We start from the raw sequence: 57,671 nt of genomic DNA, 5'->3' as shown, positions 1-57,671 counted from the left end.
GTTCAATAATTGGGAAATATTTTTTAGCACGTTTAAACATTAACAATCCATTAGATTGCCAATAGGTATTCACCAACAATTCTTTATCCATACGCTCATAAATATCGGGATCTTTAAGAGGCATAGGCTCATCCGCAAAATTTAAATCTTCTGGTATTTGAAGGGCATAAACGTTATAATCATTAATGAGCTTTTTCTCGAAATTCTCATCTGTTGGTGCATCTTGCAGGGCGTATATAAACAAAGCTGACAAACTTAATAATCCCACTAAAGCCAACGTTCTTTCTATAATTTTCATAGCTAATAAGTTTTGTTTAAAGATAAAAAAAATAATTATAAGTAGTGATTCTCGTTTCCTAAAATTATGGAAGGCAAATGCTCATTGAACCATTTGTATTTATTAATAATCATAATATGGGAACCGTTTTTTATAGTGATACAATTTTTTATATTTTTTATAGGAAATACCGCATCATTATCTCCGTGTATGTGAATCAATTCTGGGTTTGGAATGTCTTGATTCCAACAAATCATCTGTTTTATAGCCCAACTTAAATAATGGCTATCATTCACAGATAAATACTTTTTATATAAATCCAATCGCTTTGCAACATTACTTCCAAAAGCATATTTTGCTAACAAATCTATATTACTGACTAATTGCGTTGGTAATAACTTATAAGCTTTAGTAACTTTTGCAAGTTGCATACGCTTCGGTAATTCATGTAATGACTTAACGCTAGAAATAATAATTAATTTTCGAACCCTTATATGTTTACTCATTTCTTGAACGATAACACCCCCAAAAGAGACACCAATTAAAACAATATTGTCATGGTTTATTTTGTTTGTTAAACGTAAAGAATAATCTTCAACACTCTCATTTTCAATTGGTATCAACCATTCTAAATAATGAATTTCAAATTGATTTTCCGGTAATTTTATGTGTTCAAAAATTTTAGAACTGGCAGCCATACCTGGCATTAAATAAACATGTATTATATGTTGATTCATAAGGTTTTAACAGACATCAGCCTTTTTATTAAGGATTTTTTTTCGTATATTTGTCTAACAAAGCTACAAAATAGTCTTCCATTATTTAGATTCCAATTAATTAAAAACATATACCATGATTGATGTTGCTGAACTAATAGACAATGATTTCTTACGCCAGTTTGAAATTAAAATTGATGACCATCTAGCTAAAATTGAGTATTCTCTACAAGACCGAAAGATTTTTTTAACAAAACTTATTATTCCTGACGCTATTAAAGACGATGACTTTAAAAAAGATTTTTTATGTGCTGTTTTTGAGCTAATTGAAGAACGTAACTTGAGTGTTGTACCAACCAGTCCTGAAATTGCTAAGTTTGTTAGAAGCAACAGAAAGTATAAACGGATGCTTCCTGTTGGGGTTATTATTTAGAATATCTCGAAAAACAACAAAACAAAAAATCCAAAGTTATGTAGCTTTGGATTTTTTGTTTTTATAATACCAGTTCTTTTACAAAATCGAACCTTACTAACCCATCATCATCAATTTTAGTGAGCTCTACTTGATGCAATGTATTTACTAATTCTGGATTCCAAGGCGCTTTTACCTTTACATAGTTCTCCGTAAAACCATAGATATACCCTTCTTTATTTTCGCCTTCAAACAACACGGTTCTTTTACTACCTAACTGACTTTCATAATAAGCACGACGCTTTTTAACAGAAAGTCCCCGTAGCATTTTACTTCGCTTATTTCTCACATTCATCGGCACCACACCATCCATATGGGCCGCTTCCGTGTTATCGCGCTCAGAATATGTAAATACGTGTAAATAAGAGATGTCCAAATCGGCTAAAAAATTATACGATTCTAAAAAATGGGCATCAGTTTCTCCAGGAAAACCAACAATAACATCTACCCCAATACAAGCATGAGGCATCACCTCTTTTATTTTAGACACTCTATCTACATACAATTCACGCATGTAACGACGCTTCATTTTCTTAAGAATCTCGTTACTGCCAGATTGCAAAGGAATATGAAAATGCGGAACAAACGCTCTAGATTTTGATACCAAATCAATCGTTTCATTTTTTAGTAAATTTGGCTCTATGGATGAAATTCGCAAACGTTCAATACCTTCTACTTTATCTAATTCCGTAACTAAATCTAAAAACGTATGTTCGTGTTTTTTGTTCCCGAATTCTCCCTTTCCATAATCACCAATATTAACACCTGTTAAAACGATTTCTTTAATGTTTTGGGATGAAATTTCTTTAGCATTCTTAAGCACATTGTTCATCGTATCACTTCTAGAAATTCCACGAGCCAACGGAATGGTACAATACGTACATTTATAGTCACAACCATCTTGAACCTTTAAAAAAGCACGCGTTCGATCCCCTATGGAATAACTCCCAACATAAAAATCGGCATCTTCAATTTCGCATGAATGCACTTTACCAAAGTCGTTTTTGGACAAATCGTTGATATAATCGGTGATTTTAAATTTTTCCGTCGCTCCCAATACCAAATCTACACCATTCACATCGGCAAGTTCTTGCGGTTTTAATTGGGCATAACAACCAACTGCTGCTACAAACGCATTCGGATTTGTTTTTTGCGCTTGTTTTACAATGGTTTTAAAACGTTTGTCGGCATTTTCAGTGACAGAACAGGTATTGATTACATAAATATCGGCATGCTCAGAAAAGTCCACACGGTCAAAACCCTCATCTGTAAAACTTCTAGCAATCGTAGAAGTCTCAGAAAAGTTAAGTTTACAACCTAATGTATAAAATGCGACTTTTTTTCTCATTAATTCTATTGTCATTTCCACTTGGGTGGAAATCTCATTATATTTACGTTCTTTCTTTAAAAGATTGCAAATTTACAACTTATTAGTGATATGATAAAACAGATGTCGTTGCATAAAAAACAATTATTTACCTATCTCTTTATAATTTGTATTCTTCTATTAATATTTTCCTGCGGAAGCAAAACAAATTCCAATACAGATCACTTGGTTTTTCGCTATAACGAACATAAAAATATTGGTTCTTTAGATCCCGCTTTTTCAAAAGACATATCCGATATCTGGGCCACCAATCAATTATTTAACGGATTGGTACAAATGGATAATGATTTAAATATCCAGCCTTGTATCGCTAAAAGTTGGACTGTTTCTGAAGATGCCCTAACCTATACCTTTTTATTACGCAACGACGTATTTTTCCATAAGCATCCACTTTTCGGAAAAGATTCCACAAGAACCGTAAACGCTAACGACTTTGAGTATAGTTTAAACAGATTAATCGATAAAAAAGTAGCCTCTCCAGGAAGTTGGGTTTTAAATACCGTTGAAAATTTTAAAGCCATTAATGATAGCATTTTTCAAATAAAATTAAAATCTCCTTTTCCCGCTTTTTTAGGCTTATTAACCATGAAATATTGTTCGGTGGTCCCTAAAGACATCGTGGATTATTACGGTAGCGATTTTAGGTCGCATCCCATCGGCACGGGTCCTTTTAAATTTAAAAGGTGGGAAGAAAACCTGAAGTTGGTCTTTAGAAAAAATGAAAATTATTTTGAAAAAGATAGTTTAGACCATGCCTTACCTTATTTAGAAGCTATTGCCATTACTTTTTTACCCGATAAACAAAGTGAGTTTTTACAATTTACACAAGGAAATATAGATTTTATAATTGGATTGGATGCTTCTTATAAAGATGAAATTTTAACTGCTAATGGCGCGCTTAGAAGTGACTATGCTGGTGAGGTTGATATGGTTCGCGGTCCTTATCTAAACACCGAATATTTAGCATTCTATATGGATTCTGAAGTTACTGAAATAAAATCGGAACTCCTTAGAAAAGCCATTAATTATGGTTTTGACCGAAAAAAAATGATGATGTATTTACGCAATGGCATTGGCATTCCTGCTGAAGGTGGCTTCATCCCCAAAGGATTGCCGAGTTACAATAACTCGATAGGTTTTTCTTATAAACCAGATTTAGCAAGGCAATTAGTAGAACAATTTAAAATTGAAACAGGCATTAAAAACCCAGCAATTTCAATTACGACAACTGGCAATTACTTAAGTTTTTCCGAATATATACAACGAGAACTTCAAAAAATAGGATTGACGGTTAATATTGATGTGATCCCTGGTGCAGCTTTAAAAGATGCCAAAGCGAATGGAAAACTAGATATGTTTAGAGCCAGTTGGGTTGCCGATTACCCAGATGCTGAGAATTATTTGTCATTGTATTACAGTAAAAATTTTGCACCAAACGGACCAAATTACACACATTTTAAAAGCGAATTATTTGACTCCTGGTATGAGGATGCATTTATGGAAACCAATGTTAAAAAAAGGACTTTACTTTACACTAAAATGGATTCTTTAATGATACAGCAAGCTCCTATAGTGCCTCTTTTTTATGATGAAATAGTGCGGTTTACAAGAAAAAATGTAAAAGGCTTAGAGGTTAGCCCCGTGTATGTTTTGGAATTGAAACATGTAAAAAAAGACTAATCTTTATCTTCTATATGTTTTCCTATATCTTGAATTTCATCTTTAACATACATCACTGATTTTTTCCATTTCCTTTCTAATAAATAATGAAATAATACACAAGTAACAATTCCAAAAGGCATCATGAATAATCCTAAAATTGTATTGGAGTAACTTTCAAAATCAGAATCCATGAAAAACTCAATGATTAATCCAATGATAATACCTCCCAAAATAATTGCACCTAAATAATACGTCAACACACCTAAAATAGCATAAACCCATTTTTTCTGATTAAATTTTTCTGCCAATTTATAAAATTGTTTTCCTATGTAGTATACTACTAAAATACTCAACATAATTACATGTCTATAACTTAATTTAAAACAATAAACATTATCCTTTATTTACCAGCTTAGGCTTCTGTTTATTTAAATCACTACTAGTTAATAAAGGATTAAAAAATAGGGATTCGAACCAAATCCATGAAAAGTTATTTATTCACGTCTATATTTCTTGGTTTCTTCGAAGATATACTCTAAAATCGCTTTATCCTGTTCTGTAAATGCAATCTGGCGTCTGTCCATAACTTTTTCAGCAACTTCAAATGCTTTTTTGGTTACGTAGGTTGTATAACCACTGCTACCACCCCAACTAAAACTTGGTACAAAATTTCTTGGAAATCCACTTCCAAAAATATTGGCACTTACACCAACAACCGTTCCGGTATTGAACATCGTATTAATGCCACATTTGCTATGATCACCCATCATAAGTCCACAAAACTGCAATCCCGTTTTCGAGAAACTTTCGCTTTCATAATCCCAGAGTCGAACTTCCTCATAATTATTTTTTAAATTGGAGGTATTGGTATCTGCTCCCAAATTACACCATTCACCAAGTACCGAATTTCCTAAAAAACCATCATGCCCTTTATTAGAATACGCAAATAATACGGAATTATTCACCTCTCCCCCTATTTTACTGTAGGGTCCAATAGTAGTTGGCCCATAAATTTTAGCACCAAGTTTCACTAGGGATCCTTCACACAAAGCAAAAGGCCCACGAATCAAGGAGCCTTCCATAATTTCGGTATCTTTCCCAATATAAATAGGCCCTTTGCTAGCATTAAGTGATACAAATTCTAATTTAGCACCTTCTTCTATAAAAATATTTTCCGGAGCTATAACATTATTACTTGAAGGTATGTGTTGTGACTTTCTACCTTCTGTCAATAAATTGAAATCTTCTTGAATGGCATCCCCATTTTTAGAAAAGACATCCCATGTATGTTCTATTTTTAGAATATCATCATGATATTCTAAAGCTTCATAGGTTTCAAAATCCACATCATCCTGAGTATCTCTTGTAAAAAAAGCAATCACATCTTCACCTTTAAAAATAGCCTGATTTTCTTTTAAATTTTTGACCATTTCAACCAATTCTAGATTAGGAAGATAGGACGCATTAATCATAATATTTTCGTCCATCTCAACCATGGGATATTTATCGGATAAATAATCTTCAGTAATTGTGGTGGTGGTAGAATCTAAAAAAGTTTCCCATTTTTCTCTTATAGTTAAGATACCTATTCTTATATCGGCAACAGGTCTAGTAAATGTAAATGGCAATAAATTATTACGTGAAGGGCCGTCAAAGAGAATATAGTTCATGAGTAAGTTAAGAGTTGAAAGTTAAAAGTTAAAAGTGATTCACTCAAAACTTAAACTTAATGGTTAACTATTCAAAAGTAGGTTAATTGCTTAAAATAAAAAAGCCTTTCATTTCTGAAAGGCTTAATATTTTTATAAAAAGAAACTAAATTATTTATTAAATTTAGAATATTTGTTTTTAAATTTATCAATACGACCAGCAGTATCTACTAACTTAGATTTACCAGTGTAGAAAGGATGAGATGTTCTAGAAATCTCCATTTTAATAACTGGATATTCAACACCATCAACTTCAATTGTTTCATTTGTTGCAGCAGTAGATTTTGTTAAAAACACATCATCATTAGACATGTCCTTGAATGCTACTATTCTATAATTCTCTGGGTGTATACCTTTTCTCATCGCTAAATGCTTTTATTCTTTTCAATTTTGGAAGTGCAAATTTAGGTAATTTTTAGTAATTCGCAATACTTTTTAAAAAAATTTATTACCTAACCTTATGTAACGTTTTATTATATTTGAATACTAACTCAGTATCTAACTTAAATCATTAAATAAATTATGGAATCTGAAATTAAATCTCCTGGCAAATTTGCTGTAAATTACGGAATTATTTTAGGACTTATTCTGGTTGTGATTTACGCTGTAATGTATGCAACAAACATGCTTATAGAAGGCAAACAATGGCCAATGGTTCTCTTTTACGTCATATTTCCAACGTTCTTGATTTATACCATAAGTCAATTCAAGAAAACCAACAACAACCTGTTAACATTATCAGACGCTTTAAAAGTTGGCGTTGCTGCTGCAGTGATAAGTGCCTTGGTTTATGCTGTTTTTTCACTTGTTTTATTTTACGTCATTGACACGGAATTAATGAGTAAAATGATGGAGGCTGCAAGAGAAAAACTTTATGAAAATCCGAAAATGACCAGTGAAATGGTTGAAAAAAACATGGAAATGGCCGAAAAATTTTCTAGTCCTTTACTAGGAGCCGCTGTATGGATTGCCCTTAGTGCGTTGTTTGGATTGATATACTCTCTCATTGCAGGATTAGTCATGAAAAAAGAATCACAAGAATAGCATAGATAATTTCCGTATTTTTGAAACATTAAATTATTGAAGATTTCAAAATGGATATATCTGTAGTTATTCCACTACTTAATGAACAAGATTCTTTAAACGAATTACATGATTGGATTGCAAAAGTGATGCAATCCAATCATTTTTCATACGAAATTATATTTATAGACGACGGTAGCACAGATGATTCTTGGCAAGCAATCAGCCAATTATCAAATGATAACCCTCAAGTAAAAGGCATTCGTTTTTTAAAAAATTTTGGTAAATCCCAAGCACTCCATGCTGGTTTCGAAATAGCCCAAGGCAATGTTATCATTACTATGGATGCTGATTTACAAGACAACCCAGACGAAATCCCTGAACTTTATAGCATGATTATGTCCGATGGTTTCGACTTGGTTTCTGGTTGGAAAAAGAAACGTTACGATTCTATCATTTCAAAAAACTTACCTTCTAAATTATTTAATTGGGCAGCAAGACGAACTTCTGGCGTTAAACTAAACGATTTTAATTGTGGTTTAAAAGCCTATAAAAACGATGTTGTAAAAAATATTGATGTGAATGGTGAAATGCATCGTTACATCCCTGTGCTTGCAAAAAATGCTGGATTCATTAAGATTACTGAAAAAGTAGTTCAACACCAAGCTAGAAAATATGGCGAAACTAAATTTGGCATGGATCGCTTTGTTCATGGTTTTTTAGATTTAATCACCATTTGGTTTTTATCTAGATTTGGCAGACGTCCCATGCATTTATTTGGAGCTCTAGGAGCCATTATGCTTATTATTGGCTTTGGCTTTTCACTATATCTTGGTATTGATAAAATATTTTTAAATCCAGCTGGAAGGTTAATAACCCAAAGACCCCAATTTTATATTGCACTCTCAACCATGATTATTGGCACCCAATTTTTTGTTGCTGGTTTTTTAGGGGAAATCATTCTTCGTACCAAACCAGACAAAAAACGTTATTCTGTTAAAGAGTACCTCAATTTGAATTAAAAAAGCTGCATTATTTATTGTATTTACAACTTAAAAGTCAATCATAGATCCTAAATATGCTTTATAAAAATCTAAAACTAACCTCATAATTCTATATTTTTGCAATGTTAAAAATTGCTATAATCATTAATAATATTAAAACAGCACAATATGATTTACATAGAACCCAAAATACTAGATAGGATAAACACATGGTTAACCCCCTCTTTTGATAAGGAGACTCAGGATTTTATTAAGAATAGTATTGCCAATAATCCAAAAGATATCCAAGAAAGTTTTTATAAGGATTTAGAATTTGGAACTGGTGGTATGCGTGGTGTTATGGGCATTGGAACCAACCGAATTAATAAATATACCCTTGGAAAAAGCACACAAGGTTTAAGTGATTATTTGCACAAATGCTTTCCTAATGAAACACCTAAAGCCGTTATTGCTTTTGATTGCAGACATAATAGTAAAACATTGGCAAAAGTTGTTGCTGACGTGTTTTCAGCAAACGGCATTGAAGTCTATTTGTTTGAAGATTTACGTCCAACTCCAGAATTATCGTTCGCTGTTAAGCACTTAAATTGCCATTGTGGCATTGTACTTACAGCCTCTCATAATCCCCCAGAATATAATGGCTATAAAGTATATTGGCAAGATGGTGGCCAATTGGTACCCCCACACGATAAAGCATTAATAAATATTATAAACGATGTAGATTATGCTAATATAAAATTTGAACCAAACACGAGTTTAATCCATTACATAGGCAAAGATGTCGATAATATATTTATTGATGCTTCCGTAAAAAATGGCTGTGTAGGTGCCTCTCAAGAAGCTAAGGACAATTTAAAAATTGTTTTTACTTCACTTCATGGAACATCCATAACCGCGGTACCAGAAACTTTAAAACGAGCAGGTTATAAAAATGTGCATATTGTAAAAGAACAAGAAGTCCCTGATGGAGATTTTCCAACAGTAGCTTCTCCAAACCCTGAAGAACCTGCAGCGTTAAAAATGGCGTTGGAATTAGCAGATAAAGTAGGTGCAGATATTGTGATTGGCACCGACCCTGATTGTGATAGATTAGGTGTTGCTGTTAGAAATTCGGAAAACAAATTACAATTGCTTAACGGAAATCAAACCATGTTAATGATGACCGATTTTTTATTAAAGCAATGGAAAGAAGATGGCAAAATTAAAGGTAAAGAATTTATTGCATCCACTATTGTTTCTACACCCATGCTAAACAATCTGGCTGACGCTTATGGCGTAGAAAGTAAAATTGTACTGACTGGTTTTAAATGGATTGCTAAATTAATCCATGATTTCCCTCAACTTGATTTTATTGGTGGTGGCGAAGAAAGTTTTGGTTATATGGTAGGCGATTTTGTTCGCGATAAAGATGCGGTAACCTCTACACTTTTGGCTTGCGAAATAGCAGCGATATCAAAAGCAAATGGTAGCTCGTTTTACAACGAACTAATTAAACTTTACGTAGAGCATGGATGCTTTAAAGAAAAGTTAGTATCGTTAACTAAAAAAGGAATTGAAGGCGCTCAAGAAATTACACAGATGATGATTGACGCTCGTGAAAATCCTTTCACTACCATTAATGGTTCTAAAGTGGTTAAAATTGATGATTATGAATCAGCAGCATCAAAAAACATGGTAACAGGTATAGAGTCCGTTCTTGACATACCAAAATCAAACGTTTTAATTTATCATACCGAAGATGGCAGTCAAATAGCTTTAAGACCAAGTGGTACCGAGCCAAAAATCAAATTTTATATAAGCGTTAATACTACATTGGAATCAACATCTAAATTCAAAGAAACTGAAGCACTACTTGACGCAAAAGTTGATGCTATTTTAAAAGACATGAATCTTAGTTAATGAAGCAATTTTATAATATCTTAAAGTATGCTAAACCATACAAACAATTTGCTTTAGGACATATCATATCTAATATTCTATATGCTTTATTTGGTGCGCTTTCTTTTGTTGCATTAATACCAATGCTGGATATTTTATTTGAACAAAAAGAAAAAACTAGAGAAATTGTAAAACCTATTTACAAAGGTTTATCAAGTTTAAAAGACTTTTATAAAGATTATCTCGCTTACCAAGTAAATTTATATGCAAAAGATGATTCGCAAAAGGCATTACTATTAGTAATAAGCTTAATAATAGTTCTTTTTCTTTTAAAAAATATTTTTGGCTATTTGGCTAATTACTTTATGGTTTTCTTAAGAAATGGAGTTGTCAGGGACTTAAGAAATGCTGTTTATAAAAAGACGGTGGAATTACCTCTTTCCTATTTTTCTGAACAAAAAAAAGGAGATATCATGTCGCGGGTAACAAATGACGTAGCAACCCTTCAATATTCCATGTTACCTGTTTTAGAGCTTATTGCAAGGGAACCATTAACCATTATTTTCACTATAATAATGATGCTGATAATTAGCCCTCAGCTTACATTGTTTGTATTTATATTTATTCCATTATCAGGATTCGTAATTTCCAGAATAGGCAAAAGTTTAAAACGAAAATCAGATCGTGTTCAGATAGAACAAGGCACTATTTTATCTATATTAGAAGAAACTTTAACAGGACTACGCATTATTAAAGGCTTTAATGCCGAAGAAAAATTTGATACAAAATTTCAAGAATCTTCAGCACGATCTTATCACTTTTCAAATAAATTGTTCAACCGTCAAAACTTAGCGACTCCTGCGAGTGAGTTTCTAGGAATTTTAGTAATATCTATTTTATTATGGTATGGAGGACGATTAGTATTTAACGACATGCTTGATGGCAGTTCTTTTATCGCTTACATGGGTTTGGCCTATAACATTATGGTTCCTGCAAAAGCCATTTCTAGAGGGCTTTATAACATCAAACAAGGTGATGCAGCTGCCGAACGTATTCAAGAAATCATTGATACACCTAACCCTTTAAAAGACAAAATAAATGCGATTGAAAAAACAGGATTCGATTCAGAAATCACATTTGAAAATATTTCTTTTAAATACCAAGACGAATACGTTTTAAAGAATTTTTCATTAACCATTCCTAAAGGAAAAACGGTGGCATTGGTTGGACAATCTGGCAGTGGAAAATCGACCATAGCCAATCTTATTACCCGTTTTTATGATGTTAATGAAGGGCGAATTTTAATTGATGGTATTGATATTAGAGATTTAACTACCGTTTCTTTAAGAAAACAATTAGGCATTGTAACTCAAGACGCGATTCTTTTCAATGAAAGTATCAAAAACAATTTGAAAATCGGGAATGATCTTGCAACAGATGAAGATGTTATCGAAGCTTTAAAAATAGCAAACGCATGGGAATTTGTAAAAGACTTGCCTCATGGTATAGAAACTAATATTGGTGATTCTGGAAATAAATTATCAGGAGGTCAAAAACAACGTCTTAGCATTGCCAGAGCTGTACTTAAAAGCCCGCCTATCATGGTTTTAGATGAAGCCACCTCTGCACTAGATACCGAAAGCGAACGTTTGGTACAAGTTGCTTTAGAAAATATGATGAAAAACAGAACATCTATCGTCATTGCACATAGATTATCAACCATACAAAATGCCGATGAAATTATTGTATTAAATAAAGGTGAAATTGTAGAGAAAGGGAAACACAGCCAACTAATAACAAAAAATGGTGTTTATAAAAAACTTGTTGATATGCAAAGTTTTGAATAAAAACCCTCGTCTTTAAAAAATAAAAAAGGATAGAGATTTGGGGGTCTATCCTTTTTTTTCGTTCATTGTTAGACTTGGGGAAGACTAACAACATAAGTAGGTTGCTGAAGCAAATTTAAAACAAAAACAAATATTGTACAAGAAAAAATACATTTAATCGTATTAATAATGCACTTCGTCGATTATTTTAATACAAATAATTGATTATCAATCAATTAATTTTTTAATAAAAAATTACAATCTTTAAGTTTAAACTTTTAGTATATTTATCCGTTTAACTTGAAACATATTTTTGTGATCGACGAAGCACAGCTACTTGAAGATTTAAAATCTGAAAAACATAAAGAACAGGCTTTTAGAACATTAATAACACTTTACAAAGAGCGTTTATATTGGCATATTCGTAATATTGTGAAGTCCCATGATGATGCCGACGATGTGCTTCAAAATACATTCATAAAAATTTATAGTAATATTCATAATTTTAAAGGAGATAGTAAATTGTTCTCTTGGATATACCGTATCGCAACCAACGAATCTATAACCTTATTAAATAAAAATGCTAAACAACTTTTAATTTCCAATGAAGAATTACAAGATTCAACAATCACCAACCTGCCAACAGATGTATATTTTGAAGGTAGTGACATACAATTAAAATTACAAGAGGCCATTTCAAAGCTGCCACATAAACAACAATTAGTATTTAACATGAAATACTTTGAAGATTTAAAATACAAGGACATAGCAGATATTTTAGAAACTAGTGAGGGTGCTTTAAAAGCATCATATCATTTAGCCGTAAAAAAAATTGAAGCTTATTTAACTAAAAATTAAACCTTTATATAAAATATAAGTCTAAGAGTTATGAGTGACAAACTAAAAAATATTAAAAACGCTGGGTTTAAAATACCTGACAACTATTTTGAAGGTATAGAAGACACTATTTTAAGTCAAATAAAGCTTAAAAGTATAGAAGGTTCTGGATTTAAAGTTCCTGACAACTATTTTGAATCTTTAGAAGATCGTATCATAAATAAAATTTCTAAAAACGAGAAGAATAAAGTCATCAACTTATTTACTAGACGAAACTTAGTATATGCTTCTAGCATTGCTGCAACTATATTATTATTGTTTAATCTGTCTGTTTTTCATAAAAAAACTGCCTCTTTTGAAACTTTAGAAACAGCAAGTCTTGAAAGCTATATCATGAATGAATATATAGATTCTTACGAAATGTCATCTGTTCTAACTAATGAAGACTTAGTTGAAGAAAATTTCATTGAGCATAATTTCTCTGAAGAAAACATGGAAAATTACATTTTAAACAATGTTGATCTTGAAGGTTTCTTTTCCGAATAAAAAACAATAAAATGAAAACAATTATCATCACATTAGCTTTGTGCTTTTCATTAAGCGCATTTGCTCAACCAAATAAAATTAAAAGTCTAAAAATTGCTTTTATTACAGAAAGACTTAATTTAAACGAAAAAGAAGCGCAACAATTTTGGCCTATATATAATGCTTATGATGATACTGTAAGCAACCTAAAATTTAATGAACTTGGTAAATTAATTCATCAAGTTAGACAAAACTATGATAATCTTTCAGAGGAAAAATCGAATGATATTTTAAACAAATCTATAGAGATTGAGAATAAAATACATTCTGAAGACATCAAATTAATTAAAAAGCTACGCACCATTATTTCTGCAAAAAAGATTTTAGCTTTAAAAAATGCTGAAGAAGATTTCAATAGAAAAATGCTCGAGGAATGGAATAAAAGACGGGAGCAAAATCGAGAGCAAAATAATAAATAAAAAAAGGGAAGTTAAAACTTCCCTTTTTTTATTTTCTAAAAGTTAGTTTAGAAATTCTTTTGGAGCCTGCTGCAAAGGCCGTGCTATCATTTAAAAAACGAATTGTATAAAAAGGTTCGTCACTTAAATGCCTCCATGAATCTCCAGAATCATTACTAAAATCAATACCTTTAAATCCAACGGCAACTAGCTCTTTACCTTCAGAATTGGGTATAAATTGCACACAACTTCTATATCCTGGATTTTGATTTTCGGCAACTAATTGCCATGTTTTCCCTCCATCTATCGTTTTTATTTTATTAGCTGAATTATTGTCTGGATGGGTATAATCGCCTCCAATCGCAAATCCAATTAAATCATTATAAAAATCGATAGAATAAATACCTTCTGTGTCTTTATCTTTTACTATAGGCGTATTAATGATATTCCATGTATTCCCTTTATCTGCAGAATAATATATATGTCCACTTGTGGTGGCAATCCAAGTTTTATTCTCTATTATTTTAATATTAGTGTTACTAGCCGCAAAAGCACCTTCAGCATTATCAGCTTTAGGTAAATTAGCGCATGACATTTTCTTCCAAGTAGTTCCACCATCTCTAGTGATTAGAATGGATAAACATCCGTTCATACTATCCCCTACAGCAATGCCCTCCTTATCGTCCCAAAATAACATGGCATCATAAAATACATCTTTTCCTTCTTCCTTATAAACCAATTCCATCTTACCATTATTTCCTGTTTTGTATAACAATGCAGGAGTATCAATACTCAACATAAAAAAATCGGTTGCTGTATGTGCAACGGCTCTAAAATGTAAATTTAAAGTATCATAGGTTTGAACAGAGGTTTGCCATAATTCCTTCTTATGGTCATACAACCCAAAAGTACCTTCATTTGCCGCAAAAACTAGACTTCCATCATTTAAAATATCTATGGCTCTAATACTTAATAAGGAATCAGAATATATAGTTTCAACGTCTACTGTTTTAAAGTCTCGAGGAATGAACTTTTCTTTTTTTTCACATGATAATAAAAAAACAAAAACTCCTAAAAAATATAAAAAGTGCTTCATCTATTTTTAATTTCCATAAAAATATAAAAGCAAAACCAATAAACTCATAAACGATTCAACAAATAAACATTTTAAACGTAACTTTGCAGACTTATTTACAAACGATGCGATTACACAGAAATTTATGCTTTTCGGTTATTGATGGATTGACCTTGATTTTTAATGAAGGGAATTATGCAGATAAAGTAATTCAACAACTTTTAAAACGAGATAAACGTTGGGGCGCACGCGACCGTGCCTTTGTTGCCGAGACTACTTATGATATTGTTCGTTGGAAACGTCTTTATGCTGAAATTGCAGAAGTTAAAGAACCGTTTGACAGAGATAATTTGTGGCGTATGTTTGCCGTTTGGGCCACGCTAAAAGGTATAAAATTACCGGATTGGAAATATTTTGAAGAAACTCCAACACGAAAAATAAAAGGACGTTTTGATGAGCTTTCTAAAATAAGAAAATTCAAGGAATCCATTCCAGATTGGATAGATGAATTAGGCGAAAAAGAACTTGGTGATACGATTTGGACCAAAGAAATTGCTGCCTTAAATGAGCAAGCTGATGTTATTTTAAGGATTAATACCTTAAAAACTACTAAAGAAAAATTACAAGAAGAATTGTTTGATTTAGGGTTTGAAACGGATCTGCTTCCTGACTATCCCAATGCCTTAAAATTAAAAGAACGTGCCAATATTTTTACGACAGAGGCTTTTAGCAATGGGTTGTTTGAGGTTCAAGATGCATCGTCTCAATTAGTTGCCGATTTTTTAAATGTACAACCAGGTATGCGCGTGGTTGATGCCTGTGCAGGTGCGGGCGGAAAAACACTTCATATTGCCTCTTTGATGGAAAATAAAGGACAAATCATAGCTTTAGATATTTATGAAAACAAACTTCATGAATTGAAACGTCGTGCCAAACGAAATGGGGCTCACAATATTGAAACCAGAGCCATTGATTCCACCAAGGTTATTAAAAAATTATATGATAAAGCAGATCGCGTTTTAATTGATGCGCCATGTTCTGGATTGGGGGTTTTACGTAGAAATCCAGATGCTAAATGGAAATTACAACCTGATTTTATTGATAAAATAAAAATCACACAGCAAGATATTTTACAACACTATTCCAGAATGGTAAAAGTTGACGGGCAATTGGTGTATGCAACCTGTTCTATTTTACCTTCTGAAAATCAAGAACAAGTTAAAATCTTTTTAAAATCGGAAGCCGGAAAAAAATTCAAACTTCTGAAGGACAAAAAAGTATTGTCCCACCAATCAGGATATGATGGGTTTTATATGGCTTTGTTGGAGCGGAAGGATTAGTATAGAATTACTTAAAAAAGCACTTATTTAAGTTTTATACACGTTACAAAATCATGATATAGAATGAATGAGGGAATTATAAATTGGAATCTCGACCCCGTAATTTATTGGATAACTGATAGTTTTCCTTTAAAATATTATGGCTTATTATTTATAACTGGTCTTCTTTTAGCAAATTATGTTGAGAAACGCATTTATATAAAAGAAAATATTCCGATTGAAAACTTAGAAAAGCTATTTATTTACATCGTTATTGGAACAATTTTAGGAGCAAGACTCGGACATTGTTTGTTTTATGACCCCGCCTATTATTTTCAAAATCCAATGGAAATTTTACTACCGATTAAAAAAATTGGAGATTCATACAAATTTATAGGATTTATGGGATTGGCAAGTCACGGTGGAACTATTGGTGTTTTAATTGCAATTGGAATTTATTGCAAAAAAAATAAAACAAATTTTTTGTGGGTTTTAGATAGAATTGCAATTGTTGCACCAATAGCAGCAGCCTTTATTCGATTAGGGAATTTTATGAACTCTGAAATTTATGGAAAACCAACTGATGGAAATTGGGGTGTCATTTTTCAAAAAGATGACCTAATACCAAGACATCCTTCTCAACTATACGAAGCCTTTTCTTATATTCTAATATTCGGAATATTAATCTTAATTTACAAGAAAGGAATAAAAGAAAAACCAAACGGATTAATTTTAGGTGTATTTTTGGTTTTGCTATTTTCAGCAAGATTTATAATTGAATTTTTTAAAGAAAATCAAGTCGGATTTGAAAACGGAATGGCAATAAATATGGGACAAATTTTGAGTATTCCTTTCATTATAGTTGGGCTAATTTTAATATTTACAAAAAAGGACCAGTTTATAAAACCATCTAAAATAATTACTGGATTCTAGCCTACTAGTAAATCTTGCAAATTTTCAAAGGTTAATAACAACGTGAATAACTCTAAATTTTCAACTGCATATTTACACCAAAATAAACTTAAAAAAAGTAAATTTGCACTTTGTTAAACGCAACACAAACCAACATATAATGATTCATTTCTTTGGAAACGTAACCAGCAAACTATTTGCTGTTCAAACAACAAAAGAATTATCAACCGAAACCATAACGAAATTAGTGTGGTTATTTGGCAACCAGCCTAAAATAGAACAAGCATCTCTCGATGCTTTTTTTGTTGGTCCAAGAGCCGCCATGATAACACCTTGGAGTACCAATGCTGTTGAAATCACTCAGAATATGGGGATTTCAGACATCATTCGCATTGAAGAATTTCAAGCAGTTTCTCAAGATTTCAAAGATTTTGACCCGATGATTTCAGAGAAATTCAAAGGGTTAAACCAAGATTCTTTTACTATAGATATTAAACCTGAGCCAATCCTTAATATTGAAGATATTTCAGCCTATAACCAAAAAGAAGGCTTGTCATTAAGTGACGAAGAAGTGAGTTATTTGGAAGGTGTTTCAAAAAAAATTGGGCGTCCGCTAACAGATTCTGAAGTCTTCGGATTTTCACAAGTTAACAGTGAACACTGTCGCCATAAAATTTTCAACGGAACTTTTGTCATTGATGGGGTTGAAAAATCAACATCACTTTTCAAATTAATCCGAAAGACATCTGAAACACATCCAAACACCATTGTTTCAGCATATAAAGATAATGTGGCGTTTATTGAAGGTCCGAAAGTGGAACAATTTGCGCCAAAAACTGCCGATAAACCTGATTATTACCAAACTAAAGATTTTGAATCTGTTATCTCATTGAAAGCAGAAACACACAATTTCCCCACGACAGTAGAACCTTTCAATGGTGCTGCAACTGGTGCAGGCGGTGAAATTCGTGATAGATTAGCTGGTGGAAAAGGTTCGTTACCTCTTGCGGGAACGGCTGTTTACATGACATCATATTCGAGATTAGAAGAAAACAGACCTTGGGAAAAAGCTTTTACTGAACGCAAATGGCTGTATCAAACCCCAATGGATATTTTAATAAAAGCTAGTAATGGAGCATCGGACTTTGGAAACAAATTCGGACAACCATTAATCTGCGGATCTGTTTTAACTTTCGAACATGAAGAGGACGCTAGAAAACTTGGTTTCGATAAGGTCATCATGCAAGCTGGCGGTATTGGTTATGGAAAAAAAGATCAAGCATTAAAAGATAAACCCCAAACGGGTGACAAAATAGTGATTCTTGGTGGTGAAAACTACCGAATTGGTATGGGTGGTGCTGCCGTTTCTAGTGCAGATACTGGTGCCTTTGCTTCAGGAATCGAATTAAATGCGGTACAACGTTCCAATCCAGAAATGCAAAAACGTGCGGCCAATGCTGTTCGTGGTATGGTGGAAAGTGATGATAATTATATTGTTTCCATCCACGACCATGGTGCTGGTGGACACTTAAATTGTCTTTCTGAATTGGTTGAAGATACTGGTGGAAATATTGATTTAGATGCACTTCCTGTGGGAGACCCAACACTTTCCGATAAAGAAATCATAGGTAACGAATCGCAAGAACGTATGGGCTTGGTGATTGACAAAGATCATATTGATATCTTGCAACGCATTGCAGATAGAGAACGTTCGCCTATGTATACTGTTGGTGATGTGACTGGTGATGATCGTTTTACATTTGAATCTAAAACCAATGGTCATAAACCGATGGATTTAGCGATGGAAGATATGTTTGGTAGTTCCCCAAAAACTGTCATGACTGATAAAACCGTTGAAAGAAATTATAGTGACATCGCATATAATTTAGATACATTCCATGAGTATTTAGAACAAGTTTTACAGCTAGAAGCTGTGGCTTGTAAAGATTGGTTAACCAATAAAGTAGACCGTTGTGTTGGTGGAAAAGTAGCCAAACAACAATGTGTTGGTCCTTTACAATTACCTTTAAATAATGTAGGTGTTATGGCTCTGGATTATAAAGGAAAAGAAGGAATTGCCTCATCGATTGGGCACTCGCCTATTTCTGGATTAATCAATCCTGTGGCTGGAAGCAGAAATGCCATCACAGAAGCGTTGACCAATATCATTTGGGCTCCTTTGAAAGATGGATTGAAATCGGTTTCCTTATCCGCAAACTGGATGTGGCCATGTAAGAATGAAGGTGAAGATGCACGTTTATATGAAGCAGTTGAAGCGGTTTCAGAGTTTGCTATTGGTTTAGGTATCAATGTACCAACAGGAAAGGATTCATTATCAATGAAGCAAAAATATCCTGATGGTGAGGTTCTTGCACCTGGAACGGTTATTATTTCTGCTGCAGGAAACTGTAATGATATTACCAAAGTCATTGAACCTGTATTAAAGAGAAACGCTGGTAATATTTATTATATCAATTTATCACAAGACAATTTTAAACTTGGCGGTAGTTCATTTGCTCAAGTTTTAAATAAAATTGGTAATGATGCCCCAACTGTAAAAAGTGCTGAGTATGTTAAAACTGTTTTCAACACCATCCAAAAACTAATAAAAGACAATCAAATTGTTGCGGGACATGATGTCGCTTCCGGGGGATTGATTACGACCTTGCTAGAACTATGTTTTGCTGATAATAACCTGGGAGCTGAATTAGATTTATCGACGCTATCTGAAAAAGATTCACTTAAATTATTATTCTCTGAAAATGCCGGCATCGTCATTCAGTCTAAAAACACCTCTATTGAATCTGTTTTATCTGAGGCTAACATAGCCTTTTTCAACATAGGAAAAACGACTGAAAGTAACATTTTAAATATTGTCAATCATGATGATACGTTCCATTTAAATATTTCAAATTTACGCGATACTTGGTATAAAACCTCTTTCCTTTTAGACCAAAAACAAACGGCTAATGACTTAGCACAAGTTAGATTTGATAATTATAAAAATCAGGCTCTTCAATATGTATTTCCAAAACATTTCACAGGCCTCACCCCAAACCCCTCTCCAAAGGAAAGGGGAGCGCGACCAAAAGCAGCTATTCTTAGAGAAAAAGGAAGTAACAGCGAACGCGAAATGGCAAACGCCATGTACTTAGCTGGTTTTGATGTGAAAGATGTGCACATGACCGATTTAATTTCAGGTCGTGAAACCTTAGAGGATATTCAGTTTTTAGGAGCTGTTGGAGGTTTTTCAAATTCTGATGTTTTAGGCTCGGCTAAAGGTTGGGCAGGTGCCATTAAATACAATGCAAAAGCAAAAGAAGTTATTGAGAACTTCTTTAAAAGAGAAGATACATTGTCTGTTGGCATTTGCAATGGCTGTCAGTTATGGATGGAATTAGACCTCATCAATCCAGAACACGAGATTCACGGAAAAATGCTTCATAACGATTCGCACAAACACGAAAGTGCCTTCACTTCTGTAAAAATACAAGAGAATAACTCGGTGATGCTTTCCTCGTTAGCAGGCTCAACGTTAGGAGTTTGGATTTCTCATGGTGAAGGTAAATTTAAGTTGCCGTATTCAGAAGATCAATATCATATTGTCGCTAAATATGGATATGTGAACTATCCACATAATCCGAATGGTTCAGATTTCAACACAGCCATGATGTGCGATAAAACCGGTAGACATTTAGTAACGATGCCACATATTGAGCGTTCAACCTTTCAATGGAACTGGGCCAATTATCCTGAAGGGCGAAAAGATGACGTGACTCCTTGGTTGGAAGCGTTTGTTAATGCCAGATTGTGGATTGAAAAACAGTAACCTTTTATTAAATTCATAAAATATTAAAGGAGTTTTTATAAAAGACTCCTTTTTTTGTTCAATATTTGAAAATCTTATTTAATTTCATACTTTGCATAACAAGAACTTAGATCTCATACTAAATGGCAGAAATTAATAGAATTTTTGATTTTCCTTATTATCAATTAAAAACTTATAATTTGGAAAAAGCTTTCAACACAAAGTATAATGGTGAATGGCAGTCTCTATCTACACAAGAGTATATAAATCAAGCCAATGCCATTAGCAGAGGTTTGTTGCGTTTAGGGATAAAAGCTAATGATAAAATTGCCGTCATTTCATCTTCAAATAGAACAGAATGGAATGTTTTAGATATTGGTATCCTTCAAATAGGTGCTCAAAATGTCCCCATATACCCTACAATTTCTCCCGAAGATTATGAATATATTTTAAATCATTCTGAAGCCATATATTGTTTTGTTTCGGATGAGGAAGTTTTACAAAAGTTAAATGTCATCAAGAAAAACACAAAACTTAAAAATATTTACACTTTTGATACCATTGAAAATGAAAACCACTGGACCGATATTTTAAAACTAGGTGAAGATACTAGTAACCAAAATGAGGTTGAATTAAGAAAAAACAATGTATCTCCTGATGATTTAGCAACATTAATTTACACATCGGGCACTACTGGAAAACCTAAAGGCGTCATGTTATCCCATAACAATTTAGTTTCCAATGTATTGGATAGTGAAAAACGTGTGCCGTTTGATTATGGAAAATCTAAAGCCTTGAGTTTCCTTCCTATTTGTCATGTTTTTGAGCGAATGATTCTTTATGTATATCAATATTGTGGCGTAGAGATTTATTTTGCAGAATCCATTGATAAAATGGTAGATAATGTAAAAGAAGTACAACCTACGGTAATGACTGGCGTTCCCAGACTTTTTGAAAAAGTATACGATAAAATTGTAGCTACAGGCAACGAACAAAAAGGCATAAAAAAAATGCTGTTTTTTTGGGCACTTAATTTAGGCTTAAAGTACAAACCCTATGGGAAAAATGGATTTTGGTACGAACTACAATTAAAAATAGCTAGAGCCTTAATTTTTAAAAAATGGCAAGCAGCTCTTGGTGGTAAACTCGAACTTATGGTTTCGGGAAGTGCGGCCTTACAACCAAGATTAACAAGGGTATTTGCTGCAGCTAAGCTGCCTATTATGGAAGGCTACGGATTAACTGAAACTTCACCTGTTATAGCTGTTAATGACATGAGGGATGGTGGTTTTAGAATAGGAACTGTTGGTAAGATTATTGATAATGTAGATGTTAAAATTGCCGAAGATGGTGAAATCCTTGTAAAAGGTCCAAATGTTATGCTTGGATATTACAAAGAACCCGAAAAAACTGCCGAAGTAATGACTGGCAAATATTTTCATACAGGAGATATTGGAGAAATTGATGCTGATGGGTTTTTAAAAATTACCGATCGTAAAAAAGAAATGTTTAAAACTTCGGGAGGAAAATATATTGCTCCTACCCTTATTGAAAACCGATTTAAACAATCACATTTCATAGAGCAAATCATGGTTGTCGGAGAGGGTGAAAAAATGCCTGCTGCATTAATACAGGTAAATTTCGAATTTGTTAAGGAATGGGCAAGACGTCATAAAATATCATTTAAAGATACTAATGATATCATTACGAATCCAAAATTATTGCAACGCATACAAGACGAAATTGATATCGCCAATAAACACTTTGGTAACTGGGAACAAATTAAAAAATTTGAATTAACTCCAGATACTTGGTCTGTAGAAGCTGGTCATTTAACCCCAACCATGAAAATGAAACGAAAAGTCATTAAAGAAAAGTATACCAGTCTTTTGGATAAAATTTACAGATCTTAAATTTGTAGACTAACCATCCTAATTTCACAAGCAAAAATTAAATTTTACAAATATATTATGCATGCATAATATATTTTTGTATATTTGGAATAACCAACACATCTATTAATTAATGTTCAAAATAACTAAACTAGCATTAAAGGCATTACATCTGATATACAAAAACAGGAAATAAACAGATGAAGGACAAGACAATCGATTATGTATTAAGAACCACATGGTTAACTGTTCAAAAAATGTATAATGAAGAAGCCTCAAAATTTGGTACTACTATGGCAACAGGGTTTACCCTATTGAGTATAGATCCAGAAAAAGGAACACCTTCAACTGCGTTAGGGCCTAAAATGGGCATGGAAGCCACCAGTTTATCTAGAATATTAAAAACTATGGATGAAAAAGGACTCATTGAAAGACATCCAAATCCAGAAGATGGCAGAGGTGTCATAATTACCTTAACGGATTTTGGTAGAGAAAAAAGAGCTTATTCTAGAGAAAAAGTGCTCGCCTTTAACGAGGCCATTAAAAACAATATTTCTGAAGAAAAATTAAATAATTTCTATGAAGTTTCAGAATTAATCAATCATATGGTTTCAAATAAAAAGATATACAATCAATAAGTATAAATAAAATGAGTAAAAGGATAATAAATAAGATTGCGGTTATAGGATCCGGTATTATGGGAAGTGGTATAGCCTGCCATTTCGCAAATATTGGTGTAAATGTTTTACTATTAGATATTATCCCTAGAGAGGTTAATGATGCCGAAAAGGCAAAAGGCTTAACTTTAGAAAATAAAGTTGTTAGAAATCGTTTAGTAAATGAATCTCTGGCAAATGCCTTAAAATCGAAACCCTCACCTATTTACCATCCAAAATTCGCAAGTAGAATAACAACAGGTAATCTTGAAGATGATATCTCTAAAGTTGCCGATGCCGATTGGATTATTGAGGTAGTCGTAGAACGTTTAGATATTAAAAAGAAAGTTTTTGAAAACCTTGACAACTATAGAAAGCCGGGGACTCTAATCACATCCAATACATCAGGCATACCAATTCATTTCATGAGTGAAGGTAGAAGTGACGATTTTCAAAAGCATTTTTGTGGTACTCACTTTTTCAATCCAGCCCGTTATTTGAAGTTATTTGAAATCATTCCTGGTCCAAAAACTTCAACAGAAGTTTTAAATTTCCTGAATAATTATGGAGAGCAATTTTTGGGAAAAACTTCAGTTGTTGCTAAAGACACACCTGCTTTTATTGGAAACAGAATTGGTATTTTCAGCATCATGAGTTTATTTCATGCGGTAAAAGATTTGAATTTAACGGTTGAAGATATAGATAAATTAACAGGTTCTGTTATCGGTAGGCCAAAATCAGCGACCTTCAGAACCGTTGACGTTGTTGGATTAGACACTCTAGTTCATGTGGCTAATGGTATTTATGAAAATTGCCCAAATGATGAAGCCCATGAACTTTTTAAACTTCCAGATTTCATCAATACTATGATGGAAAATAAATGGTTAGGAAGTAAAACTGGACAAGGATTTTATAAGAAAGAAGGTTCAGATATTAAAACACTGGATTTAGACACCTTACAATATCGAGATAAAAAATCAGCAAAATTTGCCACTTTAGAATTGACAAAAACCATTGATAAGGTTATTAATCGTTTTGAAATTTTAATATCCGGGAAAGATAAAGCAGGTGATTTTTATAGAAAAACCTTTGCTGCACTGTTTGCCTATGTATCCCATAGAATTCCTGAGATATCAGACGAATTATATAAGATTGACGATGCCATGAAAGCGGGGTTTGGTTGGGAACATGGCCCATTCCAAATATGGGATGCCATTGGTGTGGCACAAGGTATCGAAATAATGAAAGCCGAAGGTTTAGAGCCTGCCTCTTGGGTTAACGAGATGTTATTATCTGGTAACAAATCGTTTTATACTGTCAAAGAAGGAGCTACTTATTTTTATAATATTCCAAAAAAATCCCAAGAAAAAATCCCCGGGCAAGATGCCTTCATAATATTAGACAATATTAGAAAATCTAATCAAGTATTTAAAAACTCAGGCGTTGTTATTGAAGATTTAGGTGATGGTATTTTAAACTGTGAATTCCAATCTAAAATGAACACCATTGGTGGTGATGTTTTAGCAGGACTTAATAAAGCTATTGATTTAGCCGAAAAAGATTTTCAAGGCTTGGTTGTAGGAAATCAAGCTGCCAATTTTTCTGTTGGCGCAAATATAGGTATGATTTTCATGATGGCTGTAGAACAAGAGTATGATGAATTGAATGCTGCCATTAAATATTTTCAAGATACCATGATGCGTATGCGTTACTCTTCTATCCCAACCATATCTGCGCCTCACGGCATGACGCTTGGTGGAGGCTGTGAATTATCCATGCATGCAGATAAAGTGGTAGCCGCTGCAGAAACTTATATTGGTTTGGTGGAGTTTGGTGTAGGTGTCATTCCTGGGGGTGGTGGTTCTAAAGAACTCACTTTAAGAGCGCAAGACACTTTTAAAAAAGGAGATGTCGAATTGAATACCTTGCAAGAGTATTTTCTAACGATTGGTATGGCAAAAGTATCGACTTCAGCCTACGAAGCGTTTGATTTAGGAATCCTTCAACAGGGGAAAGATATTGTTGTTGTTAATAAAGACAGACAAATAGCCACTGCTAAATCTTATGCTAAATTAATGGCTGAAACGGGATATACCCAACCCATCAAAAGAAAAGACATTAAAGTGTTGGGGAAACAAGCATTAGGTATGTTTTTAGTAGGAACCGATTCTATGGAAGCTTCCAATTTTATAAGTGAACACGATCATAAAATCGCCAACAAACTTGCGTATGTTATGGCTGGTGGCGATTTATCTGAACCAACATTGGTAACTGAACAATATTTATTGGATTTAGAACGAGAGGCTTTCTTAAGTTTATGTACCGAACGTAAAACTTTAGAGCGTATTCAACACATGCTAAAAACAGGAAAACCTTTACGTAATTAGAAAAAAGAACATAGAGCATAGAAAAAAGAGCTATAATAAAAATATTTAGAGATAGATTTAAAATCTTTTTCTCTATTCTATTTTCTCTTCTCTGTTTTCAAAAATAAAAGTAGAACTATGAAGACCGCATATATAGTAAAAGCATACAGAACTGCCGTGGGGAAAGCTCCAAAAGGTGTATTCCGTTTTAAAAGAGCAGATGAATTGGGTGCAGAAACCATTCAATACATGATGAAAGAATTACCAAATCTTGACGTTAAACGAATTGATGATGTCATTGTTGGAAACGCCATGCCAGAAGGTGCGCAAGGATTGAACATGGCACGTTTTATTTCATTAATTGGTTTAAATTCTGTGGATGTTCCTGGTGTTACTGTCAATCGTTTTTGTTCATCAGGCATAGAAACCATAGGAATTGCTGTGGCTAAAATTCAATCGGGCATGGCAAATTGTATTATCGCAGGAGGTTCAGAAAGTATGAGTTCCGTACCCATGACAGGTTTCAAACCAGAATTAAATTATGATACTATTAAAGCTGGGCATGAAGATTATTATTGGGGCATGGGAAACACGGCTGAAGCGGTTGCCAATCAATTTAAAGTATCTCGGGAAGACCAAGATGTATTCGCCTATAATTCGCATATGAAAGCTTTAAAAGCACAAGCTGAAAACCGTTTTCAAGATCAAATTGTACCTATAGACGTTGAAGAAACATATATTGATGACAACGGTAAAAAAGCAACAAAAAAATACACCGTAACAAAAGACGAAGGCCCAAGGGCTGGAACAAGTTTAGAAGCTCTAGCCAAATTACGCCCCGTGTTTGCTGCCAATGGTACTGTGACTGCTGGAAATTCATCACAAATGAGTGATGGTGCTGCTTTTGTAATGGTAATGAGTGAAGATATGGTTAAGGAATTAAATTTAGAGCCTATTGCACGCTTAGTAAGTTATGCCGCTGTCGGTGTAGAACCTAGAATTATGGGTATTGGCCCTGTAAAAGCCATTCCGAAAGCATTAACCCAAGCTGGACTAAAACTAGATCATTTAAGTTTGGTTGAGTTAAACGAAGCCTTTGCATCGCAATCTATAGCTGTTATAAGAGAGTTGCATCTTAATAACGATATTGTAAATGTAAATGGTGGTGCTATAGCATTGGGGCATCCTTTAGGCTGTACAGGAGCGAAACTTTCTGTTCAGTTATTTGACGAAATGCGTAAGCAAAATATGCAAGGTAAATATGGTGCAGTAACCATGTGTGTGGGAACAGGACAAGGTGCATGTGGGATTTTTGAATTCCTCAGTTAAGATAAAAGAATATAGATAATAGAGAATAGATACAGAGATATATCGGTGAGTTTAAGAAAACGTCATAATTACAAGAATTTAAAAATATGGAAATTAGCTCTAGAAATTGCTAATGACATTTCCGATATTCTAATTAATTTCCCAAAACACGAGCGATATGACTTATCTTCTCAAATAAGCATGTGTTCTATTTCTATTCCTAGCAATATTGCAGAAGGATCTGCAAAAACAGATAAATCATTTAATAACTATATAGACATTTCTTTAGGCTCTTCTTTTGAACTTGGAACACAATTATTGGTTGCCTATCACAGAAAATGTATTAATAATGAAACTTTAAAAATACTTGAAGACAAAATAGAAAAATTTCAAAAGAATGACAATGAGTTTTCAAAATGGGCTAAATATATAACAAGTCAATTTTCTTTATTCTATTCTCTCTTTTCTAAAAAATAAACATTATGAAAACAACAGAAGAAAACATTTTACGGGGTGGTCAATTCTTAATAAAAGAAACAAATTGTGATGACATATTCATTCCAGAAGACTTTTCGGAGGAACAAAAAATGATGAAAGAAGCTGTCACCGAATTTGTGGATAGAGAAATTTGGCCTAACAAACCAAGGTTTGAAGCTAAAGATTATGCCTTAACGGAATCGTGTATGCGTAAAGCTGCCGAGATGGGATTTCTAGGCGTTTCAGTGCCTGAAGCATATGGTGGTATGGGGATGGGATTTGTTGATACGATGTTAGTTTGTGATTATATCTCAGGTGCAACCGGATCTTTTAGTACCGCATTTGGTGCCCATACAGGCATTGGTACCTTACCTATATTATTATATGGATCGGAAGAACAAAAACAAAAATATATCCCTAAGCTAGCCTCAGGCGAATGGTTTGGTTCTTACTGCTTAACAGAACCAAGTGCTGGGAGTGATGCCAATTCCGGAAAAACAAAAGCAGTATTATCGGCTGATGGAAAGTCCTATAAAATCACGGGGCAGAAAATGTGGATTTCGAATGCTGGTTTTTGTAGTTTAATGATTGTTTTTGCCCGTATTGAAGATGATAAAAACATCACAGGATTTATTGTGGAATATGACGCAAATAGTCCTAACGGAATCACTTTAGGGGAAGAAGAACATAAATTAGGTATTCGTGCTTCTTCAACCCGACAAGTGTTTTTTAATGAAACGGTTGTTCCAATTGAAAATATGTTATCTACTAGAGGTAATGGCTTTAAAATAGCTATGAATGCATTGAATGTTGGTAGAATAAAACTAGCTGCTGCTTGTTTAGATGCACAACGCCGTGTGATTACAGAATCTGTAAAATACGCAAATGAGCGTGTACAATTCAATACCCCTATTTCAAATTTTGGTGCTATCCAGCAAAAAATTGCAGAAATGTCAACCAATTGCTGGGTAGGTGAATCTGCTAGCTATCGTGCTGCAAAAAATATTGAAGACCGTATTGAGTTAAGGAAAAACAATGGAAAAGATACGCATCAAGAAGCTGAATTGAAAGGAGTGGAAGAATATGCTATTGAATGTTCCATTTTAAAAGTGGCTGTATCAGAATTCACGCAAAATTGTACAGATGAAGGCATCCAAATTTTTGGAGGCATGGGATTTTCAGAAGATACACCTATAGAATCAGCCTGGAGAGATGCTCGAATTGCACGAATTTATGAAGGTACCAATGAAATAAACAGAATGCTGAGCATTGGCATGCTTATTAAAAAAGCTATGAAAGGACATGTAGATTTATTGGAACCTGCAACGGCTGTTGCTAATGAACTAACTGGGATTCCTTCTTTTGAAACACAAGATTTTACAGAACTTTTTTCAGAAGAGAAAAGCATCGTAAAAAATCTTAAAAAATTATTTTTAATGGTGGCTGGTGCAGCCTTACAGAAATATGGTGAAGCCATAGAAAAACACCAACAATTAATGCTGGCAGCATCTGATATTTTAATTCAAATTTATTTAGCTGAGTCCGCCATATTAAGGGCTGAAAAATTAGCTAAAAAAGAAGGAGAGGAAAAAGTTAAAGAGCAGATAGCCATGGCAAAATTAAACTTATTCCATGCTATAGATGTCATTGAAACAGCCGGAAAACACTCCATTATTTCATTCTCTACTGGAGATGAACAACGCATGATGTTGATGGGCTTAAAACGTTATATAAAATATGTTAACATGCCTAACATTATAGAGTTAAGAAACATTATTGCACAAAAAGTAATTAAAGAAAATAAATATTGTTTCTAAGATTTTAGACTAATTCAAATTAATTTTAGTTGTTTAAAAAAGCCAATTCATTAAATGAATTGGCTTTTTTAAATTTTTATTTAATTCTGTTACTATTCTTGACTCACATTCAATACATTATTATCACTATCAATATCAGGATAAAGCGCATCTGGGTCAATAGTTACTTTAGCAATTTTAGTGGTTGTATTTGCTTTGTAAACAACTGAATTTCCTCGCATCCAAACCTCTACAGGCACTTTAAATGAATAAGTCTTACCACCGACATCCGTTAACAACAAACTTACAGGCATGGGTACTTCACCTTTATTTTCTAAACTTATCAAGGCTCCATTTTCCGGTAATCCTTTCACATAGTCAACTTTGGTAACCGCTTGGTCTATATTCCCTGTTCCGTAGAACCAAGATTTCCAAAACCAATCCAAATCTTCTCCCGCCCCATTTTCCATAGCGTTGAAAAAGTCTATAGGACGAGGGTGTTTAAATGCCCATTTTTTTATATAGTTTTTAAAAGCATAATCAAAACGATCTGGGCCTAAAATAGATTCTCTCAACATAAACAAGCCCAAGGCCGGCTTACGATAGGCCGTCATTCCTAAGTTATAGGTTTGTGCCAGGTCTGGTGGTGTACTTATAGATTCGCGGTTATCACTGGATAGATATCTTACAAAACGGCGTGGTTGGCTTAATTGCGACGGATATTTTCCATAATCCAAAGTACTGTAATGATTTATAAACGTATTGAACCCTTCATCCATCCAAGGATATAAACGCTCATTACTACCAACAACCATTGGAAACCAGTTATGACCAAACTCATGGTCTGTAACGCCCCAAAGCCCTGCATTTTTACTATTCCATTCACAAAAAACAATTCCGGGATATTCCATCCCTCCTACAATTCCAGCAACATTAGTCGCCACAGGGTACGTATAGTCAAACCATTTCGAATTGTTCTCGATGGAATTTTTTACATACTCGGTAGACTTGTTCCAACCATCATCCGTTGCACTCTCTATAGTGTAAGCAGATAAAGCCATAGATTTTTTACCGTTTGGTAAATTAATACGAGCACCATCCAATATAAACGCTTTTGAACTGGCCCAAGCTGCATCCCGTGTTTGATTTATTTTATAGTGCCATGTAAGTGTGCCCTTCTTTGTTGGTCGGGTGACATTGGTTTTTCCAACTTCCTTAGCATCAATAATTACGAATGTTTTCTCGCTTTCTTTCGCTTTCCTATAACGTTCTGCAATTTTCTTTGGAAACACTTCATCTATATTTACCAACTCACCAGAACCTACAACAATATGGTCATAAGGTACCGTGATCTTAAAATCAATATCACCATAATCCAAATAAAACTCACCTGAACCCAAATATGGTTGATTGTTCCATCCACTTACATCGTCATAAACGGACATTCTTGGGTACCATTGCGCAATTTCATAGACCCAACCTTGCGATTGTTTCATGCGACCCATCCGATCAGCACCATATTCTGGAATTTTAAAGCTGTATTGTATTTTTATTTTCACCTTTCCTACTTTTGGATCCAAAGGTTTTTCGAGTCTTATCTGCATTCGAGTATCTGAAATAATATAATTGGCTTTACTCCCATCAATAGATACAGAAGTTAAATTATAACCACCATCCACATCGCCAACAAATCGTCCCCCAACTGCTCCCGTAATGGCAGTCCCTTCTGAATCTGATTTAAATTTGTTTTGGTCCAATTGTAACCAAAGATATCCTAAGGGATCAGGACTGTGGTTTGTGTAATCTATTTCTACTTGACCAGAAAGAGTGTGGGCCACGTCATCCAATGTTACCTCAATACTGTAATTGGCTTCATTTTGCCAATAATTTACCCCAGGTTCACCAGATTGTGTTCTATAAGGTGTTTGAACATTTGTGATGTCCAAGGGGCTAAATAAATCCACGTTAGTTTTGAATGGTGATACTTGAGCATATGTTTGAAAAATCATACTCAAACCAACCACCATACTTACATTCAATAATTTCATAAGATTTTATATTAATTTCGAGAAGCGCAAAGGTATCACTATAAATCAATAAGCAAAAGTCTGCGCTCCGTAAATATAAAGATAAAAACACATATCTACTTTTCATTTATAACTATCAACTATTTAAATAGAATATTAGAAAAACTTCAATTTTACCACAACCAATAAATTAAAAAAACTAAATTTACTACCTTTCAATTCTATTTTTAATTCCAACAAAATAAAATGCTATGAACAGAATTCTACCCTTTATTTGTTTTTTAACACTTATCAATTGTGAAAACAAAAAGGACAAACAACCGTTGTTGAGAGAGGATCACAAAAAAGTTGCTGACGTTCCGAAAATCACTCCCAGTTCAAAACTAGATAGTATCAAATGGATTGTCGGGAACTGGAAAGGTGAAGCATTTGGAGGGCAAACAGAAGAAAACTGGACAGAGCCTTCTGGAGGTTCCATGATGGCGACTTTTAAATTGATTGATGATGGAAAGGTCGTTTTTTATGAATTTGAAATTATTCGTGAAGTTGAAAACACCTTAGTTTTACAATTAAAACATTTTGCCCACGACCTAAAAGGTTGGGAGACTAAAGATGAAACTATTGATTTTAAATTAAAAGAAATATTGCCTAATAAAGTGATTTTTGAAGGTATGACTTTCGAAAAAATTGGCGAAAACGAAATGAATGTATATGTTGACATGAAACAAGATGATGGCAAAGTTGAAACTGTAAAGTTTAATTACACCAAGTAAAATGAAAAAAACTCCCTTTTTAATTTCATTCTTATTTTCAGCAATTATTTTTGCTCAAACAAACCAAAAAATATATAATATTATTAATACAATTTCCTCTCAAAGGATCGAAAAAGACATCAATACACTAGTCCGTTTTGGTACTAGAAATACGTTTAGCGATACCATTTCGAACACAAGAGGTATTGGAGCTGCTAGACGTTGGATAAAAGGAGAGTTTGAAGTTATTTCCAGTAATTGTGATAATTGCTTAAAGGTTTTTTACCAAAAAGATTTTGTTACTAAAAATGGAAATGATAGAGTTCCGCATGATGCTTGGGTAGTAAATGTCGTTGCTATTCAGAAAGGCACAACATATCCAGACAGGTATATTATTATGAGTGGTGATATAGACTCTAGAAATAGTGATAGCTCAGATTTCACAAAAGACGCACCTGGAGCGAACGACAATGCGTCTGGAATGGCAGGCACTATGGAGGCTGCTAGGGTTTTATCAAAATATACATTTGAAAATAGTATTATCTATTTAGGTCTTTCGGGAGAAGAACAAGGACTTTTTGGAGGTGCTGGGTTTGCCAAATATGCAAAAGAACAAAACTGGGATATTATTGGCGTTTTAAATAATGACATGATTGGAAATATTAAAGGTTTAGATGGTATTATTGATAATAGAACCTTTAGAATTTTTTCTGAACCTGTTCCGCCAACAGAGACAGCACGTGAACGTCAACTAAGACGCTTTTATGGTGGTGAAGTTGATGGTATTTCTAGGCAATTAGCCAGATATATTTATAAAACCACAAAAACATATATGCCCGAAATGAACCCCATGATGGTTTATAGATTAGACAGGTTTGGACGTGGCGGGCATCACCGCCCTTTTAATGATTTAGGTTATGCTGGTATCCGAATCATGGAAGCACACGAAAATTACAACCAGCAACATCAAGATATTAGAGAAGAAAACGGTATTAAATATGGTGATGTTATTGAACATGTTAACTTTGATTATGCCAAAAAGTTAACCACAGTTAATGCCATCAACTTAGCCAGTTTAGCTTCTGCTCCACCACCTCCAAAAAGTGTTTCAATTGGCGGTGCTGTAGAACCTTCCGTAAAATTTAAATGGAACAAAGTAAATGGTGCGGTTGGCTATAAAATTTATTGGAGAGATACCACCTCGCCTACATGGGATTATAGCAGATATGTTGGTGACGTTTCAGAATTCACCTTAGATGGTATTGTGATTGACAACTACTTTTTTGGAATCGCATCCGTTGGAGAAAACGGCTTTGAAAGTGTTGTAGTTTTTCCAAATACTGTATTTTAGAGCATTAATTTTAAAAACATGATGACACGTTTATTAGGAATATTAGTTATTTTTTTATTTTCTTCAACAATAAAGGTGAAAGCTCAAGGATTGCTTTCAGAAAAAAATAATTTCACAAGACAAGATACTTTAAGAGGTAGTATAACTCCTGAGCGTGCTTGGTGGGATTTAACATATTATCATTTAGATATTAAGGTTGATCCTGACAATAAATTTATTTCAGGTAAAAACACCATTCAATATAAAGTATTGCAAGACTATTCAGTGATGCAGATTGACTTACAACCACCCATGAAAATAACTAAAATTATTCAAAATGGAAAAGAACTACACGTTAGAGATGAAGAAAACGCTCATTTTATCACGCTAATAGACAATCAAAAAATTGGTGATATCAACAGCTTAGATGTATATTATGAAGGACATCCCAAAGAAGCTATAAATGCTCCTTGGGATGGCGGTCTATCTTGGAAAAAAGACGCAAATGGAAATGATTTTATCGCTACATCTTGTCAAGGTTTAGGGGCGAGTGTTTGGTGGCCAAATAAAGACCATATGTACGATGAAGTCGATAGTATGCTAATAAGTGTAAACGTGCCTAAAGATTTAATGGATGTTTCAAATGGAAGATTAAGAAGTGTGGAACAATTTGGAGATACAAAAACATATAATTGGATAGTTAAAAATCCAATAAACAACTATGGTGTTAATATCAACATTGGAGATTATGTGCATTTTTCAGAAAAATATGATGGGGAAAATGGCTTTCTAGACATGGATTATTATGTGCTAAGAGATAATCTAGAGAAAGCCAAAGAACATTTTAAAGATGCCCCAAAAATGATGAAAGCTTTTGAGTATTGGTTTGGCCCCTATCCTTTCTATAAAGATGGCTATAAATTAGTAGAAGTCCCTTATTTAGGTATGGAACATCAAAGTTCTGTAACCTATGGCAACCATTATTCAAAGGGGTATTTAGGTAGTGATTTATCTGGAACTGGATGGGGTTTAAAGTTTGATTTCATTATCATACATGAATCAGGACATGAATGGTTTGCAAATAATATAACAGATAAAGATATTGCTGACATGTGGATACACGAAAGCTTTACTGCTTACTCTGAAAATCTGTTTTTAGATTATTATTACGGAAAAAAAGCTTCTGCTGAATATGTTATTGGCACTAGAAAAAAAATTCAAAACGATAAGCCTATTATTGGTCCTTACAATGTTAATAAAGAAGGCTCTGGAGATATGTACTATAAAGGAGCCAACATGTTACATACTTTACGCCAACTAATAGAAGATGATGAAAAATGGCGCCAAATTTTGCGCGGATTGAATAAAACATTTTATCATCAAACCGTAACAACAAAACAAATTGAAGATTATATAAGTGAACAATCGGGAATCGATTTAACCGAATTTTTCAATCAGTATTTAAGAACCACCAAAATCCCAACGCTTGAATATAACATGGAGAACAATCAATTGAAATATAGATGGACAAACATTGTAGACAAATTTGACATGCCTATTAAAGTTAATATTAATGATAAAGAACAATGGATTTATCCACAATCAGAGTGGAAAATCATGTCTTTAAAAAATAAAAATTTCAGTTTTAAAGTAGATCCTAATTTTTATATAGACACTAAAAAGCTATAGTTTTTTGGAAATAGAAGAGCATTATTTTAAAACTGATGCCGAATGGCGAGAATGGTTACATCATAACCATAGCCATTCAAAAGGAGTTCATCTTATTTTTTATAAAGTGGACCACGAAAATGATAGTATGCGCTGGGAAGATGCCGTAAAAGTTGCTTTGTGTTATGGCTGGATAGATTCTACTGTTAAAAGTTTGGGGGACGGGAAGCGCAGACAATATTTCACACCAAGAAATGAAAAAAGTGTTTGGAGTGCTTTAAACAAAAGATATATTGAAGAATTAATTTCAAATGATTTGATGCATGAAAGTGGGCATGCTAAAATTGAAATTGCTAAACAAAATGGAAGCTGGACAGAACTTGATGCTGTTGAGAAAGGTATTATTCCTGATGATTTACAACAAGCATTTAATAAAAATCCTATAGCCTTTGAAAACTATCAAAGCTTTTCACCTTCCTATAGAAAAAGCTATTTATATTGGCTAAACCAAGCCAAAAGAGATGATACCAGAAAAAAACGCATAACCGAAATTATTCAATTATGCGGTGACAACATTAAAAGTAGAGACAGTCGATAAAACAAAAACCGTCTCTTCTAATTTGTATAAATATTTGATTCCATAGAACGCAGATTTATGGAATTATTGAATCTATCAAGGATACGTTTCGCTATACCTGTCCACCCAAAATTGCGACGGGCAAAACGTGCACCTTCCACCGATAATTCATTACGTAATTTAGGATATAAAAGTGGCATAGACATCATAGCCCCAAATTCTACCGGACTATGCGGATCTGCAAATAAGGCTTGATGACCAAAATCTATTAAATCGTACAATCCACCATGTACGGTAACGACACTAGGAGTTCCACAGGCCATAGCTTCAATAGCCACCATTCCAAAAGGTTCATATCTAGAAGGCATCGCAAAAATGTTGGCAGAACGATACACATTGGCTAAATCTTCATCTGCCACATAATTTTTCCATTTAATTTTATCTAAAACCCCCAGCTCTCCTGCTAATGTTTTAAGTTTTTTAATGCCTTCATTATCCTGATCAGACTGGTCTCCACCAATAGCTGCTACTAAACGTGCTTCAGGACAAAGTTGAATGACCGTTGGTAAGGCCTGCAAAAGCAAATCATATCCTTTATTATGGGCCATTCTTCCCAACGCTAAAATATCGTTTGGATGAATATCATATTTAGAGCGAACCTTATCATTTTCTTTGGAAGGTACTGGGTAGAAACGATTCTCATCAATCCCTGGTGGAATCATGCCACAATTTCGAGGTAATACATCATATTGTTTTGTTAATAAATCTACTTGAGGTAAGGTGGTTGCAATTACAAAATTGCACATTTGATATACAAAGTATTCTTTTCGAATGCGCTCTTTAAAACGATAGGTTTTTTCCATTTCATCTTCATCCATATCACTTCCCATACTATGTCGTTTCCACCATCCAAGCGAATGTGGTGTATGTACGTGTGAAATACCCAATTCTTCAGCTATTTTTTGACCAGCCCAACCTGCATCCCAGTAATGGGTATAAACAATGTCATATTTTTTATTTTCTTTTTTTATGGCTGCCAAACAATTGGTTACAAACTTTTTAAGATGATCGTGCATATCTTCCTTACGAATGAACTTTTTTCCACCAAAAGGAATACGCCACACACTATAATTTTCATCTACAACATCGTACTCTGGTTGATCTTCAAACTGCCTAGTCACCAAATCGACTTTTTTACCAAGTCTACTAAAACGTTCGGCAAGTTCTAAAACATAAACTACCTGTCCTCCTGTATCTGGTTTGCCCAGTTCTGCATTAGCTCCAACATATCCATGTAAAGAGATCATTAATATCGATTTCATATTTTTATATTTTAGTTAATTTATTATTTTTAAATCATGACATGCAGAAATATATTGCGCTGCCGACCAAGCTTGATAAGATTTACCCATGGCTTTCCCCGTAATTCCGTGAGCCCATTCGGTAAATTCCCATTCATCCGTTAAACCTTCTTTATTTATTTGAGCTAGCTTATAAAGCTCAGAAATAGCAACATCCCTAAGCCCCAACTTATTAATAAATTTAACCCAAAACCCTCCAACAAAAGGCCAAATACCTCCATTATGGTAATGGTTTGGCAAATTCAATAAGTTTACAGTGTAATACGGTTTCCAATCAGGATCTCCAGGGGTAACAACAGGATATACATTAGAGACTGGAAATGGATCATTGACCCCAACACCTAACATAAATTTAAATGTTTGATGCGCTTTTTCAGCATCTATAGTCCCGTGTAAAAAAGCTAATACATTTCCAAAAACATCACAACGCCAACTAAAATCGAACGGTGTTGTTTGGGCAATCAAATAAGAGGTGTCTCCCAAAGTAAACTGGCGTTCTGCGAATGAAATCCCTGAAAATAATTTCTGTTGCGTTGATGGCCAAAAATTCTGTAATATTTCCTTTTTAATAACTTGAGACCAACGAATATGCTCACCCGCTTCATCATAGTTACCTAGCATTTCCAGCATACGACCAAAACATACATTGGCACGATACCAAAGAATTTCATCATAAAGTATATTGTAGCTTCCTCCAAATAAGTCGGTCCAATCACCAGCTTCTGGAATTTCCAATAGGGCATCATTATTACTATCGTGCGCTCCTAACCAACGCATGGTTTCTTTAATGTCTGAAATATATTCCCGTAAAAATTCAATATCTTTTGTAGCGTGAACATATTCATAAAAAGCGATAACTACCCAAATGCCACTATCTATAGAACAAATGCCCCCTACTCCTGAATAATCTGGCACATTATCTAGAATTCTAACATTAGAAGGAATTTGACCATTACGGGAAATATGACTAAACAATGTTATTAATGTTTGTCGCTGACATTGATGAATGTCTTTATCGTGAATAAGCGACAAAGACCCTATAACAGTTATAGCTCCATCTCTAGCCCAAACACTATGATAATTAATGTCGGTACCATGTGTAATATTATCTTTTATGGAACAAGCTGAAAAACCTAAAGGTGTAATATTTTTTCTTAACGCTTCAATGGCTTTACTATAACCTTTCCGAATTAAAGCTAATTTTTCGTTATCATCCTCTTCAGATATATTATTTAGTTCTTTTTGAATGATATAATCATCTGTGTGATTGTCTTCCTTTACTATTTTTGCTTGTTCCGGTAAAATACCGTAATATATTAATCCTTCAATAATACCATCTCCATTCTCACATTCAGAATGATAGACTTCTTTATGCTTAGTAAATCTATATAGCTCTTCATGGGCATTAGCTACTACAATCCCTTTTATACCATTCATGTTAAACATGGCAGAATCGTTACCACTATCACCTGCTACCAACACATTATGAGCTTTTAAATCAACCTTATTTAAAAGCCATTGTAATGCATTCCCTTTGTTAGCCCACTTTGGCAAAATATCCAAAAACTTTTCACCTGAGTAAACTACATTTACATGCATATTGGCTTTAATAAAATCCTGCTCTATAGATTCAATAATATCGGAATTAGCATTGTGGAAATAATAACTTCTTTTATAAGCATGCTGATATTTAGCAGGTTGTTCGCTAATGGGATGATTAATACCTTGAATAAGATTTTCTACGGATACTAAATCCCATCCATCGTCCAAGACGTTATTAAACTCTTTTACAACCGATTTGTTTTTATAATCATAAATATGTGTCCCAACACCAGAAATTATAAAATCTGGCTCAGGCAAAATCCCAGTATCGATTAAATTTAAAGTATCATCTATTAATCGACCTGTATTGTAAGTAAGTAAAATATCTTTGGGCTTAAATTGATTCCAGATTTTAGTAAAATTACTTTTAAGGGTATGAAAATTTATTAAGGTATTATCAATATCAAAAGATAAAATTTTTATATCCTTTGCTTTAATATTTTCTTCTTCCATTTGATAAATTAAAATGTTATAGTAAAAAAGCATGCAAAAACTTAAAAAAAAGCTTCTGCCTTATGCTGTAAGTTACGAAAAATTTAAAAAACGAAAAATAGATGTGTAACGACTTTACTGTTAAAACCCGTTAGTTTTGAGCTGTTTTTTTATTGAAATTAAAATTATCAATACTTTAAAGAATGGATTATTAAATTTGAATATTGATTTGAAGAGAATATGATAAAAGTTGCCAAAAATAAATTTTAGCAACTTTTACATTAATTTTTATGTTAAAATGGTATTAAATGCCGCTTATAAAACTTCCATAAGGGTCTTTAAATTGGGTACCTTCAGTAAACCTAAATTTACTAAGCAATTTAAGTTCTACTAATGACCAAAGTACAAACTCCTTTTCGAAATAAGTATCTTCTTTATTGATATCTGGTTGGTATTCGCTTAATAAATCATCTAAAGGCGAAATGCTATCCAGAATCGCTTTATATTCTTTATCTGTCATCTCATCTAGTAACTCAAAACCATCTTTTTGATTGAAAAACCAAGATACAATATCATCATACGGACTTTCTTCATCTTGTTTTTTAAGTTTACTAATTTTTGGGAAAGACTCTTCAAATAACGTTTTAACGGCTTCCCCTATTAAGTTATAGGCCACTACAGCCGCACCCTCTTGCTCACCTTCATAAACCAATTCCACTTTTCCTGTAATAGATGGAATGATGCCCACAAAGTCACTTAAACGCACTGTGGTTTTGTCATCACCAGACTTCAAAGCTCGTCGTTCTGCTGTACTTAATAAATTTTCGAAAGCTGTAATGCTCAATCTGGCACTCACGCCGCTTTTAGCATCTATATACTCACTTTCTCGTGCTTCAAATACGATTTGCTCCAATAAATCTTTCGCCAAATCTGGTACTTTAACAGATTGTGTTTGACTTTCTAAAACTCTAGCTTCTTGTTCTGTAATTAATCGTGCCGTTTCAATATCTGCTGGATAATGAGTTAAAATTTGTGAACCAATTCTATCTTTTAAAGGAGTTACTATACTACCTCTATTGGTATAATCTTCAGGATTTGCAGTGAATAAAAATTGAATATCCAAAGGCAACCTCAACTTAAACCCCCTAATCTGTACATCTCCTTCTTGTAAAATATTAAATAAGGCTACTTGAATTCTTGCTTGTAAATCTGGCAACTCATTAATCACAAAAATACAGCGATTGGCTCTAGGAATCATGCCATAATGAATCACTCTATCATCTGCATAACTTAATTTTAAATTAGCAGCCTTTATCGGATCCACGTCACCTATAATATCTGCTACAGTAACATCTGGTGTTGCTAATTTTTCAGCAAAACGTTCGCTTCTATGTAACCAAGAAATAGGCGTTTTGTCACCTTTTTCATTAATCAATTCTTTGGCATATCTTGAAATAGGTTGAAACGGGTCATCATTAATTTCTGAGCCTTCTACATAAGGAATATATTCATCCAACAAATTAAGCATTAATCGCGCTAAACGCGTTTTTGCTTGTCCACGTAATCCCAATAAATTTATGTTGTGTCGAGATAAAATAGCCCGCTCTAATTCTGGAATCACGGTATTTTCATAACCGTGAACACCTTCAAAAGTGGTTTCTTTATTCTTTATCTTTTGAATGAGGTTATCTCGTAGTTCATCTTTTATATATTTCGATTTATAACCTGCTTTTTTTAATTCTCCTAAAGTTTTTATATCTTTCATTTTATAGGTTTTGGCTGTTTACTTTTGGCTTTTAGTGTCATTATATCGAGCTAAAAGCTAACACTTAATGGCTAACAGCTCATTAATTATCCTTTAATTCTCTTTTTCCTATTAGTTTCGTAATCTTCAAAAATCATTTCACCCAAACCTTTTAAGCCGGTGTAAAAAGCTTTGCCTTGATTGGCATATGTAAATTCACGAACAAACTGCATTAAATAATTATCTTGTGCAATCATAAATGTTGTAATGGGAATATGTAATCGTCTGGCTTGTTGCGCCATGGCATAACACTTATTGGTAATAAAAGGATTTAAGCCCACACTATCTTTATAATATTGACCATCTGGCATTCTCAAACAACTGGGTTTACCATCGGTTATCATAAAAATCTGTTTGTTGGTATTTCGTTTTCTACGAAGTAAATCCATTGCCAATTGTAAACCAGCAACGGTATTTGTATGATATGGCCCTACTTTTAAATATGGTAAATCTTTAATTTCTATTTGCCAAGCATCATTACCAAAAACTAAAATATCTAAGGTATCTTTTGGATATCTGGTCGTAATTAATTCCGCTAAAGCCATGGCTACTTTTTTGGCCGGTGTAATTCTGTCCTCACCATAAAGTATCATGCTGTGGCTAATATCTATCATCAAAACAGTACTCATTTGGGATTTATGAAGTGTTTCTTCAACAACCAAATCGTCTTCAGACAAGCTAAAATCACCAATTCCATGGTTGATTTGAGCGTTTTTCAGACTCTCTGTCACCGAAACCTTATCTAAATTATCACCAAATTGATAATCTCTAAAATCACCCGTATGTTCATCACCTAAACCTGGGCTTTTACTTTTATGATTGCCTTGCCCGCTTCGTTTTATTTTTCCAAAAATTTGGTCTAGTGCTTGTTGACGAATGGCCCTTTCTGTTTTTGCTGTAATACCCATACCGCCGCCACTGTTTCCATCTGAATCTATTTCTTCCCGTATATAACCTTTCTGTTTCAGGTCTTCAACAAAATCGTCGATAGTATATTCTGGAGTTGTTAATTTATACTCCTTATCCAATTCCCGTAACCAATCGATGGCTTCGTCAAAATCGCCCGAAGTATGCGTAATGAGTTCTTTAAAAATCTCGAAGAGTGTATCGAAAGGAGATTTATTTGGGGCTTCATATTTTTTAAATATGAAACCTTTTCTTGACGTATTCTTATTCACCATAGCAGTATAAAAATACTTTATTTTAAGCCAAAAAATGTCAAGGAAGTATTAATTTTTTCTATGACCAACTAAAAAATACGTATTGTAAACTATTCTACACGTTTTAATCCTTCAAAATTATTAATCTTGATGCGCTTGCCAATAGTAGATATTAAACCTTCTTTTTTTAATTGAGACAATACTCTTATCGCTGATTCCACAGCAGTACCAACGATGTTAGCTAAATCTTCGCGAGACAGTAGTACACTTAAAGTGCCATCGGGATTTGTTCCAAAGTTATCATGTATATATATGATGGTTTCAGCAAGCCGTTGTCTCACTGTTTTTTGTGCCATATCGACTATAACATTATCCGCATTTTTTAAATCGTGTGCCATTTCCTTTAAAACATCAAATGAAAATCTGGAGTTATGTACTAAATCGTTAACGATTTCATTTTTTGGAATAAAGCAAATTTCCATGTCGCTTAAAGCAATAGCCTGTAAGTTTGCTGTTTCTTCTGTAATAAGAGAACGCTGCCCTAACAAATCGCCTTTCACTACAATTTTAACTATTTGATCTTTACCGTTAGAACTTAATTTTGAAAGTTTGCAAATACCATTTTTCACACAATATACACCGTTTAAAGAATCACCTTCCTCAAAAATAACATCTCCTTTTTTTATTGTCATTGATGTTTTGCAAGCAGAAATTCTAACAAGCTCTTCTTTTGTTAAAGATTTAAGCGCGTTAAATTGTTTTATTATGCATTGATCACACTTACCCATGTTATTTTGATTACGTTTTGAAAAATAATATTGGTGTTCCCAAAAACATTTTAATGTAATATTAAAAAAGGCACTCTTTTATAATAATTAATGTCTTTTGATGCTGGGTGAAATAATATTTTTTGAAAATAATTTAGGTTTTTAGCCAACATAGTTATCAAATTAATGTTTCTATCGTCAACAAATTGCTGTATGGCATCTTCTATATGCTTGTTGGTTAAATAATGGAAACCATGGCTATAATTATTAAAATAATCATCTAAATATTCCTTGTTTTTTTGTTGGTCTTCATTCAGTTCTAAACCATATTTATTAACATGCAAAACATTAATCGAAGCATTATTGGCCTCGACAATATCCAGTATGGGCTGTAAGGTTTCTGGGCGATAAAAAATCGAAAAATCGGTTGGAAATACAATCTCTTTAGGCTTTATATACTTGGCTTTTTCTGGAATGACCATAGTGGTACATTTAACCTTTGTTATAACATTCCCTGCATTACTTCCAATTGCTGTTTTTTTAAAATCGGTTACGCCTTTAGTTCCCATCACTATAAGATTGATCCTTTTTTGCAGAACCTGTTCTCTAATAGAATTGATAATATAATTATTATCTGAAATCGTAAAAAATCTATGAAGTGGATTTTTAGGAAAATTTTCATGTATTCGCTTTACACTATCTTGCAAAAGCTTTTTTGAAGGTAAAGTCAAAGTTTCAAAACTAACATCTTGATTTTGAATATTTGACATACCGGTTTCTACTAAGGTATTTTTTGTAGTAACATGCAATAAATAAAAATTACATGATGATTTACTGAAAAAATGAAGCGCATATTCTATGGCATTCCATGAGTTTTCAGAAAAATCGGTTGGTATTAAAATATTCTTCATGCCATTTACTTTATTAAAACAAAATTAATGGCATGACAATTAATGAAATATGACCAAAATCATAATTAGGTCTTAATTTCAATAAATTAGGTTATTTGCTGAAGCTTATGAATGTCTAAAATTTTAATATTTCTACCTTCTATTTCAATAATGCCCATATCTTTAAAACTTGATAGTGTTCTAATCAAGCTTTCTAATGCAATACCAGCCACACTAGCTAAATCGTTTCGAGAGATTCTAATAGCATCTTCTGGTTTGCGGTTGAGCTTTTCTGCAAATTTCAGTATGGTATTTGCTGTTCGCTTTTTAGCAGAACTATAGGCCATTTGCAATAATTGGTCTTTTACTATGGTAAGATCATCTGTAAGTAATTGTATAAGTTCCAATGTTAATTTATGATTGCTGTTAAGTACTTCTTTAAGTTCATTTTTGGAAATGCCAATTAAAACGGTATCCTGTATAGCGGCGGCAGTTTCTTGATAAGGGGTGTTTTGTGTGAAAGAAGTATAACCAAATAAATCATCTTCTTTATATAAAGCGGTGGTAAGATCTTTTCCTTGCTCATCTAATTTATGGCACTTTACCAAGCCTTTAGAAATTAAATAGATATGGTTAGAGTTTTGTCCTTCTTCATAAATCACTTCACCTTGTAAAAAGCTTATAGTTTCTCCATTATCATCAAAAAAGTTTTTAAGATCGTTAAGGCTTCTAAGTTCTTCTTCAACAGGCTCCGTTTGTTTATCTATGTCCTTCCTATCTTTTAAAATCGCTGCTTTTGCTAATCTGCTCTCTATGGCACTTATAAGCTCTTCTTCTTCAAAAGGTTTGGTTATGTAATCGTCGGCACCTAAATCCATGCCTTTTCTCACATCTTTACGCTCTGTTTTTGCCGATAGAAAAATAAAAGGGATGTGTTTGGTATGTTCATTTTCTGCTAATGCTTCCAAAACGCCATAACCATCCAGTTCTGGCATCATAATATCGCAAACAATAATATCTGGTAAGCTATGCTTTGCCATGGTCAAACCAACCTTACCATTAGGCGCTGTTACAACCTCATAATCAGACAACTCTAATAATTCTGCCGTATTTTCTCTTAAAATAACATCGTCTTCTATTAATAATATTTTTCTCATTCTTTCACTTTATTGGGTAATATAAATGTAAACTCGCTTCCTTTATTTTCTTCGCTTATAAAATTAATAGTACCTCCCAAATTCTCCAAATGACTTTTTACTATATTTAAACCAATTCCAGTTCCTTGTGTAAGCAGGGCATTTTCGGCTCTAAAATAGCGATTAAATATATTTTTTTGATCTGCAAGAGGAATTCCAATACCATTATCTTTAATTCTAAAAGTCGTATTTTTATCATCTTGGTTAATTTGAATATCTACCAAAGTGTTTTCAGATGAATACTTAATGGCGTTATGTACCAAGTTCGACAATGCTAATTCTACAATTTTTTCATCTTGAAACAATGAGTAATCGTCAATATTTTCAGGATACTTTATTTCCTGTCCTTCTTTTAAAAGCATATTAGCATTGTAAACCACTTCATTCACCACTTTACTTACTTTAAACGTACTGAACTTATAATTAATTTTACCTGTATCTAATTTTTCAATAGACAAAAAATCATTTAAAATATTATTAAGGTAGTGTACTTTATCTGAAATGGTCTTTATATGTTTATCTCTTTTTTCTTGCTGCTCGGTCAACTTATACTTTCCTAATAACATAGCCGATGTTAAAATTCCACTTAAGGGCGTTTTAAATTCATGGGAAACCAATGACAAAAATTTAGTTTTTAGTTCATTAAGCTCCTTTTCTTTTTTAAGAGCATTTTTTATTTTGTTTTGGGCTTCAATTCGTTTCTTAATTTCAGCATCACGTTCGACATTTACTGTTTTTAATTCCTCAACCGTTTTAATTAATTCTTTAGTACGCTCATTAACTTTTTTTTCTAACTGATTATTTAATTCTTGTAGTTGTTTCTCCTGTTCTTTACGTATAGTAATATCAATAACCAAAGCCATAATAAAGGACTGACCTCCTATCTCTAACGGATTTAAACCAGCTTCTACAGGGAATATGTGACCGTTTTTGTGAGCACCAAACAAATCGCGACCATGCCCCATTTGTCTGCTTTCCTTGTTTTTCATAAAACCTTCTACATGGGCAGCATGACCCGCATGATAGTTTTGGGGAATTAACACATTAAGATGCCTACCAACAAGTTCATCTCTATTATAACCAAACATCTTCTCTGCAGATATATTTGTTGCCACAATATTTTGATTGCCATCTACTACTATAACACCCTCTGATACCGCCTCAAAAAGTACATTAAACACATCTTTATCGTTCTGATACATCATTGTTATAAGCTTTGGTTAAACAGACAAAGTATAAAGCGTATATTTTAGCTAAAGAAAAGGAAAATGAATTAAAATAAAACATGCTTAAAATTGAAGTTTGGCAAAAATAAGTAAATCCTTGATGAAATAAAACAGAATATGTTTTTAAACAATACCTATTTCTTTTGAATGTGCTATAGCCTTGTTACTAAATTTAAAATAACAGACAGATACGCCTAAACTCTCAATATTTTTAATAACTCTAAGTACTTTGGTTTTTGACTTTGATGTCTTTCTTATGTAAACAGCTTTGATGTTTCTAGGGAACACCTTGACAATTTGTTCGTAAATATAGGGGTCGCTTTGGCTATCATCGCCAAGTAACACATATTGTAAATGTGGATAAAACGAAATAATTTCTTTTATTTTAACAAACTTATGATCGTGGCTACCACGCCCTGTAAATAGAAAATCTGAAATTCCAGCTTTTATACTATTTAGTTTGATAACTGCTTTTGGTAATTCATGTAATCTTGCAAAAGAATCTATAAGTTCATACAAGTTCCATTCGCTACTCGACACATAAAAAAAAGAGTTAGACGCCACTTCGTTGGTTTGTCCTGCCATACTTAATGCCTTATAATGTTGTACGACATCTTCAAAAATTTTTCTATTGTTGATGTTTCTAAACAAAAGCACATATATTTTTTTTAAAAAACTTTTGCTATGAGAAATAAGAAACGTATCATCAATATCGGAGATAATCCCAAATCTGCTTTCAAAAGGTTTTAAAATCTCTCCAACATTCACAATACCAAAATCGTGAAATTTACAAGTCACTTCATAGGGATGCCAACCACTTTCAAGAGATTCATTAAAAGGCAATGTAAATCTAAAAAAACCATCATTTAAAGTTTTTGTAGTTACCTGAAGGTTTTTAAATTTTAATGTTACCAAAGCATTGGAATATGGCTTTATTCTAAACATATTAATAATCGATACTGCATGCCTAAATCCTTTATTATCTAAACGATATTTGTCTGGAGCCCAGGATTGAAATACATGTCCAGAAACAACAAGTTCCTCATCATTTACATACCCTCTGTATAATTTTAAATCAAGTTTTACCAATTCAGAATTTATTTACTTATAGTAACCGACAAATTAGTTAATTTTAAACAATTATATAAGCTTAATGAAATCAAAAATTAAATTACTATTGGTAATCAATCCAATTTCTGGTGGTTCGGAAAAAGATAGTATTATTAAAGACATACAAAATATCATTCTAAAACATGATATCACATTAGAAATTTATCAAACAACAGGTAATGATGATGAAAAACATATTAAAGATATTGTAAATAAAAAATCTATTGAGAGGATCTTGGTTGCCGGTGGAGATGGTACCATACAGCTAGTAGCAAAAGCTATTTTAGAATCGAATGTATGCATGGGCATCATCCCTGCAGGTTCCGCAAATGGATTGGCTTCCAATTTTAACTTACCAGATAACCTTGAAGAACAGGTTAACATCACTTTGGGGAATCATTTTATTGATATGGATGTTATTTCTATAAACAATCACCTTTGCCTTCATATTGCCGATATGGGGATCAATGCCCATTTAATTAAAAACTACGAAAACTCCTCTATGAGAGGAAAATTAGGATATGCGTTACAAACCATACCAACTATTTTAGAGTCCGATTTGCCTTATCATTTTTCCATAAACATACATGGAAAAGAAATACAAAAAGAAGGCATCATGCTGGCAATTGCTAATGCTAAGCAATTTGGCACAGGAGCTGTTATAAACCCAGCTGGGAAAATGGATGATGGTCTTTTCGAAGTATTACTTTTCAAAAAAATGGATGTTATCAATATTATAAAAACCTTAGATGAAACTTCGGAAAGAGATTCAGAATTTGTAGAATGCTTCCCTACAAAAAAAGTAGTGATACACTGCAAAAAGAAAGTACCTTTTCAAGTTGATGGTGAATATCTTGGTGAAGTTGAAACTATTACGGCTGAAATGTTGTCCTCAAAAATAAAGATGATGTTACCACATAAAGCACTTTAAATTAATAACACATTAAACAACCCAAGTATTTATTTGGGGTTTAAAAATATGACAAATATCATATTTTAAAGGTTTACCAATTTTGAAATTTGCCCTAGGTATAATAGAGCAAATAATAAATGGACAAACAAACCTGTTTTCACTGTGGTTTAGATGCCTCAACATCGCATATTGTTTATGATGAAAAATCATTTTGTTGTCATGGTTGTAAAACCGTTTATCAAATTTTTTCTGAAAACGATTTAACCTGCTATTACGATTTGCAATCTGCTCCTGGAGCCACGCCAAAAGAGATTGAAGGCAAATACAACTTTTTAGAGAATACCAAAATAATAGAACAATTATTGGAGTTTAATGATGGAGCAACCCAAATTGTTACCTTATATATTCCACACATTCACTGTAGTTCTTGTATTTGGATTCTTGAAAACCTCAACAAATTACACCCTTCCATAAGCACATCGACCGTAACTTTTGGCAAAAAAACAGTTAGAGTATCTTTTAATGCCGAAATGCTTTCATTAAAAAATCTAGTTGTGCTATTAAGTAGTATTGGGTATGAACCTTTTATCAGTTTAGATGATTATAGTGTTGGAAAAAAACACATTGATAGGTCCTTAATTTACAAACTAGGTATTGCTGGTTTTGCATTTGGAAATGTTATGTTTTTATCGTTTCCAGAATACTTTGAAGTGGGCGAATTTTGGCTAGAGCAATTTAAACCCATGTTTAGGTGGCTCATGTTTGCTTTTTCCCTCCCTGTGGTTTTCTATTCAGGTAATGATTATTTTGTTTCGGCTTATAAAGGATTGCGTTCTAAAATTTTAAATATAGATGTTCCCATTGCATTGGGGGTTTCTGTACTTTTTATTCGAAGCACCTTTGATATAATTTTCAATCTTGGCTCTGGATTTTTTGATAGTTTAACCGGGCTTATTTTCTTTTTATTGCTTGGCAAGTTTTTTCAACAAAAAACCTATACATTTTTATCATTTGAACGCGATTACAAATCGTATTTCCCTATAGGAATCACTAAAATAACACCTGAAGGAAAAGAAGAATCCATTCAAGTATATGATATTGAAAAAGGCGACCGTCTTTTAATTAGAAATGAAGAGCTCATTCCTGTTGATTGTATTTTAATAAAAGGAAACGCTCGTATAGATTATAGCTTTGTTACGGGCGAATCCGAACCCATTTCAAAACAATCTGGTGATAAATTATATGCAGGGGGGAAACAGCTTAATGGCATAATTGAGGTTGATGTATTAAAATCCGTAGAACAAAGTTACCTAACCCAACTTTGGAGTAATGATGTCTTTAAAAAAGACAAAGAACTTTCCTTTACAAACATCACCAACCAAATAAGTAAACGTTTCACCATAAGCATTTTAATAATTGCGGTTTTTGCAACTAGCTATTGGTTAACAAGAGATTCTAGCAAAGCATTAAATGTTTTCACTTCTGTTTTAATTATTGCTTGTCCATGTGCATTGGCGTTGTCCGCACCGTTTACTTTTGGAAATATGCTACGTATTCTTGGTAAGAAAAAATGCTATCTTAAAAACGCCAGCGTTATTGAACAACTTGCTAAAATAAACACCATCATTTTTGATAAAACCGGTACCATTACTGCCAACAAAGAAACGGCAATTGAATATGAAGGCATTACACTTTCTAAAGAAGAAGAAGCTTTATTAAAAAGTACCTTGCGAGGTTCCAACCATCCTTTAAGCAGGTCTCTATATGAGCTTTTAAACGAACACGACATTTTAACTTTAGATACCTATCATGAATATTTAGGTAAAGGTATTGAAGCCCAACACAAAAAAGATCACATAAAAGTTGGTTCGGCACCTTTTGTGGGCTATACTTCTGAAACCGTCACATTAAACACAGCGGTTCATATAAGTAGCAATAATACATATAAAGGCAAATTCACATTTTACAACGCTTACCGAAAAGGATTGTCTCAACTTTTCAACAGTTTAAAACAAGATTATGATTTGGTCATCCTTTCTGGAGATAATGAAGGGGAAAAAGATAATTTAACAAAACTATTACCGACAAAAACCAAGCTTTTATTCAATCAAAAACCAGAAGATAAGTTAGAATATATTAAATATCATCAAAGTGAAGGTGCCAATGTATTAATGATTGGGGATGGTTTGAATGATGCCGGTGCCCTAGCACAAAGTCATGTAGGTATCGCCATTTCAGAAAATGTAAATGTATTTTCACCAGCGTGTGATGCCATACTGGATGCCTCAAAATTCAATCAATTACACCATTATATAAAAGCATCAAAAATGGCCATTAACATCATTAAATGGAGTTTTTTATTATCTTTTATATACAACTGTATCGGGCTTTATTTTGCTATTACAGGACAATTAGCCCCCGTTGTAGCAGCTATTTTAATGCCTTTAAGTTCTATAAGTATTGTGGCTTTTACAACATTAGCGACCAATATGGTAGGAAGAAAATTAGAATAAACAACCACACGAATTCCATATATAATAAAAAAATTAGTGAATTCATGACAAAGAAAAGAATATTACCAAATATGACAAATGTCATTTTTTACAAAAACAGATAGAGATATTTTTGAACCATAACTTCAAGTAGGTATGAGTGTTATTTATGTTTTATTAACGATAAGCATTATTGTGGCTATCATTTTTTTTATCGCTTTTATAATAGCTATAAAAAAAGGACAATTTGACGATAGTTACACGCCATCGGTTCGCATGCTATTTGAAGATGAATTGATTAAAGAGAAACCTAAAAAAACATTACTAACCAAAAAAGATTAATTACTATAACTATGGAAATGCAACAGTTTCATTACGATAATAAAATCGTTAAAAATTTCTTATATGCCACTATGCTTTGGGGTGTTGTGGGCATGCTTGTAGGTATTCTACTTGCTTTTATGTTTTTATTCCCAAACTTAACAGACGGAATTTCATGGTTAAGTTTTGGTCGTTTAAGACCATTGCATACCAATGCCGTTATTTTTGCATTTGTTGGTAACGCCATTTTTGCGGGGATTTACTATTCTTCACAACGCTTATTGAAAGCTAGAATGTTTAGTGACGTATTAAGTAAAATTAACTTCTGGGGGTGGCAGCTTATTATTGTTGCTGCAGCCGTTACACTTCCTTTAGGCTATACATCATCTAAGGAATATGCCGAATTAGAATGGCCTATCGATATAGCTATTGCTTTAGTTTGGGTTGTTTTCGGATGGAACTTAATTGGTACTATCATAAAAAGAAGACAACGCCATTTATATGTTGCTATTTGGTTTTACATTGCCACGTTTGTAACCGTTGCTGTTTTACATATTTTCAATAGTTTAGAACTTCCTGTAAGTGCTTTAAAAAGTTATTCCGTTTATGCAGGTGTACAAGATGCGTTGGTACAATGGTGGTATGGACATAATGCGGTGGCATTCTTTTTAACGACACCCTTTTTAGGATTGATGTACTACTTTGTACCAAAGGCAGCCAACAGACCTATATATTCTTATCGATTATCTATTGTGCATTTTTGGTCCCTAATTTTCATCTATATCTGGGCTGGCCCCCACCATTTATTATATACTGCATTGCCAGAATGGGCACAAAACCTTGGTGTTGCATTTTCTGTTATGCTATTAATGCCATCTTGGGGTGGTATGATAAACGGATTGTTAACACTTCGTGGGGCATGGGATAAAGTAAGAACCGATCCTGTTTTAAAATTTATGGTAGTAGCTATTACTGGTTATGGTATGGCAACATTTGAGGGTCCAACACTATCGCTTAAAAACGTAAATGCTATTGCGCATTTTACCGATTGGATTATTGCCCATGTACATGTTGGTGCTTTAGCTTGGAATGGGTTCTTGACTTTTGGTATGATATATTTCCTAATTCCAAAATTATTTAAAACCAAACTATATTCCATAGCTCTAGCAAATTTACATTTCTGGATTGGCACCTTAGGTATCATCATGTATGCTTTACCTATGTATGTTGCAGGATTTACACAAGCTAGTATGTGGAAACAATTTAATCCAGATGGCACTTTAACTTATGGAAACTTTTTAGAAACCGTTACTGAAATTATGCCTATGTACTGGATGCGTGCTATCGGCGGTACATTATTCATTACAGGTCTGCTTATCTTGGTTTTTAATGTCATCATGACCATTAAACAAGGCAGCAAAGTTGAAGATGAATTAGCAGAAGCCACTGCCCTAGAACGTGTTACAAAGAAACGTACTTCTGGAGAAGGTTGGCACTCTTGGTTAGAGCGCAGACCCGTTCAACTAACACTTTTAGCCACATTAGCTATTTTAATTGGTGGTATCATTCAAATTGTACCAACCATTATGGTAAAATCCAATATTCCAACCATAGCAAGCGTCAAACCATATACGCCTTTAGAGTTGGAAGGTCGAGACATTTATATACGTGAGGGTTGTGTAGGCTGCCATTCGCAAATGATTCGTCCATTTAGAAGTGAAGTGGAACGTTACGGAGAATACTCAAAAGCAGGTGAATATGTGTATGACCATCCGTTCTTATGGGGAAGTAAACGTACAGGACCAGATTTACACAGAGTAGGAAAGAAATATTCTGATAATTGGCACTTCAACCATTTATACGATCCGCAAAGCACCTCTTCAGGTTCTATCATGCCTCGTTATCCTTGGCTGATTAAAAATGAATTGGATAAATCGTTAACAGAAACCAAAATGAGAGCCATGGTTTCTTTAGGAGTCCCATATTCTGAAGAAGATATCACCAATGCTCAGAAAAATATGCTAGAGCAAGGAGCACTTATTGAAGAAAATCTTCATTCAGACCCAGACTTTGCTAAAACTTATGAAGCTGATAAAAAATATGCTAAAGAAAACGGAGAGCCATTTACTGAAATGAAAAACAGAGAAATAACTGCCGTTATCGCCTATTTGCAACGCTTAGGAACCGATATAAAAGTAGAAACATTAAAATAGCTGATGGCTTGTGATTGATAGTTAAGGGCAAAAATCAAAAACTAACAATCACAAGCTAACAACCATCAACCAAAAACCATTAACCAAAATCCAAAAACATCATGTTAAAATTTGTAAAAGGTCATATGGAAAGCATAACGGGTATAGAGATTTACCCTATCATTTCCCTTCTTATCTTCTTTAGCTTTTTTGTTATACTTTTTTTATGGGTATTTACAGCTAAAAAAGACTACATCAATACTGTAAGTCATATTCCATTAGATAACCAAAACGACACAGAGCTATGAGACATTTAATACCATCTTGGATACGCGTTCCTGTTGTATTCTTTATCATTTTCGGATTAACAGAATATGTTATCGATTCTGGAGACAAACCAGCATTTATAGTATATCCAGCCGTTTTGTTATTTCTTTTTTTAGTGCTTCTTATCATAATTGCCATAGAAGCCATCGTTGGTGCTTTAGAAAATATCATGCTGTTTAAGTTAGATGAAGACGCAAAAGCACGCTTTTTAGCCGAAAAAAATAAAGCATACCAATTTACATGGATAAAAAAAATCTATAAAAAACTTTTGGGCGCCAAACCAATTGAAGAGGAAAGCGAGATTATTTTAGACCATAATTATGATGGTATAAAAGAATTAGACAATGCTTTACCACCTTGGTGGCTGTATGGTTTTTATATTTCAATCATTTTTGCCGCTGTTTATCTTTTAAGATTTCATGTATTCAATGGAGACAATCAATACGAAGAATTAAAAAGTGACATAGCTAAAGCAGAAAAAGAACACGAAGAATACTTAAAAACAGCTAAAGATTTAGTAGATGCCAATACAGTAACCCTACTTACAGATGCTGCAGATTTAAACGCTGGAAAAGCCATTTTTGAAACCACTTGTGTTGCTTGCCATATGATTGATGGAGGTGGTGGTATTGGTCCCAATTTAACTGATAAATACTGGATTATTGGTGGCGATATCAAAAATGTATTTCACACTATCTCTGAAGGCGGTCGTTCTGGCAAAGGTATGATAGCTTGGAAAACCCAATTAAAACCAGCTCAAATTGCACAAGTAGCTAGTTATGTTTTGAGCCTTCAAGGGACAACACCAGCAAATCCAAAAGAACCACAAGGTGATCTTTGGGGTGAAGACACTTCAGAAGAAATCCCAAATCAAATCAAAACAGATTCGATACAACAAGTAGTGACTAATCAGTAGGGTGTCAGTTCGAGTGTTCCGATGTTTCTATCGGAAGGGATGGAGGGCAGATTTAAAATGCTTCGATGCTGAATTTTCAGAAAATGAAAGTTTCACTCGACATGACAACAACTTAGAAAACAAAAAAAAAATTGGAAACACCAGAAAACGAACTATTTAGAGATTCCATTGGTACCGTTACCAGTGAAGGCAAACGTGCTTGGGTATTTCCTAAAAAACCAAGCGGTAAATTCTATAAATACAGAAAGTTAGTAAGCTATGTCCTGTTAATATTTTTACTAGCGGCACCGTTTATAAAAATAAATGGCAATCAATTTTTAATGTTTAATGTTTTAGAACGCCGCTTTAATATTTTTGGTTTTCCATTTTGGCCACAAGATTTTTTCTTATTTGTCATTTCCATGATTATTGGTGTTGTGTTCATCACCTTGTTTACTGTGGCTTTCGGACGCATTTTTTGTGGCTGGATTTGTCCGCAAACCATATTCATGGAAATGGTTTTTCGACGAATTGAATATTGGATTGAAGGCGATAGAGGGAAACAAATCCGCCTATCCAAACAACCTTGGAATGCGGAAAAAATAAGAAAAAAAGGATTAAAATTAATTATTTTCCTTTTTATTTCTTTTGTAATTGCCAACGTGTTTTTAGCTTACTTGATTGGGAGTGACAAACTGATTAGTTATATAACGGACAGCCCACTTAACCATATAAGTACCCTCATATCGTTACTCATTTTTACAGCAGTTTTTTACTTTGTGTTTGCGTGGTTTAGAGAACAGGTATGTATTATTGCGTGTCCTTATGGTAGACTACAAGGCGTTCTGTTAGATAACAAATCTATTGTGGTAGCATACGACCATAAACGTGGTGAAGGTGAACATGGCAGAAAAAAAATCAAAAAAAATGAAGATAGACAGGCACTAGGATATGGTGATTGTATTGATTGTTTTCAATGCGTGCATGTGTGCCCTACGGGAATAGATATTAGAAACGGTACACAGCTAGAATGTGTTAACTGCACCGCTTGTATTGATGAATGTGATTCCATTATGGAAAGTGTCAATCTTCCAAAAGGATTAATTAGATATGCTAGTGAAGATAATATCGAGAAAAAAACGCCTTTTAAATTAACAGCAAGAATGAAAGGTTACATAGCCGTTCTTACCATTTTAATTGGTTTACTAACAGGTATGTTATTTTTAAGAAACGACTTAGAAGCTACTATTTTAAGACTTCCAGGGCAATTATACGAACATAAAGCAAATAATATAATAAGCAACGTATTTACCTATAAATTAGTAAATAAAACAACGAGCACTATTAATGATGTACATTTTGAATTAATGTCACACAAAGGCGTTTTAAAATTGGTATCAACAACCAATCGTTTTAATGTGCCAGGTCAAGAAATTTCGGAAGGCACCTTGTTTGTTGAAATTAATAATGCCGCCCTATCGGGTGATAGAAATAAAATTAAAATTGGTGTATATGCTGGCGATAAACTTATTGAAACAACCACCGCCAATTTTTTAGGCCCTAGAAGTTATAGATAGTTGTTGGTTTTGGGTTGCTGGGGTTTGTATGTTATATTTAAAAGTTGGACATAATTGTTGTTATGAAAAAATAGAACTTAGCATAATCTATTTCAATGAAGAAGATGACCATAGCAAATAAGACATTTATTTCAAAATGCTATAAAAGTAAAATGAATATTAACTAAAAAGATTCCTGCCTACGTAGGAATGATAAGATTATGAAAGTAAATTGGGGAACAAGTATCGTACTAGCATTCATAGGATTTATAAGCTTTATTATGTATTTTATAATTACGTTGAATGTGAATGATAAATATGAATATGATTTGGTTACCGAAGACTATTACAAAGATGAACTGGCATACCAAAGTAATATTGATAAATTGAATAGCGCAAAAAAGCTTGAGGAGAACATTAGTTACAAATTAACTGCTGAAGGTTTACTAATTGAATTCCCAAAAAGCTTTGATGTAAAAAAAATAACTGGACATGTGTTCCTATACAGACCATCTAACAAACACTTAGATTTTGATACTATTATATCATTATCTAAACCCTTTTTGCTCATACCTAACAATCGTTTGGTAGATGGTCGCTGGAACATAAAAATAGATTGGCAATATAATGGACAATCTTATTTATTCCAAGAATCCATAAATTATTAAACATGCTACTATCTGCATTTGTATTTGGTTTATTAGGAAGCTTTCATTGTGTGGGTATGTGTGGCCCTATTGCTTTTATGCTTCCCGTTACCAGAACAAATACGTATGCAAAAATATTACAAATCTCACTTTATCATTTAGGAAGGCTTCTAGCTTATAGCATTATTGGATTTGCCTTTGGGCTTATTGGAAAAAGCCTATATCTTTTTGGGTTTCAACAACAGTTATCTATTATTATTGGGTTGTTAATGATTATTGTTATATTGATTCCTTTTAAAACATTCAGTAAATACAACTTTTCTAAACCTGTTTTGAAAATAATTTCTAAAATTAAATCGGCCTTAGGATTAGCCTTAAAAAGAAAAACACCAGAAACCTTTTTAACGATTGGGTTTTTAAATGGTTTTTTACCTTGTGGATTGGTTTATATGGCTGTTTTTGCTGCCATTACCAGTGGGAATGCATTAGGTGGCAGTTTGTATATGGCAATTTTTGGTTTAGGGACTATTCCTTTAATGACTAGTGCTATATATTTTAGCAACTTTTTAAAAGGTAAGGCCAGACAAAAAATACAAAGAGCGATTCCTGCTGTTGTTGTTATAATAGGGTTGTTATTTATTCTTCGTGGTTTGGGATTGGGTATTCCTTACCTATCCCCTGCTCCAATAAACCAGACTATTTCAAGTAATATTGATTGCCATTAATCAATTTTTTCTTTATTTAAGAGAATATTTCAAAAATTGAAAAAAATAATTAAAAGTTAAATTTATTATAAAATTATATTTTTATTTTCAAAAATGATAGTAATACTATTATATTTGAAAATAAAATATTCAGTTATGAAAAATTTACTATCAAATTTAAAAATTGCGGTACCGGAAAAAATTTATGTAAAAGATCCAGAATCTTCAATATTAGGAAAACGTATCATTGAGCATAGCATAATTTTAATTAATGACATTGGTTTTGACTCTTTTACATTTAAAAAATTAGGAGAAAAAATAGGATCTAATGAAAGTTCT

The 57,671-nt window shown here is 33.3% G+C and carries 49 protein-coding genes (2 of these 49 running past the window's edge); 32 read left to right on the top strand and 17 right to left on the bottom strand.

All coding sequences use genetic code 11. The annotated features are described in order from the left end of the window. Both DKT72_RS01395 and DKT72_RS01390 read right to left on the bottom strand, forming a co-directional pair. Positions 1–298 carry the start of a lytic transglycosylase domain-containing protein gene (locus DKT72_RS01395; RefSeq protein ID WP_111306925.1) on the bottom strand. The gene continues 623 nt to the left of window position 1, outside the view, so only the first 298 of its 921 coding nucleotides appear in the window; it begins with the start codon at positions 296–298; its stop codon lies off the left edge, out of view. A 35-nt stretch (positions 299–333) separates the two neighbouring features. Further along, complete coding sequence (locus DKT72_RS01390) at positions 334–1,014, bottom strand: alpha/beta hydrolase family protein (protein ID WP_111306924.1); 681 nt, start codon at positions 1,012–1,014, stop codon at positions 334–336. A 115-nt stretch (positions 1,015–1,129) separates the two neighbouring features. On the opposite strand from DKT72_RS01390, the gene DKT72_RS01385 reads away from it, so the two are divergent. Beyond that, positions 1,130–1,426 carry an N-acetyltransferase gene (locus tag DKT72_RS01385; protein WP_111306923.1) on the top strand — a complete coding sequence of 99 codons (297 nt, stop codon included), beginning with the start codon at positions 1,130–1,132 and terminating at the stop codon, positions 1,424–1,426. A 61-nt stretch (positions 1,427–1,487) separates the two neighbouring features. On the opposite strand, the gene mtaB is transcribed toward DKT72_RS01385, so the two are convergent. Further along, a complete protein-coding gene (gene mtaB / locus DKT72_RS01380) occupies positions 1,488–2,813 on the bottom strand; it encodes a tRNA (N(6)-L-threonylcarbamoyladenosine(37)-C(2))-methylthiotransferase MtaB (protein WP_111306922.1) in 1,326 nt (441 codons plus the stop codon). A 102-nt stretch (positions 2,814–2,915) separates the two neighbouring features. On the opposite strand from mtaB, the gene DKT72_RS01375 reads away from it, so the two are divergent. Beyond that, complete coding sequence (locus tag DKT72_RS01375; RefSeq protein ID WP_111306921.1) at positions 2,916–4,532, top strand: ABC transporter substrate-binding protein; 1,617 nt, start codon at positions 2,916–2,918, stop codon at positions 4,530–4,532. Here the strand turns inward: DKT72_RS01375 and DKT72_RS01370 are convergent. From DKT72_RS01370 to DKT72_RS01360, 3 genes are all read right to left on the bottom strand, one after another. Then, the gene (locus DKT72_RS01370; protein ID WP_111306920.1) at positions 4,529–4,870 is read right to left on the bottom strand and encodes a hypothetical protein; all 342 of its coding nucleotides are present in this window, start codon (positions 4,868–4,870) and stop codon (positions 4,529–4,531) included. The genes DKT72_RS01375 and DKT72_RS01370 overlap by 4 nt on opposite strands. 138 nt (positions 4,871–5,008) lie before the next feature. Next, on the bottom strand, positions 5,009–6,184 hold the full coding sequence (locus DKT72_RS01365) for a GlmU family protein (RefSeq protein WP_111306919.1): 1,176 nt from the start codon (positions 6,182–6,184) through the stop codon (positions 5,009–5,011). 150 nt (positions 6,185–6,334) lie between these two features. After that, on the bottom strand, positions 6,335–6,586 hold the full coding sequence (locus DKT72_RS01360) for a type B 50S ribosomal protein L31 (protein WP_111306918.1): 252 nt from the start codon (positions 6,584–6,586) through the stop codon (positions 6,335–6,337). 159 nt (positions 6,587–6,745) lie between these two features. Here DKT72_RS01360 and DKT72_RS01355 point away from each other — a divergent pair, with 159 nt between their 5' ends. The 7 genes from DKT72_RS01355 to DKT72_RS01325 all read left to right on the top strand — a co-directional run bounded on the left by DKT72_RS01355 (position 6,746) and on the right by DKT72_RS01325 (position 13,795). Continuing rightward, a complete protein-coding gene (locus DKT72_RS01355; RefSeq protein ID WP_111306917.1) occupies positions 6,746–7,267 on the top strand; it encodes a DUF4199 domain-containing protein in 522 nt (173 codons plus the stop codon). A 50-nt stretch (positions 7,268–7,317) separates the two neighbouring features. Continuing rightward, a complete protein-coding gene (locus DKT72_RS01350; protein WP_111306916.1) occupies positions 7,318–8,268 on the top strand; it encodes a glycosyltransferase family 2 protein in 951 nt (316 codons plus the stop codon). A gap of 150 nt (positions 8,269–8,418) precedes the next feature. Then, positions 8,419–10,149, top strand: a complete 1,731-nt coding sequence (locus DKT72_RS01345; protein WP_220628059.1) for a phospho-sugar mutase — start codon at positions 8,419–8,421, stop codon at positions 10,147–10,149. Further along, positions 10,149–11,975: an ABC transporter ATP-binding protein gene (locus tag DKT72_RS01340; RefSeq protein ID WP_111306915.1), complete on the top strand. Its 1,827-nt coding sequence runs from the start codon at positions 10,149–10,151 to the stop codon at positions 11,973–11,975. The genes DKT72_RS01345 and DKT72_RS01340 overlap by 1 nt, the downstream gene beginning before the upstream one ends. A gap of 294 nt (positions 11,976–12,269) precedes the next feature. Further along, positions 12,270–12,812 carry an RNA polymerase sigma factor gene (locus DKT72_RS01335; protein WP_111307043.1) on the top strand — a complete coding sequence of 181 codons (543 nt, stop codon included), beginning with the start codon at positions 12,270–12,272 and terminating at the stop codon, positions 12,810–12,812. A 30-nt stretch (positions 12,813–12,842) separates the two neighbouring features. Beyond that, complete coding sequence (locus tag DKT72_RS01330; RefSeq protein ID WP_111306914.1) at positions 12,843–13,337, top strand: hypothetical protein; 495 nt, start codon at positions 12,843–12,845, stop codon at positions 13,335–13,337. A gap of 11 nt (positions 13,338–13,348) precedes the next feature. Further along, the gene (locus DKT72_RS01325) at positions 13,349–13,795 is read left to right on the top strand and encodes a hypothetical protein (protein WP_111306913.1); all 447 of its coding nucleotides are present in this window, start codon (positions 13,349–13,351) and stop codon (positions 13,793–13,795) included. 28 nt (positions 13,796–13,823) lie between these two features. On the opposite strand, the gene DKT72_RS01320 is transcribed toward DKT72_RS01325, so the two are convergent. Further along, positions 13,824–14,870, bottom strand: a complete 1,047-nt coding sequence (locus DKT72_RS01320; protein ID WP_111306912.1) for a WD40/YVTN/BNR-like repeat-containing protein — start codon at positions 14,868–14,870, stop codon at positions 13,824–13,826. A gap of 104 nt (positions 14,871–14,974) precedes the next feature. Here DKT72_RS01320 and DKT72_RS01315 point away from each other — a divergent pair, with 104 nt between their 5' ends. From DKT72_RS01315 to DKT72_RS01275, 9 genes are all read left to right on the top strand, one after another. Then, entirely contained in the window at positions 14,975–16,189 is a 1,215-nt protein-coding gene (locus DKT72_RS01315) for an RsmB/NOP family class I SAM-dependent RNA methyltransferase (protein ID WP_111306911.1), read from the top strand. A gap of 63 nt (positions 16,190–16,252) precedes the next feature. After that, positions 16,253–17,101: a prolipoprotein diacylglyceryl transferase gene (lgt, locus tag DKT72_RS01310; RefSeq protein ID WP_111306910.1), complete on the top strand. Its 849-nt coding sequence runs from the start codon at positions 16,253–16,255 to the stop codon at positions 17,099–17,101. A 139-nt stretch (positions 17,102–17,240) separates the two neighbouring features. Further along, the gene (gene purL, locus DKT72_RS01305) at positions 17,241–20,909 is read left to right on the top strand and encodes a phosphoribosylformylglycinamidine synthase (protein ID WP_235841576.1); all 3,669 of its coding nucleotides are present in this window, start codon (positions 17,241–17,243) and stop codon (positions 20,907–20,909) included. A gap of 122 nt (positions 20,910–21,031) precedes the next feature. Further along, positions 21,032–22,801, top strand: coding sequence for an AMP-dependent synthetase/ligase (locus tag DKT72_RS01300; protein WP_111306908.1), 1,770 nt, complete (start codon positions 21,032–21,034; stop codon positions 22,799–22,801). Between the two features lie 179 nt (positions 22,802–22,980). After that, complete coding sequence (locus tag DKT72_RS01295; RefSeq protein WP_111306907.1) at positions 22,981–23,418, top strand: MarR family winged helix-turn-helix transcriptional regulator; 438 nt, start codon at positions 22,981–22,983, stop codon at positions 23,416–23,418. Positions 23,419–23,429: 11 nt separating this feature from the next. Beyond that, complete coding sequence (locus DKT72_RS01290; protein ID WP_111306906.1) at positions 23,430–25,823, top strand: 3-hydroxyacyl-CoA dehydrogenase/enoyl-CoA hydratase family protein; 2,394 nt, start codon at positions 23,430–23,432, stop codon at positions 25,821–25,823. Between the two features lie 117 nt (positions 25,824–25,940). Continuing rightward, positions 25,941–27,131, top strand: a complete 1,191-nt coding sequence (locus DKT72_RS01285) for an acetyl-CoA C-acyltransferase (RefSeq protein WP_111306905.1) — start codon at positions 25,941–25,943, stop codon at positions 27,129–27,131. A gap of 45 nt (positions 27,132–27,176) precedes the next feature. Next, complete coding sequence (locus DKT72_RS01280) at positions 27,177–27,587, top strand: four helix bundle protein (RefSeq protein ID WP_111306904.1); 411 nt, start codon at positions 27,177–27,179, stop codon at positions 27,585–27,587. A 5-nt stretch (positions 27,588–27,592) separates the two neighbouring features. After that, a complete protein-coding gene (locus DKT72_RS01275; RefSeq protein WP_220628058.1) occupies positions 27,593–29,404 on the top strand; it encodes an acyl-CoA dehydrogenase FadE in 1,812 nt (603 codons plus the stop codon). A gap of 92 nt (positions 29,405–29,496) precedes the next feature. On the opposite strand, the gene DKT72_RS01270 is transcribed toward DKT72_RS01275, so the two are convergent. Beyond that, positions 29,497–31,431, bottom strand: a complete 1,935-nt coding sequence (locus DKT72_RS01270) for a M1 family metallopeptidase (RefSeq protein WP_111306902.1) — start codon at positions 31,429–31,431, stop codon at positions 29,497–29,499. A 230-nt stretch (positions 31,432–31,661) separates the two neighbouring features. Between DKT72_RS01270 and DKT72_RS01265 the strand changes: the two genes are divergently transcribed. From DKT72_RS01265 to DKT72_RS01250, 4 genes are read left to right on the top strand one after another with little or no spacing between them, the layout of a single operon-like run. Further along, positions 31,662–32,183, top strand: coding sequence for a DUF6265 family protein (locus DKT72_RS01265; RefSeq protein WP_111306901.1), 522 nt, complete (start codon positions 31,662–31,664; stop codon positions 32,181–32,183). 1 nt (position 32,184) lies between these two features. After that, the gene (locus tag DKT72_RS01260) at positions 32,185–33,513 is read left to right on the top strand and encodes a M28 family peptidase (protein WP_111306900.1); all 1,329 of its coding nucleotides are present in this window, start codon (positions 32,185–32,187) and stop codon (positions 33,511–33,513) included. Between the two features lie 21 nt (positions 33,514–33,534). Then, the gene (locus DKT72_RS01255; protein WP_111307042.1) at positions 33,535–35,181 is read left to right on the top strand and encodes a M1 family metallopeptidase; all 1,647 of its coding nucleotides are present in this window, start codon (positions 33,535–33,537) and stop codon (positions 35,179–35,181) included. Positions 35,182–35,185: 4 nt separating this feature from the next. Then, positions 35,186–35,758 carry a YdeI/OmpD-associated family protein gene (locus DKT72_RS01250; protein WP_111306899.1) on the top strand — a complete coding sequence of 191 codons (573 nt, stop codon included), beginning with the start codon at positions 35,186–35,188 and terminating at the stop codon, positions 35,756–35,758. A gap of 17 nt (positions 35,759–35,775) precedes the next feature. On the opposite strand, the gene DKT72_RS01245 is transcribed toward DKT72_RS01250, so the two are convergent. The 9 genes from DKT72_RS01245 to DKT72_RS01205 form a co-directional block, all read right to left on the bottom strand. Then, positions 35,776–37,059 carry a glycosyltransferase gene (locus tag DKT72_RS01245; RefSeq protein ID WP_111306898.1) on the bottom strand — a complete coding sequence of 428 codons (1,284 nt, stop codon included), beginning with the start codon at positions 37,057–37,059 and terminating at the stop codon, positions 35,776–35,778. Between the two features lie 15 nt (positions 37,060–37,074). Next, entirely contained in the window at positions 37,075–39,153 is a 2,079-nt protein-coding gene (locus tag DKT72_RS01240; protein WP_111306897.1) for an HAD-IIB family hydrolase, read from the bottom strand. Positions 39,154–39,436: 283 nt separating this feature from the next. Then, positions 39,437–40,897, bottom strand: coding sequence for a MoxR family ATPase (locus DKT72_RS01235; RefSeq protein WP_111306896.1), 1,461 nt, complete (start codon positions 40,895–40,897; stop codon positions 39,437–39,439). An 86-nt stretch (positions 40,898–40,983) separates the two neighbouring features. Further along, positions 40,984–42,117 (bottom strand): vWA domain-containing protein, encoded by a 1,134-nt coding sequence (locus DKT72_RS01230; protein WP_111306895.1) that lies wholly within the window; start codon positions 42,115–42,117, stop codon positions 40,984–40,986. Positions 42,118–42,206: 89 nt separating this feature from the next. After that, a complete protein-coding gene (locus DKT72_RS01225; protein WP_111306894.1) occupies positions 42,207–42,884 on the bottom strand; it encodes a Crp/Fnr family transcriptional regulator in 678 nt (225 codons plus the stop codon). Between the two features lie 50 nt (positions 42,885–42,934). Beyond that, on the bottom strand, positions 42,935–43,774 hold the full coding sequence (locus DKT72_RS01220) for a universal stress protein (RefSeq protein WP_111306893.1): 840 nt from the start codon (positions 43,772–43,774) through the stop codon (positions 42,935–42,937). Between the two features lie 86 nt (positions 43,775–43,860). Next, entirely contained in the window at positions 43,861–44,910 is a 1,050-nt protein-coding gene (locus tag DKT72_RS01215) for a response regulator (RefSeq protein WP_111306892.1), read from the bottom strand. After that, the gene (locus tag DKT72_RS01210; RefSeq protein WP_111306891.1) at positions 44,907–46,151 is read right to left on the bottom strand and encodes a sensor histidine kinase; all 1,245 of its coding nucleotides are present in this window, start codon (positions 46,149–46,151) and stop codon (positions 44,907–44,909) included. Before DKT72_RS01210 ends, DKT72_RS01215 begins: the two co-directional genes overlap by 4 nt. 147 nt (positions 46,152–46,298) lie before the next feature. Next, positions 46,299–47,264: an App1 family protein phosphatidate phosphatase gene (locus DKT72_RS01205; protein ID WP_220628057.1), complete on the bottom strand. Its 966-nt coding sequence runs from the start codon at positions 47,262–47,264 to the stop codon at positions 46,299–46,301. 64 nt (positions 47,265–47,328) lie between these two features. On the opposite strand from DKT72_RS01205, the gene DKT72_RS01200 reads away from it, so the two are divergent. The 10 genes from DKT72_RS01200 to DKT72_RS01155 form a co-directional block, all read left to right on the top strand. Then, positions 47,329–48,216 carry a diacylglycerol/lipid kinase family protein gene (locus DKT72_RS01200; protein ID WP_111306889.1) on the top strand — a complete coding sequence of 296 codons (888 nt, stop codon included), beginning with the start codon at positions 47,329–47,331 and terminating at the stop codon, positions 48,214–48,216. 119 nt (positions 48,217–48,335) lie between these two features. Continuing rightward, positions 48,336–50,711, top strand: coding sequence for a heavy metal translocating P-type ATPase (locus DKT72_RS01195; protein WP_111306888.1), 2,376 nt, complete (start codon positions 48,336–48,338; stop codon positions 50,709–50,711). A 135-nt stretch (positions 50,712–50,846) separates the two neighbouring features. Continuing rightward, entirely contained in the window at positions 50,847–51,032 is a 186-nt protein-coding gene (ccoS, locus tag DKT72_RS01190; protein ID WP_111306887.1) for a cbb3-type cytochrome oxidase assembly protein CcoS, read from the top strand. Positions 51,033–51,043: 11 nt separating this feature from the next. After that, on the top strand, positions 51,044–53,224 hold the full coding sequence (gene ccoN / locus DKT72_RS01185; protein ID WP_111306886.1) for a cytochrome-c oxidase, cbb3-type subunit I: 2,181 nt from the start codon (positions 51,044–51,046) through the stop codon (positions 53,222–53,224). Positions 53,225–53,325: 101 nt separating this feature from the next. Continuing rightward, positions 53,326–53,511 carry a CcoQ/FixQ family Cbb3-type cytochrome c oxidase assembly chaperone gene (locus tag DKT72_RS18470; RefSeq protein WP_111306885.1) on the top strand — a complete coding sequence of 62 codons (186 nt, stop codon included), beginning with the start codon at positions 53,326–53,328 and terminating at the stop codon, positions 53,509–53,511. Next, positions 53,508–54,446, top strand: coding sequence for a cbb3-type cytochrome c oxidase N-terminal domain-containing protein (locus DKT72_RS01175; RefSeq protein WP_111306884.1), 939 nt, complete (start codon positions 53,508–53,510; stop codon positions 54,444–54,446). The genes DKT72_RS18470 and DKT72_RS01175 overlap by 4 nt, the downstream gene beginning before the upstream one ends. 131 nt (positions 54,447–54,577) lie before the next feature. Then, entirely contained in the window at positions 54,578–56,002 is a 1,425-nt protein-coding gene (gene ccoG, locus DKT72_RS01170) for a cytochrome c oxidase accessory protein CcoG (RefSeq protein WP_111306883.1), read from the top strand. 200 nt (positions 56,003–56,202) lie between these two features. Next, positions 56,203–56,649: a FixH family protein gene (locus tag DKT72_RS01165; RefSeq protein WP_111306882.1), complete on the top strand. Its 447-nt coding sequence runs from the start codon at positions 56,203–56,205 to the stop codon at positions 56,647–56,649. A gap of 2 nt (positions 56,650–56,651) precedes the next feature. After that, positions 56,652–57,353, top strand: coding sequence for a sulfite exporter TauE/SafE family protein (locus tag DKT72_RS01160; RefSeq protein ID WP_111306881.1), 702 nt, complete (start codon positions 56,652–56,654; stop codon positions 57,351–57,353). Between the two features lie 135 nt (positions 57,354–57,488). Beyond that, a protein-coding gene (locus DKT72_RS01155; protein ID WP_111306880.1) for a TetR/AcrR family transcriptional regulator crosses the window boundary here: on the top strand, positions 57,489–57,671 show its start. 492 nt of this gene lie beyond the right edge of the window; the window shows 183 of its 675 coding nt (coding positions 1–183); it begins with the start codon at positions 57,489–57,491; the stop codon falls past the right edge of the window.

The sequence above is a fragment of the Confluentibacter sediminis genome (genome assembly GCF_003258355.1).
Classification (GTDB): Bacteria; Bacteroidota; Bacteroidia; order Flavobacteriales; family Flavobacteriaceae; genus Confluentibacter; species Confluentibacter sediminis.
Note: the sequence above shows the minus strand (reverse complement) of the source record. Positions and strands in the feature narration are given on the sequence as shown.

Coding starts and splice junctions, on each gene's coding strand:
- DKT72_RS01390 (WP_111306924.1), bottom strand. CDS start 1,014: ATGAATCAACATATAATACATGTTTATTTAATGCCAGGTATGGCTGCC.
- DKT72_RS01385 (WP_111306923.1), top strand. CDS start 1,130: ATGATTGATGTTGCTGAACTAATAGACAATGATTTCTTACGCCAGTTT.
- mtaB (WP_111306922.1), bottom strand. CDS start 2,813: ATGAGAAAAAAAGTCGCATTTTATACATTAGGTTGTAAACTTAACTTT.
- DKT72_RS01375 (WP_111306921.1), top strand. CDS start 2,916: ATGTCGTTGCATAAAAAACAATTATTTACCTATCTCTTTATAATTTGT.
- DKT72_RS01370 (WP_111306920.1), bottom strand. CDS start 4,870: ATGTTGAGTATTTTAGTAGTATACTACATAGGAAAACAATTTTATAAA.
- DKT72_RS01365 (WP_111306919.1), bottom strand. CDS start 6,184: ATGAACTATATTCTCTTTGACGGCCCTTCACGTAATAATTTATTGCCA.
- DKT72_RS01360 (WP_111306918.1), bottom strand. CDS start 6,586: ATGAGAAAAGGTATACACCCAGAGAATTATAGAATAGTAGCATTCAAG.
- DKT72_RS01355 (WP_111306917.1), top strand. CDS start 6,746: ATGGAATCTGAAATTAAATCTCCTGGCAAATTTGCTGTAAATTACGGA.
- DKT72_RS01350 (WP_111306916.1), top strand. CDS start 7,318: ATGGATATATCTGTAGTTATTCCACTACTTAATGAACAAGATTCTTTA.
- DKT72_RS01345 (WP_220628059.1), top strand. CDS start 8,419: ATGATTTACATAGAACCCAAAATACTAGATAGGATAAACACATGGTTA.
- DKT72_RS01340 (WP_111306915.1), top strand. CDS start 10,149: ATGAAGCAATTTTATAATATCTTAAAGTATGCTAAACCATACAAACAA.
- DKT72_RS01330 (WP_111306914.1), top strand. CDS start 12,843: ATGAGTGACAAACTAAAAAATATTAAAAACGCTGGGTTTAAAATACCT.
- DKT72_RS01325 (WP_111306913.1), top strand. CDS start 13,349: ATGAAAACAATTATCATCACATTAGCTTTGTGCTTTTCATTAAGCGCA.
- DKT72_RS01320 (WP_111306912.1), bottom strand. CDS start 14,870: ATGAAGCACTTTTTATATTTTTTAGGAGTTTTTGTTTTTTTATTATCA.
- DKT72_RS01315 (WP_111306911.1), top strand. CDS start 14,975: ATGCGATTACACAGAAATTTATGCTTTTCGGTTATTGATGGATTGACC.
- lgt (WP_111306910.1), top strand. CDS start 16,253: ATGAATGAGGGAATTATAAATTGGAATCTCGACCCCGTAATTTATTGG.
- purL (WP_235841576.1), top strand. CDS start 17,241: ATGATTCATTTCTTTGGAAACGTAACCAGCAAACTATTTGCTGTTCAA.
- DKT72_RS01300 (WP_111306908.1), top strand. CDS start 21,032: ATGGCAGAAATTAATAGAATTTTTGATTTTCCTTATTATCAATTAAAA.
- DKT72_RS01295 (WP_111306907.1), top strand. CDS start 22,981: ATGAAGGACAAGACAATCGATTATGTATTAAGAACCACATGGTTAACT.
- DKT72_RS01290 (WP_111306906.1), top strand. CDS start 23,430: ATGAGTAAAAGGATAATAAATAAGATTGCGGTTATAGGATCCGGTATT.
- DKT72_RS01285 (WP_111306905.1), top strand. CDS start 25,941: ATGAAGACCGCATATATAGTAAAAGCATACAGAACTGCCGTGGGGAAA.
- DKT72_RS01275 (WP_220628058.1), top strand. CDS start 27,593: ATGAAAACAACAGAAGAAAACATTTTACGGGGTGGTCAATTCTTAATA.
- DKT72_RS01270 (WP_111306902.1), bottom strand. CDS start 31,431: ATGAAATTATTGAATGTAAGTATGGTGGTTGGTTTGAGTATGATTTTT.
- DKT72_RS01265 (WP_111306901.1), top strand. CDS start 31,662: ATGAACAGAATTCTACCCTTTATTTGTTTTTTAACACTTATCAATTGT.
- DKT72_RS01260 (WP_111306900.1), top strand. CDS start 32,185: ATGAAAAAAACTCCCTTTTTAATTTCATTCTTATTTTCAGCAATTATT.
- DKT72_RS01255 (WP_111307042.1), top strand. CDS start 33,535: ATGACACGTTTATTAGGAATATTAGTTATTTTTTTATTTTCTTCAACA.
- DKT72_RS01245 (WP_111306898.1), bottom strand. CDS start 37,059: ATGAAATCGATATTAATGATCTCTTTACATGGATATGTTGGAGCTAAT.
- DKT72_RS01240 (WP_111306897.1), bottom strand. CDS start 39,153: ATGGAAGAAGAAAATATTAAAGCAAAGGATATAAAAATTTTATCTTTT.
- DKT72_RS01235 (WP_111306896.1), bottom strand. CDS start 40,897: ATGAAAGATATAAAAACTTTAGGAGAATTAAAAAAAGCAGGTTATAAA.
- DKT72_RS01230 (WP_111306895.1), bottom strand. CDS start 42,117: ATGGTGAATAAGAATACGTCAAGAAAAGGTTTCATATTTAAAAAATAT.
- DKT72_RS01225 (WP_111306894.1), bottom strand. CDS start 42,884: ATGGGTAAGTGTGATCAATGCATAATAAAACAATTTAACGCGCTTAAA.
- DKT72_RS01220 (WP_111306893.1), bottom strand. CDS start 43,774: ATGAAGAATATTTTAATACCAACCGATTTTTCTGAAAACTCATGGAAT.
- DKT72_RS01215 (WP_111306892.1), bottom strand. CDS start 44,910: ATGAGAAAAATATTATTAATAGAAGACGATGTTATTTTAAGAGAAAAT.
- DKT72_RS01210 (WP_111306891.1), bottom strand. CDS start 46,151: ATGTATCAGAACGATAAAGATGTGTTTAATGTACTTTTTGAGGCGGTA.
- DKT72_RS01200 (WP_111306889.1), top strand. CDS start 47,329: ATGAAATCAAAAATTAAATTACTATTGGTAATCAATCCAATTTCTGGT.
- DKT72_RS01195 (WP_111306888.1), top strand. CDS start 48,336: ATGGACAAACAAACCTGTTTTCACTGTGGTTTAGATGCCTCAACATCG.
- ccoS (WP_111306887.1), top strand. CDS start 50,847: ATGAGTGTTATTTATGTTTTATTAACGATAAGCATTATTGTGGCTATC.
- ccoN (WP_111306886.1), top strand. CDS start 51,044: ATGGAAATGCAACAGTTTCATTACGATAATAAAATCGTTAAAAATTTC.
- DKT72_RS18470 (WP_111306885.1), top strand. CDS start 53,326: ATGTTAAAATTTGTAAAAGGTCATATGGAAAGCATAACGGGTATAGAG.
- DKT72_RS01175 (WP_111306884.1), top strand. CDS start 53,508: ATGAGACATTTAATACCATCTTGGATACGCGTTCCTGTTGTATTCTTT.
- DKT72_RS01165 (WP_111306882.1), top strand. CDS start 56,203: ATGAAAGTAAATTGGGGAACAAGTATCGTACTAGCATTCATAGGATTT.
- DKT72_RS01160 (WP_111306881.1), top strand. CDS start 56,652: ATGCTACTATCTGCATTTGTATTTGGTTTATTAGGAAGCTTTCATTGT.